The following is a 55,692-nucleotide window of genomic DNA, read 5'->3' as shown; positions in this document are numbered from 1 at the left end:
TCGCGAAGGCATAGCAGTCGGTGCCGTAACGGGCGAGCTGGACCTGTTGCTCGAACAGGTCGTAGCGCAGGCGCGCGTCTCCCTTGAACAGCGCCGGCGTGGTGGTGAACAGCGTCGCCTCGGCGAGATTCGTCGTCTTGCGCGTAGCGAGTTTTCGGGAGCCACCGGGACCTTCATAATGCGAGCCGGAGGCATTGGCGTAGAACAACTCGCCGGTGAAGGGCTGCGACATCATGCCGGCGACGGCATCGCCGTCGACCGTCAGCCCGACCAGCGTGCCCCATACCGGCAGGCCGGAAATGAAGGCGCGCGTTCCATCGATCGGATCGATCACCCAGACATGCCGGCTGGAGATGTTTTCGCTGCCATGTTCCTCGCCGAGAATGCCGTGATCGGGGTATTGCGCTGATATCAGCGCCCGGATGGCGCGCTCGGCCTCGCGGTCGGCCTCGGTGACCGGGTCGAAGCTGCCGCGCTCCTTGTTGGTGACCGCGCCCTGGTTGCGGAAGCGCGGCAAGGTCTCGGCTGCGGCGGCACGCGCAATGCGCCGCATGAACTCGATGTTGATGTCCAACTGATTCTCCCGCTCCAGCATGTTTGGAGATACCCGTTTGCCTACGGATTTATGCCGAAACAAGGGCGTTCGGAGCCTTTCGCATGGTGCCAACTGTTGCTCGAATGCAACGCCGCCGTCATGGAAATGCAGTTTCCACTTCACAGTGAATTAAAAAAGCCGGAACGCGCCTTGACATTTGTGCAGCGCACAATACGTTTGTTCTCGGACAGGGGTTCCTGTCCATGCCCTCCTTGGGCGTTTCCTCCCTAGACTTCGACCGTGTCGTGCAAACGATGCGGTCTTTTTTTACGCTGCCGCATGAGCGGCGGTACCGCGATTCCGCGGCTATTCGGCGGCCAGCGGCAGATCCATGAAATTGTGATCGGGCATCGCCATCAGTTCGGCCGAAAACCGCGCTAGATCGTCGGCCAGTGCGTCGAAACCAGCCGATCTCTGGAACGTCCGCTCATTCATGTAGAGCCCGCGATTGACCTCGATCTGCAGCGCATGCAGATGGCGCACGGGGCGGCCATAGTGCTCGGTAATGAAGCCTCCGGCATAGGGCTTGTTGTGGGCGACGCTGTAGCCCATGCCGGTGAGCAGGCCGATCGCCGTCTCGGTCAACGCCGCCGCGGCCGAGATGCCGAAACGGTCGCCGACGATGAAATCCGGCCGCAATCCGCTGTCGCCGACCCTTATGCTTGCCGGCATCGAGTGGCAGTCAATCAGCACGGCGTAGCCGAAGCGCGCATGGGTTCTGGTCAAAAGCCGTTTCAGCGTCTCGTGATAGGGCTTGTAGACCGCTTCGATGCGCGCCACGGCTTCCGCCAGCGGCAAGCGGCCGGAATAGATGTCGAGCCCCTCGCCGACCAGCTTGGGCACGGTGCCGAGCCCGCCGGCCACCCGCGCCGAGCGGATGTTGCAGAATGACGGCACCGGTTCGGCGAACATGCGCGGGTCGAGTTCCCACGGCTCCCGATTGACGTCGAGATAGGCGCGCGGGAAGTTTGCCGCCAGCATCGGCGCTCCGAGCGCGACGGCGCCGCCGAACAATTCCTCGACATAGCAGTCCTCGGAGCGGCGGATGGCGTTGCGGTCCAGCTTGGCCATAGCCATGAACCGGTCCGGATAGTAGCGGCCGCTATGCGGCGAGTTGAAGAGGAAGGGAACGCGCTGTTCGGCGCCCGATCGGATTTCGAAGGGTGGAACGACCGAAAAATCCTCGGCTGCCGTTTTCAATTTGAACGAACCCGGGAATACCAATGCATCATGATGGGAAAGTGCCACCTCGCCGCCCGCATGTCCAGCCGCCGAAGCGCCAGCCAAATCAGGATTGTGCGGCCAACGTTCACTTGATGTTTACCGTCACCTCCTCATATACAGCATGGTTAACGGGCTTGCCGCACGGCATTGTCGGTTGGGTGATTCGGACGGGACAAGATGGCACGCATTCTGCTGGCGGAAGACGACGACGACATGCGCCGGTTCCTCGTCAAGGCGCTGGAGCGCGCCGGTTATCAGGTCAGCGATTTCGACAATGGCGCCAGCGCCTATGAGCGGCTGCGCGAGGAACCTTTTTCGCTGCTTTTGACCGACATCGTCATGCCCGAGATGGATGGCATCGAGCTCGCCCGACGGGCCACGGAGATCGATCCCGACCTCAAGGTGATGTTCATCACCGGCTTCGCCGCCGTCGCGCTGAACCCTGATTCCAAGGCGCCGAAAGACGCCAAGGTGCTATCGAAGCCGTTCCACCTGCGCGACCTCGTCAACGAGGTCGAAAAGATGCTGCAGGCCGCCTGACGCGCTTTTTGTCGCGTCTTGACCGACCCGGCAAGCCAGCCATTCTTTCGCTTTTCCCGCTATTGACGTGCCGAACCAAAAATGGTGTATGCGCGGCTTCGGATGGGCGTGTAGCTCAGCGGGAGAGCACTGCATTGACATTGCAGGGGTCACAGGTTCAATCCCTGTCACGCCCACCATCCAGATAATCCCTCAATTGGCCGTCGGTATTTTTCGTCGACTGATGTTCCCGGCCAATACCGGCCTCAGGCCGCGCCGAGGCGGAGATCCCCGGTCTCGACGTGCTCCAGAAACCACGCATAGGTCTGTTCCAGACCGCTGCGCAGCGAGTAGCGCGGGCGCCAGCCGGTGGCGAACAGACGCGACACGTCCATCAGCTTGCGCGGCGTGCCGTCCGGCTTCGTCGCATCGAACGTTATCGCAGCATCGGCGCCAGCGACCGACACGATGGTGCGGGCAAGATCGGCAATGGTGATGTCTTCTCCCGAGCCGACATTGATGTGGCTGTCGCCCGAATAATTCTTCAGCAACCAGACCAGCGCGTCGGCGGCGTCGTCGACATGCAGGAATTCACGCATCGGCGTGCCTGATCCCCACACCTCCAGGCTGTTGCGGCCGGCGCGCCTGGCCTCGTGCGCCTTGCGCATCAGAGCTGGCACGACATGGCTGGAATTGAGGTCGAAATTGTCGCCCGGACCGTAGAGATTGGTCGGCATCGCCGAGATGTAGTCGACGCCGTACTGGCGCCGATAGGCCTGGCACAGTTTCAGCCCGGCGATCTTGGCGATCGCATACCATTCGTTGGTGGGCTCGAGCGGCCCGGTCAGCAAGGCGTCCTCGGAGATCGGCTGCGCCGCGAATTTGGGATAGATGCAGGATGAGCCGAGAAACAGCAGCTTCTGCACCTCGTTGCGGAAGGCGCTGTCGATGACATTGTTCTGCATGACGAGATTGTCCTGCAGGAAATCGACGGGAAGCCTGTTGTTGGCCAGGATACCGCCGACCTTGGCCGCCGCCATCACCACTGCATCCGGCTTGCGGTCGGCCATCCAGCGCCGCACGCCGGCCTGGTCGAGAAGATCGAGCTCGGCGCGCGAGGCGGTCATAACCTCGCAATCCTCGTCGGCCAATCTGCGCAGGATGGCCGAGCCGACCATGCCGCGATGTCCGGCCACGAAAACGCGCTTGCCCTGAAGGTCGAAGGTCATCAGCTTACCCCAATGCAGAACGGCAGCTATGCCAGTTGGCCGGCGGAGCGCCGGATCGGCTTCTCTGTTGCCGGACGCATACCGCATACAGATTTGCCCAGACAAGGCAAATCGCAAAGCCACCCGAAGCAACCTTTGGATCGGACGCTGTAGCGCTCGCGATCAGACGCCCGCTACCGCGCAGAGGCTTGTCATTCTGGCAATGGCAAGCTCGGGGTCGGCCAGCAACCCTGCCTGGTCGGCAAGGCGAAAGACATCGGAATAGTGACGGATGCCGCGCGCCGATTGCATGCCGCCGATCATCGAAAAATGCTCCTGGTGGCCGTTCAGCCATGCCATGAAGACGATGCCGGCCTTGTAATATTCGGTCGGCACCTCGAAGATTTTGCGCGACAGCGGCACTGTCGGCGCCATCAGCGCGCCATAGCCGGCGCGGTCGCCGTCGGCCAGCTTTGCCAGCGCTGCATTGGCGACCGGCGCGATCGCATCGAAAATGCCGAGCAGCGCGTGCGAATGTCTGTCGCCGTCGCCGGCGATCAGCTCGGGGTAATTGAAATCGTCGCCGGTGAACATCAGCACGCCCTCAGGCAGCCGGTCCCTGAGCGCAATCTCCTTGCCGACATCGAGCAGCGATATCTTTATGCCTTCGACCTTGCCGGCATGGCGTTCGATGATCGCGACCACCGTCTCCAGCGCAGTTTCGAAGTCGCTGCTGCCCCAGTAGCCTTTCAGCGCGGGGTCGAACATGTCGCCCAGCCAGTGCAGGATGACCTTGCCGGAGGCCTGGGACAGGATGCGGTCGTAGACGCCGATATAGTCGTCGGGGCCTTTGGCGACCGCCGCCAGCGCCCGGCTGGCCATCATGATCGCCTTGCCGCCAAGCCCTTCGATGAAGCCGAGCTGTTCTTCATAGGCCGCGATGACATCGTCTAGCCTGCTGGCGCCCCCCGGCGCCAGATGGTCGGTGCCGGCGCCCGACGCAAGATCGGCGCCTTCGACGCTTCGCGCCTCGGCGATCGAGCGGCGGATCAATTCCTTGGCATTCGCCCAGTCGAAACCCATGCCGCGTTGAGAGGTGTCCATCGCTTCGGCGACACGGAAGCCAAGCCCCCAGAGGTGATGGCGAAACGCCATCGTCTTGTCCCAGTCGACCGCGGGCCTCGACCACGGATCGGTCATGGCGAGGGGATCGGCAACGACATGGGCGGCGGCGTAGGCGATACGCGAGAAGCGAGCGCCGGCCACAGGCTGTACCGGCTGGCCGACAAGCCGGCAGCGGACACGGCCGGCGCCTTCCCCGGGCAAGGTGATGTCCATGGCTCTCTCCCTTGCCAACGCCTATTAAATGGAACGTTCCAACAAATCAAGATATTTTGACTCCTGCCTCGTGCAGCGAAAATTGCTGCATCGCAGCAGCCGAAAGCCCTGCTTGCCGGAGAATTGCGCCACCGAGCCGCATTTTTCCCGGCTTCGCAAAAACGCGATTGACTCAAATGCGCCGCAGGGATTAGATCGTTCCAATAAAATCGCACAAGAAACCACCGGGAGGACAGATCTGGATGGCCAGCCGGGCCAAGGCAACGATACTCGACATCGCCCGTGAGGCGGGCGTGTCCAAATCGACGGTATCGCTGGTGCTGCAAGGCAGCGGGCTGATCCGGCCCGAAACCGCGCTCAAGGTGCGCAAGGCGATCGAGGACGTCGGCTATGTCTACAACCGCGGCGCCGCCAATCTGCGCAAGGCCCATTCCAACGTCATCGGCATGGTCATCAACGATCTCACCAATCCGTTTTTCGCCGAGCTCGCGGTCGGCATGGAGCGCGTCTTCCAGTCGGCCGGAGTCGTGCCTTTCATCGCCAATACGGCTGAAAACCCGGTGCGCCAGGAAGAGGTTCTGAAATCGTTGATGGAGCAGGGTGTCGCCGGGCTCGTCGTGTCGCCGGCGCGCGGCACCACGCCTGGTGCGTTCCGTCGCCTTGAGACCGCAGGCGTTCCGGTCGTCTTCGTCATGCGCCGGCTTCCCGAAAGCCGTATCCCGGTGATCACGCCCGACAATCATCGCGGCGCCTATCTCGCCACCGCCCATCTGATCGGCAAGGGCCACCGCCGGCTGGCCTTCTTCGGCGGCTCGTCCGACCTTGTCGTCTATCACGAGCGCCTGGGCGGCTTTCGCGAGGCCTGTGAAGCGCTCGGCATCGATCCGGCCGACAGGCTGGTCTTCGAGGGCGAAACCAGCCGCAAGGGCGGTATTGCCTGCCTGGAAACCGCACTTGCCATGGCCGCGCCGCCGACCGCGGCCCTTTGCTTCAACGATGCGGTCGCCTTCGGCGTCTTGCTGGCGCTGCGCAAGCGCGGCCTGGAACCCGGCGCGGACTTTGCCGTCGTCGGCTTCGACGACGTCGCCGAGGCCGAGCACTATATGCCGGCGCTGACCAGCGTCGCGGTGAACACCGCCGGCCTCGGCGAGCGCGCCGCCCATGTCGTGCTGAAGATGATCCAATCGCGCACCACGCGCGCCGAGGATCATATCGGCGCCGTCAACCTCGTGGTCAGGGAAAGCTGCGGCCCCGATCGCAAGGAGCATGGCTGCGCAGGAATGGGAGACGCGGCATGACCGTCAGTTGGGGGCTGATCGGCGCCAGCACGATCGCAAGACAGTTCATGATCGGCGCCATCCGCGCGCAGCCGGACGGCGAGATCGCCGCAGTGATGAGCTCCAGCCCGGAGCGGGCTACCGCCTATGCTCTGGAAAACCGCATTCCGGCGGCGGTCGCGACGATTGATGAATTGCTCGGCTCCGACATCGACGCCGTCTACATCTCGACCACCAACGAATTGCATCTCGAACAGGCACTCGCCGCCATCGAGGCGGGAAAGCATGTGCTTTGCGAAAAACCACTGGCGCTGACCAGCGCCGACGCGCGCAAGATGGTCGCGGCGGCCAGGGCCGCCGGCGTCGTGCTCGGCACCAATCACCACCTGCGCAATGCCGGCTCGCATCGGGCGATGCGCGAAGCGATCGCTGCCGGCTGCATCGGCAGGCCGATCGCCGCGCGCGTGTTCCACTCCGTCTATCTGCCGGAAAACCTGCAGGGCTGGCGCATCACCAGGCCGGACGCCGGCGGCGGCGTGGTGCTCGACATCACCGTCCACGATGCCGACACGCTGCGCTTCGTGCTCGGCGACGATCCCGTCGAGATCTCGGCATTCACGCAGTCGGCCGGCATGGCCGCCGGCGGGCTGGAAGACGGCGCCATGTGCCTCTGGCGCTTCGGATCGGGGATCATTGCCCAATCGCATGAGGGCTTCACCACCAAATTCGCCGGCACCGGCTTCGAGGTGCATGGCAGCGAAGGCTCGCTGATCGCCAAGGACGTGATGACGCAGAAGCCGCTCGGCTCTGTGTTGCTTCGCACGGCACAGGACGAAGAGGAATTGAGCTTCGACCGCGAAGACCTCTATGCCCGTTCGCTGCGCCAATACCACGCGGCGATCCGCGGCGAGGGCCAGCCTTCCGCCACCGGCGAGGACGGCGTCTGGTCGCTGACATCAGCCGAAGCGGCATTGCAATCGGCCAGGTCCGGCAAGGCCGTTGCCATCGACCCGAAGCTCGGGAGCGCAGCGTGAGCAAACTCGTTTCCGCGGCTGAGGCTGCCGGCCTGATTAGGGATGGCGTGGTCGTTTCCGTGTCGTCGTCGAGCGGCCTCGGCTGCCCGGATGCGGTGCTTGCCGCCATCGGCGAGCGCTTCGACGCCGACGGCCATCCCAAGGACATCACGACGCTGCACCCGATCGCCGCCGGTGACATGTACGGCATCAAGGGCATCGACCATGTAGCCAAGCCCGGCCTGTTGAAGCGCACTTTGTGCGGCTCCTATCCGTCCGGGCCTTCATCGTCGGAACCGCCGCAGATCTGGAAGATGATCGGCGACAATACGGTCGCCGCCTACAACGTGCCGTCCGGCATCCTGTTCGACATGCATCGTGAGGCCGCCGCCAAGCGCCCCGGCGTGCTGACCAAGGTCGGGCTCGACACCTTTGCCGACCCGCGCCACCAGGGTTGCGCCATGAATGCTGCCGCCAGCGAGCCGATCGTTTCGGTGCAGCAGTTCGACGGCGAGGAATGGCTCTATTTCCGCTCGATCGTACCTCAGGTCGCGATCATTCGCGCCACCACGGCGGACGAGCGCGGCAACCTTACCTATGAGCATGAGGGTGCCTATCTCGGCGGCCTCGAACAGGCGCTGGCCGTCCGCAACAATGGCGGCATCGTCATCGCGCAGGTCAAGCGCGTCGTCGAGAACGGCACGCTGAAGCCGCACGATGTGCGCGTGCCCGGCGTGCTGGTCGACCATATCGTGGTGGCGCCCGACCAGTTGCAGACGACGCTGACGCCCTACGATCCGGCCATCTCCGGCGAGATCTTCCGGCCGCTGTCGAGCTTTCGCAACGCCGAGATGAACGTCCAGAAGGTCATTGCGCGCCGCGTCGCCATGGAGCTTGCCCAGGGCATGGCGGTCAATATCGGCTTCGGCATCTCGGCCAATGTGCCGCGCATCCTTATCGAGGAAGGCCAGCACGGCAAGGTCACCTGGGTCATCGAACAGGGGGCGGTCGGCGGCGTGCCGCTGCTCGACTTCAAGTTCGGCTGCTCGTCGAACGCCGACGCCTTCATGCCCTCGCCGCACCAGTTCATCTATTTCCAGGCCGGCGGCTTCGACGCCTCGCTGCTGTCCTTCCTGCAGATCGACCGCCACGGCTCCGTCAATGTCTCGAAGCTTTCGGCGCGGCCCCACGTCACCGCCGGCGCCGGCGGCTTCGTCGACATCACCGCGCGGGCGAAGAAGATCGTCTTTTCCGGTTTCTTTAACGCCGGCGCCAAGCTGTCGCTTGCCGGTGGCGGCATTCGCATCGACCAGGAGGGCAAGGTCAAGAAAGTCGTCGGCGAGGTCGAGCATATCTCCTTCTCGGGCAAGCGTGCCGTCGCCCAGGGACAGGACATCACCTATGTCACCGAGCGCTGCGTGATGAAGCTGACGCCGGCAGGGCTGATGGTGACCGAGCTGGCGCCAGGTGTAGACTTGGAGCGCGATGTGCTGGCGCAGGCCGAGATCCCGCTCGCCGTCGCCAACGACCTGAAAATCACACCGGATGCGCTCTACCGGGACCGGCCGATCGGCCTGTCGCTCAATGGCGGCGCATCGCTTGGAGGCGCACATGGCTGAGCGTCTGGTAACGTTTGAAACCGACGGCCCCATCGGCATTGTCACACTGCGCCGGCCGGAGAAATTCAACGCGCTCGATATTCCGATGCTGCGGGCGCTGGAAGCGGCACTCGACGAGGCCGAGACAGCAACCGACGTCCGCGTCGTGCTGATCTGCGGCGAAGGCAAGGGTTTTTGCGCCGGCGGCGATGTCGAGGCTTGGGCAGAAATGAGCGCTGTCGATTTCCAGGTGCAATGGGTGCGCTACGGCCATCGCGTCTTTGACCGGCTGGCGCGGCTGCGGCAGCCGACGATCGCCGTGCTTGCCGGCCATGCGCTGGGCGGCGGGCTGGAACTGGCGGCCGCTGCAGACTTCCGCGTGGCGGAAACACAGGTGAAACTGGGGTTCCCCGAAACCTCGATCGGCGTCGTTCCCGGCTGGTCCGGCACCCAGCGCGCCGTGCGCCGCTTCGGTGCGCAGGCAGTGCGGCGGATGGCGCTCGGCGGCGAGGTGTTTCTGGCTACCGATGCGATGGCAGTGGGGATTGTCGACCGGGTGGTCGAGACCGGCAAGGCGTTCGCCGAAGCCAAGGCCTGGGCCGGCAAGATCGCCGAGCGCGGCCCGCTCGCGACCGAAGCCGCCAAGCTGATGATTGCCATCGCCGAGGGCGAAGAGAGTGCTGCCGCGACCGAAGCGCTGGCCAGCGGCTTCATCGCGCTGACAAGCGATCTCAGGACCGGCGTCGAGGCTTTCAACGCCAAGCAGAAGCCGGCGTTCTCAAGATCTTAGGAACCTGGAAATCACATGAACGCACCCCTCAACATCGCCATACCCGCCGAGGCAGCCGCAGCGCCGAAAAGCTACCGGCTGCTGATCGGCGGCAGGTTCATCGACGCCCAGGACGGCCGCACGCTGGAGCGCAGCAGCCCCGGCCACGGCTTCACCGTCTCGCGCTATGCACAAGCCGGCGCGGCGGACGTGGAGGCTGCGGTACAGGCCGCGCACAGGGCCTTCGAGGCCGGCCCGTGGCCGCGCATGAAGGCCGCCGAGCGCGCCGCGATCCTGCTCAAGGCTGCTGACCTGATCGAGGCGCGGCTGGACGAGATTGCCCGGCTCGACGCACTGGAATCCGGCAAGCCGATTGCGCAGGCGCGCGGCGAGATCGGCGGCGCCGTCGATATCTGGCGTTATGCCGCGGCACTTGCCCGCACGCTTCACGGCGAAAGCTACGCCAATCTCGGCGATGCCATGCTCGGCGTCGTGTTACGCGAACCGATCGGCGTCGTCTCCATCATCACGCCGTGGAATTTCCCGTTCCTTATCGTCAGCCAGAAGCTGCCCTTCGCGCTCGCCGCCGGCTGCACGGCGGTGGTCAAGCCGAGCGAGATGACCTCGGCCTCGACCTTTGTGCTCGGCGAGATCCTGATGCAGGCCGGCCTGCCGGACGGCGTCGTCAACATCCTTGCCGGGTTGGGCGCCGATGTCGGCGCACCGATGGTCAGCCATCCGCTGGTCGAGATGGTGTCGTTCACCGGCTCCACCCGCGTCGGCAGGATGACCATGGCGTCTGCCGCCAACTCGCTGAAGAAAGTCGCGATGGAGCTCGGCGGCAAGAACGGCCAGATCGTCTTTCCCGATGCCGACCTCGAGGCCGCCGCCGATGCGGCGGTGTTCGGCGGCTTCTTCAATGCCGGCGAATGCTGCAATGCCGGCAGCCGGCTGATCGTCCATGAGGCGATCGCCGACGAGTTCCTCGGCGCCGTCAAAGCCCTCACCGCCAAGGTGGTTGTCGGCGACCCGCTCGACGACCGCACCAAGGTCGGCGCGATGATCTCCGCCGACCATATGGCCAAGGTCACCGGCTACGTGACGGCAGCGGAAAACAGCGGCGGCCGGATATGTAGCGGCGGCAATCAGCTTGCTTCGAGCGCCGGCCAGTATCTTGATCCGACCATCGTTCGCGATGTCACCGAAGACATGGCCATTGCACGCGAGGAAGTGTTCGGTCCGGTGCTCTCGGTGCTGACTTTTGAATCGATTGAAAGGGCGTTGCACATCGCCAACAACACGCCCTATGGTCTGTCGGCGGGCGTGTGGAGCGCCAGCATCGATACCTGCATGTCGGTGGCGCGGAATGTGCGTTCGGGAACCGTTTGGGTGAACACGTTCATGGAGGGTTACCCCGAGCTGCCTTTCGGCGGCTACAAGCAGTCCGGTCTCGGACGCGAACTCGGCAAGCGCGCCGTCGAGGATTATACCGAGGAAAAGACAATCCAGTTTCATCGCGGCCAGCGCACCGGATGGTGGGTCGGCTGAGTTGGGAAGAACCCGGCGGGCATCCGCCGGTCGTGTAAGTTCAACAAGGGAGGAAGTACATGTTGCGCAAACTGCTTATCGGGACGGCTCTCGCATCGGGCGTTGCGTTCGCGGCCCATGCCGAGGACGTCAAGGAAGTCCAGATGCTGCATTGGTGGACGTCGGGCGGCGAAGCTGCCGCTCTGAACGTGCTCAAGCAGGATCTGGCCAAGGAAGGCTTTGCCTGGAAGGACGTGCCGGTGGCCGGCGGCGGCGGCGACGCTGCCATGACCGCGCTGAAGGCGATGGTGGCAGCGGGCAACTACCCGACCGCCTCGCAGATGCTTGGCTATACCGTGCTCGATTACGCCGCAGCCGGCGTTATGGGCGACCTGACCGAGACGGCGATAAAGGAAGGCTGGGACAAGTCCGTTCCCGCGGCCCTGCAGAAATTCTCCGTCTATGACGGCAAGTGGGTCGCGGCTCCGGTCAATGTCCACTCGGTCAACTGGCTATGGATCAACAAGGCGGTGATGGACAAGATCGGCGGCACCGAGCCCAAGACCTTCGACGACTTCATTGCGTTGCTGGACAAAGCCAAGGCGGCGGGCGTCATCCCGCTCGCGCTGGGCGGCCAGAACTGGCAGGAAGCGACAATGTTCGACTCAGTCGTGCTGTCGACCGGCGGGCCTGAGTTCTACAAGAAGGCCTTCAACGACCTCGACGAGGAGTCGCTGAAGTCCGACACGATGAAGAAGTCGTTCGACAATCTCGCCAAGCTCGTCACCTATGTCGACCCGAACTTCTCGGGCCGGGACTGGAACCTCGCCACCGCCATGGTCATCAAGGGCGATGCGCTGGTGCAGGTGATGGGTGACTGGGCCAAGGGCGAATTCAACGCCGCCAAGAAGGTCCCGGGCACCGACTTCCTGTGCTACCGCTTCCCGGGCACCGACGGCAGCGTCGTCTACAACTCCGACATGTTCGGCATGTTCAACGTTCCGGAGGACCGCAAGGCCGCCCAGATCGCCCTGGCCACCGCCACGCTGTCGAAGAGCTTCCAGTCGGCCTTCAACGTCGTCAAGGGCTCTGTCCCGGCCCGCACCGACGTGCCGGACACCGACTTCGACGCTTGCGGCAAGAAGGGCATGGCCGACCTGAAGGCCGCCAATGAAGGCGGCACGCTGTTCGGTTCGCTGGCGCAGGGCTATGGCGCGCCTCCCGCGGTTGCCAACGCCTACAAGGATGTCGTCTCGAAATTCGTGCACGGCCAGATCAAGACCTCGGACGAGGCCGTGACCCAACTGGTCAGCGCGATCGAAGACGCCAAGTAAGGCACCCGCCCATGTGAATGATCTCCCCGGCGCAAGCCGGGGAGATCCCCTGCGGCGAGGTTTTGCGGTTGCGCCGACCGGCACGCTTTCGTGCCGCAGAGCCCGAGACAGCAGAATTCCGGACCCGCCATACGGAATGGACAGATGAGCACAGTTGCTGAAACCAGTATCACGCTGACGCCGGAGCACGATGCCCGTCCGGGCGCCACGGTGCGCTCGCGCCTTCAGAATGCGCTGCCGAAGCTCGTGCTGGCGCCGAGCTTCGCCGCCACAATCGTCTTCGTCTACGGCTTCATCCTGTGGACGATCTATCTGTCCTTCACCAATTCCAAGACCTTTCCCTCCTATGCGATCACCGGGCCACGCGCCTATCAGCGGCTATGGCGCTGGACTTTCGAAAGCGATCCGCCGTCCTCCTGGTACACGTCGATCACCAATATGGGGATTTTCGGCTTCCTCTACATTTCCATCTGCCTGGCGCTCGGCCTGTTCCTGGCGATCCTGCTCGACCAGAAGATCCGCGGCGAAGGTGTGCTGCGGCCGATCTACCTCTACCCGATGGCACTGTCGTTCATCGTCACCGGCGTTGCCTGGAAATGGTTTCTGGACCCCGGCCTCGGCCTCGAGCAGACACTGCACCAATGGGGCTGGACGAGCTTCCATTTCGACTGGATCAAGAACAAGGATTTCGTCATCTACACGGTGGTCATCGCCGGCGTCTGGCAGGCGTCGGGCTTCATCATGGCGATGTTCCTGGCCGGCCTGCGCGGCATCGACGGCGAGATCCTGAAGGCGGCGCAGATCGACGGCGCCACCACCTTCCAGCTCTACCGTCGCATCGTCATCCCGCTGCTGCGGCCGATCTTCCTGTCCGCCTTGATCGTCCTCGCGCATCTCGCCATCAAATCCTACGATCTGGTGGTCGCGCTGACCAGCGGCGGGCCGGGCGGTTCGGCCTGGCTGCCGTCCAACTTCATGTATGAGTACACCTTCAAGCGCAACGAGATGGCCGTCGGCTCGGCCAGCGCCGTGATCATGCTGATGACCATCACCGCGATCATCGTTCCCTATCTCTATTCCGAGCTTCGGGAGAAGCCGCGATGAGCGCCGTGGCCACTCCTGCTCGCCAGAGCACTGGCGGTATCAGCGCCAGGACGGTCAACCGTATTGTCATCTACGGGCTGCTGGCGCTGTTCGCGCTGTTCTATCTGATGCCGCTGTTCGTCATGCTTGTGACCTCGTTCAAGACCATGGACGAAATCCAGAACGGCAACATGCTGGCGCTGCCGCAGGAGCCGACCTTCGCACCTTGGATAAGGGCGTGGAGCGAGGTTTGCTCGGGTCTCACCTGCGTCGGCATGAAGGGTTATTTCTGGAACTCGATCAAGATGGTGGTTCCGGCCGTCATCATCTCGACCCTGCTCGGCGCGCTCAACGGCTATGTGCTGACGAAGTGGCGCTTTCGCGGGGCGACGCTGGTGTTCGGGCTGATGCTGTTTGCCTGCTTCATTCCGTTCCAGTCCGTCCTCTTGCCGATGGCAACGATCCTCGGCAGCCTCGGCCGGTTCGGCGTCAAGCTGCAGAACGCGACCGGCCTCACCTTCGGCTTCGGCAATCCGACCGTGAATCTGGTGTTCGTTCACGTCGTCTACGGCATCGGATTCACCACCCTGTTCTTCCGCAATTATTACGAAGCGTTTCCGAACGAGCTGGTGAAGGCGGCGCAGATCGACGGCGCCAGCTTCTTCCAGATCTTCCGGCGCATCATGCTGCCCAACTCGCTGCCGATCATCGTGGTGACGGTGATCTACCAGTTCACCAACATCTGGAACGACTTCCTCTTCGCTTCCGCCTATGCCGGCTCAGGCGACGTGATGCCGATGACGGTGGCGCTGAACAATGTCGTCAACACCTCGACCGGCGTCGTCGAATACAACGTCAACATGGCGGCGGCGATGATCGCCGCGCTGCCGACGCTCCTCGTATACGTGCTCGCCGGCCGCTATTTCGTGCGCGGCCTGATGGCCGGCGCCGTCAAAGGATAATCGCATGGCTTTTCTGGAAATTGACGGGCTGAAGAAGCGTTTCGGAGCGGTCGAGATCCTGAAAGGCATCGACCTCGACCTGGAAAAGGGCGGCTTCCTCGTGCTGGTCGGGCCTTCCGGTTGCGGCAAGTCCACGCTGCTCAACACTATTGCCGGCCTGGAAACCATCACCGAAGGGGAAATCCGCGTCGACGGACGCACGATCAACGATCTCCACCCCTCCAAGCGCGACATCGCCATGGTCTTCCAGAGCTACGCGCTCTATCCGAACATGACGGTTGCCGGCAATATCGCCTTCGGCATGGAGATGCGCGGCGTGCCGGCCGGCGAGCGCCAGAAGGCAATCGACAAGGTGGCGAAGGTCCTGCAGATCGGCCATCTGCTGAAGCGCAAGCCAAGCCAGCTCTCCGGCGGCCAGCGCCAGCGCGTTGCCATGGGCCGGGCGCTGGTGCGTGATCCAAAGCTGTTCCTGTTCGACGAGCCTTTGTCCAATCTCGATGCCAAGCTGCGTGTCGACATGCGCATCGAGATCAAGCGCCTGCATGCCACCACCGGCACCACCATCGTCTACGTCACCCACGACCAGATCGAGGCGATGACGCTGGCCACCAAGATCGCGGTGATGCGCGACGGCGAGGTGCAGCAGTTCGGCACGCCAGCCGAAATCTATAACAATCCGGTCAACCTGTTTGTTGCCGACTTCATGGGCTCGCCGGCGATGAACCTGATCCCGGCGACGATCGGCAGCAACGGCAGCGGCTTCTCCGTCGTCATGGAGCGCGAGGCGCGCCAGCCGATCTCGCTGCCGCTGGGCAATGCGCCGGCCGGCCTGTCGGCATTCCAGGGAAAACCGATCATTTTCGGCGTCCGCCCGGAAGCACTGACCGATCCCGAGGGTGCCGAACGCAACGCCTCGAACATCGCCCGCGCCGACTGTCACATCGAGGTCATCGAGCCGGCCGGCTCGGATACGTTCGCGGTCACCAATCTCGGCGGCAAGGCGGTGGTGGCGCGGCTGCGCGCCGATGCCAAAATCCAGCCCGGCACGGTCACGCCGCTCGCCTTCAACCTGACCAAGGCGGTGTTCTTCGATCCGGCGACCGAGAAACGCATCGTCTAACGGCCATGACAAATCCCGACATCGTCATCATCGGCTCCGGCATAGGCGGCGCCACGATCGCCTCCGGCCTTGCCGGCGGTGGCGCCTCGATCCTGATGCTGGAGCGTGGCGAAGCCCTGCCGGCAACGCCGCACACACGCGACACCCGCGCGATCTTCGTCGACGGCCATTATCGGCCGAAGGAGATGTGGCTCGAGGCCGGCGGAGCGCCTTTCAACCCGGGCAATTACTACTATGTCGGCGGCAATTCGAAATTCTACGGCGCTGTGCTGATCCGCTACCGCAGGGAAGACTTTTCGGAGATGGAGCACTATGGCGGCATCTCGCCGGCCTGGCCGTTTTCCTATGAGGAATTCGAACCCTGGTATTCCAAGGCCGAGCAGCTTTTTCGCGTGCGCGGTGCACTCGGCGAAGACCCGACCGAGCCGTTCCACTCTACGCCCTACCCTTTCGGGCCGGTACCAGACGAGCCGCCGATCGCGCGTGCGCGCGCCGAGTTGAAGAGCCTGGGCCTGCATCCGGCATCGCTGCCGCTCGGCGTCGACATTGAGGCCTGGCTGAAAGATGGCAGCACGCCGTGGGACGCGTTTCCCAACACCGGGACCGGCAAGATCGACGCGCAAACGGGACCGCTGGCCGCCGCCCTTGCCGACCCGAAGATCAAGCTCGAGACCGGCGCCCATGTCGAATATCTCGAGGCATCGCCGGATGCGAGGGCGATCATCGCCGTCCATTATCGACAGAACGGTGCGCTGAAGAAAGTCGCGCCGAAGCTGGTGATCCTGTCGGCCGGCGCGGTCAATTCAGCCGCCATCCTGCTGCGTTCGCCTTCCCCTTCTTCCAAGGGCAAGGGAGGTGGCAAAGGCCTGGCCAACCGTTCCGACCAGGTCGGCCGCAACTTCATGAACCACAATTCGAGCGCCATGCTGGCGATCGATCCGCGCCGCAGGAACAAATCCGTCTACCAGAAGACGCTGATGCTGAACGACTATTATCTGTCCGACGGCAAGGGCGGCAAACCGCTCGGCAACGTCCAGCTTCTCGGCAAGATCGACGGCAACATCCTCAAGGCCAATGTCCGGCGCGCGCCCAAATTCGCGCTGGATTTCATGGCCGGCCACGCCGTCGACTGGTATCTGATGTGCGAGGACCTGCCCGATCCCGAGAGCCGCATCGTGGTCGACGGCAAGGACATCGTCATGCAGTGGCGGCGCTCCAACATGCAGTCGCTCGACGGACTGACCAAGGTGATGCGCGAGAATTTCCGCGCCTGCGGCTATCCGATCGTCCTGTCGCGTCCGTTTGACAAGCGCACGCCCTCACATCAGTGCGGCACGGTGAAGATGGGCAACGATCCAGCGACCTCGCCGCTGGATCCGTTCTGCCGCTCCTTCGACCACAGCAATTTGTTCGTCGTCGATGCCGGCTTCCTGCCGAATTCGGCCGCCGTCAATCCGGCGCTGTCGATCGCCGCACAGGCGCTGCGCGTCGCCGATCATATTCGCAAGACGGAGCTTGCAACATGAGCCGCCCGGCAGCGATCGTCACCGGCGGCGCGCGCGGCATCGGCCTTGCCTGCACCGAGGCGCTGGCCGGCGCAGGCTTCGACATCCTCGTCGCCGACCTTGCCGACGAAGCCGCAGACGGGCTCGCCGCCGACATCACCGGGCGCGGCGCGAAATTCGCCTATGTCAGCTGCGACATCGCCGACCTCGACGGCCACGCAGCGCTGATTGATGCCGCGACAAGCGCCTTCGGCCGCATCGACTGCCTGGTCAACAATGCCGGCATCGGCACTGTCCTGCGCGGCGATCTGCTCGAGCTCAAGCCGGAAAATTTCGACCGGGTGCTCGGCATCAATCTGCGCGGCACCGTATTCCTCAGCCAGGCCGTCGCCAAAGCGATGCTCGGCCTGCCAAGCGATGGTGCGAGATCGATCATCACCATCACTTCGGTCAGCGCCGCCATGGCCTCGCCGGAACGTTCCGATTACTGCATCTCCAAGGCTGGGCTTTCGATGTGGGTGAAGAACCTGGCACTGCGGCTCGCCGCCGAAAATATCGCCGTGTTCGAGGTGCGCCCGGGCATCATCCGCACCGACATGACCGCCGGTGTGACCGCCAAATATGACGGGCTGATCGACGGCGGGCTGGTGCCGGCGATGCGCTGGGGCGAGAGCGAAGATATCGGTGCCGCCGTGGCGGCGCTCGCCGGCGGCAAGTTCGGCTTTTCGACCGGCTCGGTCATCAATATCGACGGCGCGCTGTCGGTGCCGAGGCTATGAACAGGTGATGCCATGACCGACTACATAATCGTCGGCGCCGGCCCGGCCGGGTGCGTACTCGCCAACCGGTTGAGCCAAGATCCGTCGCATCAGGTGCTGCTGCTCGAAGCCGGCGGCAAGGACTGGCATCCGTTGATCCACATGCCGGCCGGTTTCGCCAAGATGACCAAGGGCATCGCCGCCTGGGGCTGGTCGACAGTGCCGCAAAAGCACATGCAGGACCGTGTCTTCCGATACACGCAGGCCAAGGTGATCGGTGGCGGCTCTTCGATCAACGCCCAGATCTACACGCGCGGCAACGCCCGCGACTACGACGCCTGGGAGAAGGAAGAAGGCCTTGCCGGCTGGGGCTATCGCGACGTGCTGCCCTATTTCAAGCGCGCGGAGAACAACCAGCGTTATGCCAACGATTTCCACGGCGACCAAGGCCCGCTCGGCGTATCGAACCCGATCGCGCCGCTGCCGATCTGCGAGGCCTATTTCCGTGCCGGACAGGAGATGGGCATCCCCTTCAATCCCGACTTCAACGGGGTAGCCCAGGAGGGCGTCGGTTATTATCAGCTGACGCAGAAGGACGCGAAGCGCTCCTCCGCCTCTGTCGCCTATCTCCGGCCGATCCGCGAGCGAAAGAATCTCACCGTCAGGACCGGCGTTCTGGTGACGCGCATCGTCGTCGACAAGGGCCGCGCCGTCGGCGTCGAGATCGTCGACAGGCCGGGCGGCCAGCCAACGATCCTGCGCGCCGAGCGCGAGGTGATCGTCTCGTCCGGCGCCATCGGCTCGCCGAAGCTTTTGCTGCAGTCGGGCATCGGCCCGGCCGACCATCTGAAGGCGGTCGGCGTGACACCGGTGCACGATCTGCCCGGCGTCGGCTCCAACCTGCAGGATCATCTCGACCTGTTCGTCATCGCCGAATGCACCGGCGATCACACCTACGACAACTACGCCAAGCTGCACTGGACGGCGTGGGCCGGGCTGCAGTATCTGCTCCTGAAGAAAGGCCCGGTAGCCTCCAGCCTGTTCGAGACCGGCGGCTTCTGGTACGCCGATCCGACCGCCGCCTCTCCCGATATCCAGTTGCATCTCGGCCTCGGCTCCGGCATCGAGGCCGGCGTCGAGAAGCTGAACAATCCGGGCGTGACACTGAACTCGGCCTTCCTGCGCCCGCGCTCGCGCGGCACCGTGCGGCTGAACAGTGCCGACCCGGCCGACCGCCCGCTGATCGATCCGAACTATTGGTCCGATCCCTATGACCGCGACATGTCGATCAAGGGGCTGAGGCTGGCGCGCGAGATCATGCGGCAGAAAGCGCTGCAGCCCTATGTGCTGCGCGAGGTACTGCCGGGACCCGACCTGCAGAGCGGCGGCGAGCTGTTCGACTACGCCTGCCGCAGTTCCAAGACCGACCACCACCCGGTCGGCACCTGCCGCATGGGCCACGATGCGATGAGCGTGGTGACGCCAGATCTCAGGCTGCGCGGTATCGAGGGCCTGCGCGTCTGCGACGCCTCGGTGATGCCGCGCATCCCCTCCTCCAACACCAATGCCCCGACGATCATGGTTGGCGAAAAAGGCGCCGATCTGATCCTTGGCCGCGAGCCGCTGCCGCCGGCGGTGTTTTCCACCAACCAAGCGGCATGAGGGACAAGGAATGATCAGGCACTGTGTCTTCGTCAGATTTCGCAACGATGTCGCCGACGCCGAGCGCGCGGCAATCCATGCCGATCTCGAAGCGTTGCGGGCGGTGATCGACGGCATGGGCAAGGTCGAATTCAGCGCCAATACCAGCCCGGAACCCTTCGCCCGCGGCTTCACGCACGGCTTCACCATCGACTTTCGCGATGCTGCGGCACGCGATGCCTATCTGGAGCATGAAGCGCATCAGCGAGCCGGCGCAAAACTGGTCGCGGCGCTCGAAGGCGGCACCGACGGGCTGATGGTGTTTGATCTGGAGATCGCGTGACTATCCCATTCTCAGCGCAACGACGCCGGCAACGATGCTAAGCACCGCGGCACCTCGCCATGCCGTCATCTTCTCGCCGAGCGCGAAGACCGAGATCATCATGGCGAACAGGATCGATGTTTCGCGCAGCGACGCCACCGAGGCGATCGGCGCCTTGGTCATCGCCCACATCACGATCCAGTAGGCGCCGCCGCTGAGCACGCCGGTATAGATTCCGGCCTTCCAGTCGCGCGCCAGCACCGGCAGCGCCTGTGGGCCGCGAGAGACGACGCATAGCACCAGCGCCCACAGCGCATCGCAGACGAACAGCCAGGCGGCATAACTCGACGCGGTGGCGGCCAGCCGCGCGCCGCTGCCGTCCGACAGCGTGTAGCTGGCGATGAAGATCGATGTGCCCAACGCGAAACCGACGGCGCGCAGGTTCAATTTCTCCAGATGCGCGCCGCCGCGAAACGACAGCACCAGCGTGCCCGCCGACAACAAGAGGATGCCGAGAATGGCGAGCGGCGCCGGCATCTCGGCAACCACCACAACGCCCCCCAAAGCGGCCAGCAATGGCGCGGTGCCGCGCGCCAGCGGATAGGTCTGGGCGAAATCGCCGGCCTTGTAGGCGCCGATCAGGAACGTCCTGTAGCCCATGTGGAAGACAACCGAGGCGAGGATGTATGGCCACACTTCCGGCTTCGGCACCTCGACGAAAGGCAACGTCACCAGCGCAGCGGCACCCATGCCGAGCGTCATCAGTGTGATCGACAGGAAACGGTCGAGATGGACCTTGACCAGCGCGTTCCAGATCGCATGCATGGAAGCGGCGGCGAGCACCGCGAAAAAGACAAACAGGCTCATCGGCGGTTCATCCGCCGCCCGTCCCGATGACGATCGGCGTCTCTAGGTCGATATCGACCCAGAGCGGAAAATGGTCGGAAGCGATTTGGCCGATATCGGCGCTGACCGAGCGCACGCGCCCGGCAAACATGCCGCCGACGAAGCAATGGTCGAGCCGGCGCTTTGCCAGCCTGCCATCGATAGTCTTCACATGGGTGTGGAAATCCGCTGTCGGTTCCATTGCGACGGCGGCGACATCGACAAAACCGTCGAGATAGGCGGCACCGCGATGATAGGGCGCGCTGCCGACAATGCGCCGGTACTCGGCGCTATCCGGCTCCATGTTGAAGTCGCCCAACCAGATCGCCGCTACGGGGTTTTCTGGCTCCTGTTCGCCATTGCTCCAGTTGCGCGCCGGCTCGTCGTCGGCGCCGCTCCATGGGCCGCCCTCGGACGGCGCACGGCGATGCTCGGCGAGCAAATAGTCGATCTGCTCCAGCCGCTCCTCGGCCGCGATATGCGCCAGATGCAACGACAGCACCCGCACCGGACCGGCAGGGGTGCGGATCATGCATTCGAGTGCGGCATTGCGGGTGTTGAGCGGCCGCAGCGTGCGCCTGAGCGGCAGCGTATGCAGCCGCGACCAGACGATCGGAAGCTTCGACAGAACCATGGTGCCGAATTGCCGCCGCCGGTTGACGATGCGGCCTTCACGCCGGTGGCTGGCATCCATGTCGAAGGCCGGCCCGTAGACCCAATGGTAGTCGGGCAGCAATTGCGAAAGAAGTTCCGGCTGGTCGTCCTCGTTGCTGCGCAACCAGTGCCGTTCCACCTCCTGCAAGGCGATGATGTCGGCGCCGGCCACGACCTTGGCACAACGCGCCAGGTCATAGCGGCCATCGCTGCCGAAGCCGTACTGGATGTTATAGCTGACCAGCTTCATTGCTTATCCGGCTCAGTTTCCTGCTGGCAGTAGCCGTTCGCTGACAGCCTTGCAATGTGCAGCCGGGCGGAGGGAGCTTGGGCCAGATGCTAAGTGGTCAGCGGCTGGAACCGACCGGGCGGGGATGCTGCCAGTTCCGACCAGTCGATTTCTTCCTCAAGGCGGTGGTAGGCTTCGTCGCCGATCGTTCCGTCGATGCGCAAACGCTCCAGCGCATCGCGCTGGCTCTTGATGGCGTAAAGACGCAACCTGTCATACTCGGTCGCCGCCTGGGCATCCTCCGGGTTTTCGGCGATGGCGCGCTGGGCGGCATATTGCTCTCGCACCGCCCCGGCCGCGCTCGATGTCTTGCCGCTGAGCACGTCCAGCGCCGCCTGCATGATGGCGACGCGCGCCTGCGCCACCTCCCGGTCGACCGTCCGATCGAGGTCGAGATTGAGCAGAAGCAGCAACGGTTTCAGGCTGACGCCTTGCAGCACCAATGTGCCGAGCACGACCGTGAAAGCGGCGAGCACGATCGGATCACGGCCCGGAAAGTCGGCCGGCAAGGCGAAGGCTGCCGCAAGCGTCACCAGGCCACGCATGCCGCACCAGCCGATGAGCACGCCGCCGCGGAGTGTCGGTGCGTCCTTCCGCCTGTCCTCGTCGCTCAGACGTGCCAGCGCTCTGAGGATCGCGCCGCAGCCCAGAACCCAGACGAGCCGCGATACGATGACGACGGCCAGCACAGCCAGGGCAAAGACGAACGCCTCGCTTTGTCCTTGCTCGGCAAGTCGGCCGACGATGGACCGCGCTTGCAGGCCCATCAGAACGAAGGCCAGCACGTTGAGCACGAACACCGCCGTCTCCCAGACCGAGTAGGAGCTGACACGATTCCTTGCCGGCATGTGGCGCGGCGATGTACGTGCGATCGTCATGGCATAGACGACGATCGTGATGATGGCGGAAACCCCTATCCTGTCGGCCAGGATCCAGACGCCGAAGGTTGAGGCGAATTGCACCACGGTGCCGCTCGCCGGGTCGTCGATGCGGCCGAGTATGGCGAGAGACAAGCGGCCGAGCACATAGCCTGCGGCAAGGCTGCCGACCGTCGACAGCAGGATCATTGGAACGGCACTGCTCAACAGGATGGAGCCGGCGGCTGCGGAAACCGACATCCTGTAGATCAACAGCGCCGTGGCGTCGTTGAGAAGGCTCTCGCCTTCCAGGATGGCGGTAATGCGGTGCGGCACCTTGAACTGTCCGAGCACGGCCGCCGCCGCCACCGCATCGGGCGGCGCTACGATCGCGCCGAGCGCTATGGCCGCGGCAATGGGCAGGCCTGCCATCGTCCAGCCGACCAGCGCGACCGTCACGGTGGTGAAGATGACGGCGCCAAGCGCCAGCAGGATGAGCGAAACCTTGTAGCGGTTGAGATCGCGCAGCGACGTGTCATAGGCCGCGTCGAGCAGAACCGGCGCGATGAACAGAGCGAGCGCCAGCTCCGGGTCGATCTCGATGGTCGGGGCAAACGGCAGGAAGGCGATGCCGGCGCCGGCCAGCGCCAGCAATGACGGATAGGGAATCTGCAGACGCCGCGACAGCGCGGTCAGGGCGACCGCGATGAGAAGCAGGACAAGGGTGAGTTCAAAAAGCGCCATGCCTTATCGTAGCGGTGAAGCCGGGCGATTGGCACTGCAAAAACGGCGACGGCTTTGGCTGCTCGTGAATGGTGAATGGCTGCGTGCAGAGGAATTTCGGCGCGTAAAGCGCATTCTCACTATTCACTATTCACCATTCACTCTTCTCCTAATGCAGCACCAGCATGTCGCCCGACGAGAACGAAATCTCGGCCTTTTCGCCGACGGCCGGCGGCGGTGTGGCCGGACTATTGAACGTGTCGAGCGAGACCGTGCTGCCGCCGATGCCGACGCGAACCCGGATGACCGAGCCGAGGAAATGCACCTCGGCGATTTCGCCCGAAAGGCTGGAATCGCGGCCGGGGTGTCGGCCGAGCGAGATCGCCTCGGGCCGCAACGCCAGCGACAGCGTGTCGCCGGACTTCGAGCCGTTGAGCTTGCCCTTGAGCGAGACCTCTTGCGAGTTGACGCGCACCTTGCCCGAAGCGGCGTCGGTGACCGTGCCTTCGAGCACGTTCAGCGTGCCGACGAAATTGGCGACGAATTTGGTTGCCGGACGGTTGTAGATCTCGAACGGCGTGCCGACCTGCTCGGCCTTGCCGCCATACATGACGGCGATGCGGTCGGAGATCGACAGCGCCTCTTCCTGGTCGTGGGTGACGAAGATGGTGGTGATGCCGAGCTTCTTCTGGATCGAGCGGATTTCCTCGCGCAGTGACACGCGCACCTTGGCGTCGAGTGCCGACAGCGGCTCGTCGAGCAGCAGCAGTTTCGGCTTGGGCGCAATCGCCCGCGCCAGCGCGATGCGCTGCTGCTGACCGCCGGAGAGCTGATAGGGATAGCGGTCGCCCATCTGCGGCAGCTTGATGATGTCGAGCATCTCGGCAACGCGCCTGTCGGCATCGGCCTTCGGCATGCCGGCGACCTTCAGCCCGAAGCCGATATTCTGCGCCACGGTGAGGTTCGGAAACAGCGCATAGGCCTGGAACACCATGCCGACATTGCGCTGGTTGGGCTTGAGCCGGGTGATGTCCTTGCCGGCCACGACGATCTTGCCGGCGCTTGGCTCCTCGAAACCGGCGACCATGCGCAGCACCGTCGTCTTGCCGCAGCCCGACGGGCCAAGGAAGGAGACGAATTCGCCCGGCTCGACGTCGAGGTTGAAATCCTGCACCACAATGGCGGCGCCGAAGGATTTCTGCACATGCTGGATTGAGAGGAATGGCTCGGTCATGGCTTTTTCCTTCGGGTCAGTTCGGACGGTTCGCCGATCGCGGCGCGAAGCGCGACAGGATCTGGATCAGCGACATGCAGCCCCAGGTGATGGCGAAGGCGATGATGGCAAGCGCCGCCGGCTCGTAGGCGCGGTTGGCGCCGACGTTCTGCAGATAGGGTCCGAAAGCAGGCCGGTTGAGCAGGCTGGCCATGGTAAATTCACCGATGACGATGGCGAAGGTCAGGAAGGCGCCTGACAGCACCGCGATCAGCACATTGGGCAGGATGACCCGGGTGATGATCGTGCCCCAGCCGGCGCCGAGGATCTGCGCCGCTTCGGTCAGTGTCCGCACGTCGATGGTGCGAAGCCCGGTGTCGACGGCACGATACATATAGGGCAGCGCCAGTGTCGCATAACCGATGACCAGCAAGGCATTGGCTCCTGTCTCGCTGGCCAGGAACGGCAGCGGTGAGTTCGACCCGTACATTCTGATGTAGCCGAAGACGATAACGATGGCCGGAATGACCAGCGGCAGCAGCGTGATGAACTCGACGACGGGCCTGATCTGCGGCAGCCGCAGACGAATCCAGTACGCCGCCGGCACCACCACCAGCACGCCAAGGACGATGGTGAAGATGGCTGCGACCACCGAATAGATGAAGGTCGCCTGGAAGCGGGGATCGCCGAGCACGACCTGATAGGCATCGAAGGAATACGCGCCGCGCCGCATGCGCATGGAGAATTCCACGGTCGCGATCAGCGGAATGAAGAAATAGGCCGCGCCCAGCGCGAAGACGATCCAGGCCCAGAATCTGCCGGACTTCATTTGAGCCACCTCTCAGAGCGCGTCCGGAACCAGATGTAGAAGACATTGGCCAGCCCAGTGATTACGATCATGCCGAAGGCGATGGCGTAGCCGAGATGGGCATTGTGCAGCACGTCACCGCGGATCTGTGCGTAGAGCAGGATAGGGACGATGTTAAGCGAGGAGCCGGTCAGAGCGTAAGCGGTGGCGATGGCACCGAAGGCGTTGGCGAACAAGAGGATGACGGTGCCGAGGAAACTTGGCCAGATCACCGGAATGACGACCATGCGCCAGAACTGCGCCTGGGTCGCGCCAAGCGTTGCCGCCGCTTCGCCCCATTCCTTCTTCAGCCCATCGATCGCCGGCACGATGATCACCACCATCAGCGGGATCTGGAAATAGACATAGGTCAGCGTCAGGCCCCAGAACGACAGGATGTTGAAACCATGGGCATAAATGTTGAAGCCGACCAAGACGTTGAGCAGCACCGTGGCGAGCCCGAGCCGGCCGAGCGTCGCGAGAAAGGCAAAGGCCAGCGGCACGCCGGCAAAATTGGAGGCCACACCGGAAAAGGTCAGTGTCGCCGAGCGTATCCACTCCGGCAGCCCGCCGCGCACGATGGCGATGGCAATGGCAAGTCCCGCGAAAGCACCGATCAGCGACGAGGCGAGGCTGACCTTGATTGAGATCCAGTAGGCGGCAACGATCGACGGCTGCGCCAAGGCCGCTATGTTTTCGAAAGTGAATTCGCCGGCATCGTTCCGGAATGCGCCCAGCATCAGATAGAGCGTCGGCAGGATCAGGAACATGATGGCGAAGATGAAGAAAGGCGCAACGCCAAGCCATTGCGTCGGCAGCCTCATGCTGCGGGCGTCGGCAGGAGGCGCGGTCTTCCCGGCAACAGCGTGATCGGACAACGAGATATCGGTCATGCGCCGGCTACCGTCCTGGAGGTATGCCGGGCGGCGATCTAAGCCGCCCGGCTGATCTCAAGTCTTACTTGACGTTGGCGCCGACGACGGCATCCCAGTTCTTGGTGATGGCTTCCTTGGCCTTGCCCTGCTCGTCGAGCGTCGGGAACACCGCGGCTGCATAGGACTCGGCCGGCGGCAGCTTGGCCATCACGTCAGCCGGGAGCTTGCCATTCTTGGCGAGGTCGTTGAAGCGGATCGGGTGACAATAGCCCTTCAGCCAGGCGATCTGGCCTTCGTCGGAATAGAGATATTCCAGCCACAGCTTGGCAGCATTCGGGTGCGGCGCGTAAGCACTAATCGCCTGAACATAGACGCCGGCGACGACACCGGTCTTCGGCACGACGACGTCGACCGGCGGATTGCCCTTCAGCGTATCACGGCCGGCAAGCGCGTTATAATCCCAGGTCACCAGGATTGGCGTCTGGCCTTGGGCAAGCGTCGCGGGCTTGCCGATGACCGGCACGAAATTGCCGGCGGCGTTGAGCTTCTTGAAGAAGTCGAGACCAGCCGTGCCGGCGGCTTCGCCGGCAGCCGCACCGCCGGAAAGGCCGGCGGCATAGACTGCCTGGATGGCCTGGTTCGAAGCACGCGGGTCACCGGCGAGCGCCACGGTATTGGCGAATTCCGGCTTCAGCAAGTCGGCCCAGTCGGCCGGCGCTTCCTTGACCAGGTCCTTGTTCACCAGAAACGAAAGCACGCCGTAATAGTCGCCGGTCCAAAAGCCTTCGGCATCCTTGGCGCTGTCCGGGATCGAGTCCCAGGTTGATACTTTATAAGCCTGGATCAGGCCATCCTTCTTTGCGGTCGGGCCGAAGCTCAGGCCGACGTCGATGACGTCGGGCGCCTGCGGGCCCTTGTTGTCCTTGTTGGCCTTGATCGCCTCGACCTCGTCGCCGGAGCCGGCATCGGGGTTGAGCTCGTTGATGGTGAGTTCCGGATATTTCGCCTTGAAGCCGTCGATGACTGCGCCGTAGCCGCACCAGTCATGCGGCAGCGCGATGACCGTGAGCTGGCCTTCAGCCTTGGCTGCCGCGACCAGTTCATCCATGGACTGGGCCGACGAGATGGCAGAGGTCGCCATCAGGGCGACGGCCGAAAGGGAAAGCAGTTTTCCCGTGAATTTGAACATGTGTTCTCTCCGTTGAACTGACGCCGTTGGACGCCTGCGATGCGGTATCGTTTTCGTGTGACAGCCAGATGAAAGCTTTGTGAACGCGATGCCCCGCAGTACGAAAAAGTAAACTCTTTTTAACCGGCTGGAGCAATCGCTTCGCGATTCTTTTTCCGGCTAACTAGTTTCGATCTTGCCTTTCATCTTTCCCCCTTTCCTTTGCCTCTTTTCCCAAGTCGATTTCCGATGCGAAAATTGTCTCAGACGGTGCCGGCGATGGCGTTTTCGAGCAGCGTCAGCGCCGCCTTTTTGGTCAGCTTGACCGGGTTGCCGCCGGCGGTCGGATCGACCACCGCCATGTCGGCGATCAGGCCCTTGCGTTTCTTGTCCATGTCGAGCCCCTTGATCAGGCTGGGCAGCGCATGCGGCACCTTGAGCTCCTTGCGCAGCTTGATGATCGCCTTCGCAAAACCGTCAAAGCCGCCCTTGATGCCGCAATAGGCGGCAAGCCGGGCGATGCGCGGCTCGATCGCCTCTCGGTTGAAGGCCAGCACGTAGGGCATGAACACGGCGTTGGTCATGCCATGGTGGGTGTCGTAGAGCGCGCCGATCGGATGCGACAGCGAATGAATCGCACCAAGCCCTTTCTGGAAGGCGGCCGCTCCCATGGCAGCGGCGCTCATCATGTTGGCGCGGGCGACCAGATCCTTGCCGTTGGCATAGGCTTTCGGCAGGTTTTCGAAGACCAGCCTTATGCCTTCCACGGCGATGCCGTCGGCCATCGGGTGATAGCCCGGCGCGCAATAGGCTTCGAGGCAATGGGCCAGCGCATCCATGCCGGTGCCGGCGGTGATGAAGCCCGGCATGCCGACCGACAGCTCCGGATCGGCAATGACGATCGCCGGCAAAAGCTTTGGATGGAAGATGACCTTCTTGGTATGGGTCGCTTCATTGGTGATGACGCCGGCGCGGCCGACTTCCGAGCCGGTGCCGGCCGTGGTCGGCACGGCGATGATCGGCGCGATCGCATCGGCATCGGCGCGTGTCCACCAGTCGCCGACATCCTCGAAATCCCAGACCGGCCGTGTCTGCCCGGCCTGGAAGGCGATCAGCTTGCCGAGGTCGAGCGCCGAGCCGCCGCCAAAGGCAATAACGCCGTCATGCTTGCCCTTCTTGAACACGGCAATGCCGGCGGTCAGGTTGGAATCCACCGGGTTCGGCTTGACCTCGGAAAACACGCCATACGGCACCTTGGCGTCGTCGAGGATCTTCAGCGTCGAGGCCACCACCGGCAGCCTGGCCAGTCCCGGATCGGTGACGAACAGCGGCCGCTTGATGCCGGTCGCCGCCAGCACCTCCGGCAGCTCCTTGATGCGTCGGGCGCCGAAGCGGACGGTCGTCGGGTAATTCCATTTGGAAACGAGTTTTGTCATTTCGACCTTCTTGACTGCTTTCGTGCTCTTGGATGTCATTCGTTCACAAAGGTGTTGGCCACACGTTCCGACCGCATCATGTACGGAACCCAGATGACTGCGGCCCATATCGAGCGCGAAATTCCGCCCACGGTGTCTGCGTCGTACGCGTCGGCCAATTCTGGAACGGCGGTGGAAAAAGCCAGATGCACAGCCCATGGATCGAGAACGGCATATACCGGCATCGCGAATGCCCAAATCATGTACCAGCCGGGGAATATCTGCCAGCGCTTGAACATGAAGAACAATAATAGGGCCGGGGCCGATAGGTTTAGTATGCCGAATATCAACAATTCGGCAAGAATCAGCACACCTTGGGACAAACTGAAGGCCTGCCAGTTCTGTAGCATGCCGAGATAGTCGGTATTGTGCAGTTGTACCAACCCCAGTATCGGCGTGAGCATCAACCCGAGCATCGGCAGGACAAGCCATCCGCCGATACCCTCGGGACCCTCACGATCTGGCAAAGCCGATTGTTGTGTATCCGCCATTACTCCCCCTCAACAGCGATCGCATGCTTGTCGATCGCCACCTTAGATCACCTCGCGCAGATGGTATGATCTCGGCCTGGTCAGATTATCGTAGCCGATGGCCGACAGTGCCGCGCCCTTGCCGGTGTCCTTGAAGCCGGTCCAGACCAGCGCCGGATCGAGATAGTCGCAGCGGTTCATGAACACCGTGCCGGTCTCGACACGATCGCCGATCGCCGCCGCGTGGTCGGTGTCGCGCGTCCAGATCGAGGCCGTCAGCCCATAGGGGCTGTCGTTCATCAGCGCGATCGCTTCCTCGTCGTTGCGCACCTTCATGATGCCGACGATCGGGCCAAAGCTTTCCTCTCGCATGACGCTCATCTGGTGGTCGACCTGGGTCAGCACTTCCGGCGCCAGATAAGGCGAACCCTGCCTGTCGTTGGCAACCTTCATATTGATGTGCGCCCTGGCGCCCTTGCGCAACGCCTCGGCCTTCTGCTCGCGGATCAGGTCGGCGAAGCGCGCCTGCGCCATCGGCCCCATGGTGGTCGCCTGGTCGAGCGGATTGCCGACGACGTAGTTCCTGGTCTCGGCAATGAAGCCCTCGACGAATTCATCGTAGACCTTCTCGTGGACATAGACGCGTTCGATGCCGCAGCAGCACTGGCCGGAATTGTAGAAGGCGCCGTCGACCAGATTGGCAACGGCATGGTCCATCTTTGCGTCCGGCAGCACATAGGCCGGATCCTTGCCGCCGAGTTCGAGGCCGAGCGTCATGAAGGTGCCCGCCGCCGCCTTCTCGATGGCGCGGCCGCCGGCGACCGAGCCGGTGAAGTTGACATGGTCGATCTTGCCGGAGCCGAGCAGCCTTTCAGTCTGCGCGTGGTTCAGGACGAGGTTCTGGAACAGGCCCTTGGGCAGGCCGGCCTTATCAAACGCCTGCTGAAACCGTTCGCCGACCAACAATGTCTGTGCCGCATGCTTGAGGATGACGGCGCTGCCCGCCATCAGCGCCGGGACGATGGTGTTGACGGCGGTGAGATAGGGATAGTTCCACGGCGCGATCACCATGACCACGCCGAGTGGCACCTTCTTCACATAACGGCGAAAGCCGTCCTTCGGGTTGGAGGCCATGACCGGCTTCAAGGCCGCCTCGGCGATCTCGACCATGTAGCTGACGCGTTCCCTGACGCCGCCGAACTCGCCGCCATAGCGCACCGGCCGGCCCATCTGCCAGGCGATCTCCGGCACGATCTCGTCGGTCATGGCGACCAGCGCTTCCAGCATGGCAAGCATGTACTTGCCGCGCTCGACGACCGGCGTCTCAGCCCACTTCTCCTGCGCCGCCTTGGCACGTTCGACCGCGGCACCGATCGCCTGGTCGGTGGCAAGAGGCCGTTCGGCATAGATCGAACCGTCGACGGGGGATTTTATCTTGACCGTTTCGGTCATGCCTTGGGTCCTCGCATTCTACAATAATGTCGTTGGTTAGCGCCGCCCTCATCCGCCTGCCGGCACCTTCTCCCGTATACTGACGGGGAGAAGGGACAAGCTCAGCGCCGGGCCCCCTCTCCCCCGTTCTTCACGGGAGAGGCTGAGGGTGAGGAGCGGCGCCAACGTTGCCAGATTATTCAATACCGCTCGAACCCCCTGTGCAGTTCCCAGTCCGTAATCCGGCGGTCGTACTCGAACTGTTCCCAGTGTGCCGTGTGGACGTAATGTTCCAGCACATCGTCGCCGAGCGCCTGCCTCAGCATTTTCGATTCCGCCAGTGTCGCCGCGGCGTCGCGCAATGTCTTTGGAATTTCGGGCAGCTGCGAGGCCTGGTAGGCATCGCCGACGAAGGGCTTCTGCAGCTCAAGCTTTTCATCGATGCCGGCAAGCCCGGCCGCGATCAGCGCGGCGAAAGCCAGATAGGGGTTCAAATCGGCGCCGCCGATGCGGCATTCCATGCGGATGCCTTTGGTGCCCTCGCCGCAAAGACGGAAGCCGGCGGTGCGGTTGTCCTCGCTCCACATGATCTTGGTCGGCGCAAACGTGCCGGCCTGGAAGCGCTTGTAGGAATTGATGTAGGGCGCCAGGAACCAGGTGAATTCCTTGGCATATTTGAGCTGGCCGGCCGCCCATTGCTGGCCGAGTGTCGACAGCGTCCACTCGGCATTTTTGTCGTAGAACAACGGCGTCTTGCCGTCGGCGCTCCACAGCGAATTATGGATGTGGCTGGAATTGCCGGCGAGCCCGTAATTGTACTTGGCCATGAACGAGATCGCCTTGCCTTCGGACTCGGCGATTTCCTTGGCGCCGTTCTTCAGGATGACGTGGCGGTCGGCCATGTCGAGCGCCTCGGCGTAGCGGACATTGATCTCTTCCTGGCCTGGCCCCCACTCGCCCTTCGAATTCTCGATCGGGATGCCGGCCGCCTCCATCTCGTTGCGCAGCCGGCGCATGACGCCTTCTTCCTTGGTGGTGATGCCGATCTGGTAGTCGCCGATGTAGGGCGATGCCGTCTCGAGGCCCTGCCAGTGCTTCTTGCGGGCGGAATCGTAGGTTTCGCTGAACAGATAGAATTCGAGCTCGGAAGCGAAATAGCCGATATAGCCGCGATCCTGCAGCCGCTTGACCTGCTTCTTCAGCATGGCGCGCGGCGAATGCGCCAGGTCGTCATGGGTATGGTGGTCGAGCACGTCGCAGATCACCAGCGCCGTCTTCTCCAGCCACGGAACGAGCCGCAGCGTCGCAAGGTCCGGCTTCATGACGAAATCGCCATAACCCTTCGACCAGCTCGCCGCCTTGTAGCCGGGCACCGGTTCCATATCGATGTCTGCCGCCAAGAGATAGTTACAGCCATGCGTCTCGTCATGCGCGGAATCGACGAAATAACGGGCCAGGAAACGCTTTCCCGCGAGCCGCCCCTGCATATCGACGATGCAGGCCAGCACCGTGTCGACCTCGCCGCTGGAGACCGCTTGCTTCAACTGATCGAACGAGAAATTTCCGGCCATTCCTTTGGCACTCCAGCGCTTGTCGTTTCGGGCTTGTCACTTTGAAAAGGAAACGAAAACCACGGCCGGCGCGAATGCCGGCCATGGTCATGAGAGGGGGTCAGGCGCCGGCTTCGCCTATGGCTAGCTCGGCTGCCTTGATCGCCGCCTGACGCTTTGCGATCTGGTCGCCGATGGGCGGACCCTGGAAGCGGCGGTTCTCGAAACCGAACCAAAGCACCGCGGTCAGCACGATGAAGCCCAGGGTGATATAGAGCACTTTGTCGTTCGGCGGCTGGATGGCGATGTAGAAGATGATCGCCATGCCGATGACCGACAGGATGCAAAACAGCTTGAACAGGCCGGCGCCGAGGTTCCATGGGCCGGGGTTCGGCCATTTTTCCGTTCCGAAAGCCATCATGCCGAGCACGATCGGAATGATGAAGGACAGAAACAGGAACACCAATGTCGAATTGACGACGATGGTATAGATGTTCGTGCCGCCGACCGAGATGAACTGGGCAAGAAAGACATAGATGACCTCGAGCACAGCAGCCGTCCAAATCGCATTGACCGGCGTGCGCCAGGTCGGGCTGACCTTGGCTAGCGAGGCCGAGCCGATCGGCATGCCGCCGTCACGCGAGAAGGCGAAAAGCATGCGCGAGGCAGAGGTGACCGTTGCCAGACCGCAGAGGAACTGCGCGATCAGGATGCCCAGATAGAGCAGTGTCTTCAGCCACGCCGGCAAGATCGCGTCCATCGTGGCGAAGAATACGCTCCAGCCCTGCTTGGCGCCGGCCGCCAGATCCGGAATCGCCAGTACGATCGCGCACAGCATCACCCAGCCGATCAGCGACGACCAGACTACGGACGAAACGATTGCCCGCGGAACCGAGTGCGCCGCCCTCAACGTTTCTTCCGAAGTATGCGCCGACGCGTCATAGCCAGTGATGGTGTAAACCGGCAGCAGCAGGCAGAGCAGGAAGAGATACGTCATGGAATCGGACTGCGGGAAAACACCGCCGCCCGCGTCGCCCGAATAGTTCGTGAACGTCCACAGCCGCGTGATGTCGATCGCTGGAGCAAACATCAGGCAGGCGACGATCAGCACGGCTGTCGTTGCCAGGATCAGGAAGCCGGAGGCGTCCGTCAACATAGCCGTCAATTTGATGCCGAAATGATTGAGCAGCGCCTGCAACACGGTGATGAAGGCGACAAACCCGACGATCTCACCAGGCGTGCCAGTCATGCCGAAGGCTCCGCCGAAAGTGCCGACGAAGAAGAAAGCAGTACCGATGTTGATGGCGCCGAGCACGGTGATCAGGCCGAGCAGATTGAGCCATGCGGTGAGCCAGCCAGTGAAACGGTTCCCTAGGATGGATGCCCAGTGATAGAGGCCGCCGGCGGTCGGAAATGCAGAGGCGATCTGGGCCATGGCGAGCGCGAAAAATCCCGAAACCATGCACCCGACGATCCAGCCGATGCCAGCGCCGGCGCCACCGATGGACGACGTCGCTTGCGCGAAGGAATTGATGCCGCCTGAGAGGATGCAGATGATCGAGAACGAGATCGCGAAATTCGAGAAGCGGCTCATGCTTCGCGACAGTTCCTGAGCATAGCCCATTCCGTGGAGAACTTTCAGGTCCTCCTTCTTGTCAACTTCGCTGTAACCCGGTGCTACCATTTTAAAGTCCCCTTTTGGTTTCTTAGCTGGCCGATTGAACTGACTTTCCGACTGCGCTTGGTCTGGAGGCCTTGGCCGCTTCGGGCTCCAGATTGAGAAAAATACCGGTGAGCAGATCCGCCCATTTCCGCTGCCCGGCCGCGCCGGCGATCTCGTCGTTGCGGATTTCAATCATTGCGCAGGGCAGCCCGCGCGAGCGCGCATGGCGTTCCAGCGTGAAATAGACCCGGTCGGCCGGCGAATAGGGTTCGTTGACGCCGACGCTGACGCCGGCAAGCCGCTTCAGTGTCGCGATCAGCGGCGCCGCCAGCCGGCGATCCTCGTCGTGGATGATGCCGATGTGCCAGGGCCGGCTTTTGCCTTTGTAGAGCGGCGTGAAGGAATGGATCGAGACCAGCCTGGTCTCCCGCCCGGCCGCCAGGCGCTCGTCGATGACCGTTGCGATCCGCTCGTGAAACGGTCGCCACGCCAGCCCGATGCGCGCCTCCCGCTGGTCGGCCGAAAGTCCCTGGTTGGCCGGGACCACGGTTTTTTCGCTGGCGCTGACCGTCACTATCAGGTCCGGCGCGTCGAGCGGGCGGTTGCAGTCGATGATGAGCCGCGAGATGCAGGTCTCGACCAGCGTCGCATCGAGCGCCTCGGCCATGCGGCGCGCCACCGGCAAGGCGCCGGGATCCCAGGCGATGTGGCGGGAAAGATCCTCGGCGGCAAGGCCGAGCGTTCCGAATTCCGGTGGCAGGAAATTGGAGGCGTGGTCGCAGGTCAGCACGAAGGGGCTCGATCCGCCGGGGTTCGTCACCCTTACGGTTTCAGGCGATGCAAGGCTGGCGGGCCGTGCTGTCTCCATTGTCTGCTGTCCCCGGGGAGCGCTGTATCGTATGTTACGTATTTTGCCTCATTGCGTCCCTGCGGATGATTTCATACAGTTTGGCCGGCTTTGTCAAACGCGATTTCGATAATGCGGTAACGGCACGGCCTGGGTGGGGAAAAACATGGTTTCCAGCATTGCCGAACTGATCTCCGACCGCATGGGCACCATGCCGGCAGGCGAGCGGCGCGCAGCACAAACGCTGATCGCCAGCTATCCGCTGATCGGGCTGAAGACGGTCGCCGAATTCTCGGCTGCCGCCGGCGTGTCGTCGCCGACGATCCTGCGTTTCGTCGCCCGGCTCGGCTTCCAGAACTATCCGGAATTCCAGTCGACGCTGCAAGACGAACTGGCGGCGCAATTGCAGTCGCCGGCCTCGCGCACGCTCAATCCGCCATCGCAGGGCGCCAGCGCCGTCTCGCCGATGCTGGAGGCGACGCTCGACAATATGCGCGAGACATTCCGGCATCTCTCGGACAAGCAGCTTGCCGACATCGTCGCCAAGCTGGCCGACCGGCGCGGCAAGACATTCTTGATCGGTGGCCGCTTTACCGACCCGCTGGCACGCTACATGGCCGCCCACCTCGCCATCATCCAGCCCAACGTTTTTCACCTCGGCGGGCAGGAAAGCGTCTGGCGCGACCGGCTGATCGACATGGGCAAGCGCGACGTGCTGGTGATCTTCGACATCAGGCGCTATCAGGACAGCCTGGTCCGCTTTGCCGAGACCGCCAACCAGCGCGGCGTGCAGATCGTGCTGTTTACCGACCAGTGGCTGTCGCCGATCGCCCGCTTCGCCCGCCACGTCATCGCCGGGCGCACCGCAGTGCCTTCGGCGTGGGACTCATCCGCCGCACTTTTCGTCGTTGCCGAAGCGCTGATCGGCGCGGTCACAAGGCAGCTCGAAGCCGACGGCGCCAAACGCATCCGCGAACTGGAAAGCCTGCGGTAGAGCCCCTCCGGAACGGGACGCGTTTCGCTTCGGTCTAGTCCACTAAAAAACTGATCATCTGCAGGATCAGGATCAGCAAAAAGACGCCAAAGGCAGTCGCAAAAATCGCTGCCAGCAGGACGGTGCGTTGTTTCTTACCCATGGCTTTCCCCCCGAAAGCATAGTCCCCGTCCACGAATACGAATGTCAGTCCCGCCCCACTGCTCGGCCACCTCCCAACTCCTCAAGACCCGCCTGCGGCTTGGGCGGAGGAGTAATGACGACTTGCTTCACGTGCGAAATTAACCGCTTACAAGGTGCTCGTTAACGGAAATGGCCGCATCATTCATCCGACCCATGTCACGGCCGAATGACCACCTTGCATTTCGGGCTTAACCATTCAGCCGCTAAGCGTGCCCCACCCCAGCTACTTTACCCATGGCAAGCATGATCGAAGTTCGGCTAGCCTTGTCGACGTGAAGCCGCTTCCTTGAACCAAAGCGCGGTGAACTGCACGGAGGGTACGATGAGCTATCTGGACGAGCTGTTCTCAGTCGCCGGCAAGACGGCGCTGGTCACCGGCGCCGCCACCGGCATCGGCCGCATGGCGGCGACCGCTCTGGTCATGGCCGGCGCCTCGGTGATGATCGCCTCGCGCAAGGGCGAGGATTGCGTCGGGGTTGCCGGCGAACTGAACGGGCTTGGCGCCTCCGGCCGGGCGGAAGGTTTTGCCGGCGACGTCTCCAGCGAGGCCGGCATTGCAGCACTTATCGCCGAGGTCCAGGCGCGGACCGAGCGGCTGCATATCCTGGTCAACAATGCCGGCATCTCCTGGGGCGCGCCGCTGGAAAGCTTTCCCTACCATGCCTGGGCCAAGGTGTTCGGCGTCAACGTCACCGCGGTTTTCCATCTGACGCGCGAATTGCTGCCTCTGCTCGAGGCCGCCGCCAGCGATGCCGACCCGGCCCGGGTGATCAACCTAGGATCGGTGATGGGCACGCAGCCTTTGGCCGAAGATGCCTACTCCTACTCGGCCTCGAAGGCTGCGGTTCACCACCTGACACGCATCCTGGCGATCGAATTCGCCGCCCGCCGCATCACCGTCAACGCCTTTGCGCCTGGCCCTTTCCGGAGCCGGATGACGGCCTTCGCCACCGGCACCGAGGACCAGGCAAGACATATCGGCAACCACGTTCCGATCGGCCGCATCGGCGCACCGGATGACATTGCCGGCGCAACGCTCTATTTGTGCAGCCGGGCCGGCAGCTATGTCACCGGCGCCATCCTGCCGATCGATGGCGGGCAGTCGGTGCAACACGGGCTGACATTGTTCAAGGAATGAGACGCACGCCATCCGGCGAGTGAAATGCCGGGGGTGAAGATGGAGGACATCAGCGTGGAACCGATCAGTCTCGATGTGCTTCTGGCCAACGTCGGCAAGGAAGTCGGCGTGTCGCCATGGCGGGTCGTCACCCAGCGCATGATCGACCAGTTCGCCGATGCCACCGACGACCATCAGTTCATCCATTGCGATCCGGAACGCGCCAGCCGCGAAACGCCGTTCGGCGGCACCATCGCGCATGGCTTCCTGTCGCTTTCGCTGTTGTCGGCGATGACCTTCGAAACCATGCCGCCGCTGGAAAACAGCAAGATGGGCGTCAATCACGGCTTCGATTCGCTGCGCTTCCTGGCTCCGGTGAAGACCGGCTCGCGCATCCGCACCCGTTTCGTGCTGGCCGACGTCAAGGTCAGGCCGTCGGGGTGGGTGCAGACGGCGCACGACGTGACGATCGAGATCGAGGGCTCGAAAAAACCGGCGCTGACCGCGCGCTGGCTGACGCTGACGCTGATCGAACGCCAGCCGGAAGCGGTCTGACTCTCGTCAGGCGGAGAAGCCTATCTGTGCCAAATCTATTTGGCTTCGGCCGCGACGTACTTCATGTGGCGGCTGACCTGCAGCGCAATGTAGACGACTAGTGAACAACCGATCGGGAACACGATCTCGTTGAGGCCGGTTGCGATCGCCTGTGGCATTGCGAGAGCAGCGTCATTTGCCGCGGCCGTCTCGATGGTCAGCACCGTGATGCCGCCGCCGAATACCGCGCCTATCAGGGCGCCTGCCAGCGCGAAATGGAGCGGACGCGGTTCTTCCTTCGATTCCAGCGACGCCAGTGTCCAGCCGAGCAGCCCGTATTCGATCGCCCGCAGCACACCGAGCGTCGTGAGCGACAGGATGGCCGGCTTTGCCGCCGCGTCCAGCGCGCTGACCATAACCTTTCGCGTCCCTTTGGCGATGCCCATCGCCAGTGGCGCCGAAATCGCACCGATCAGGCCACCGAGCGAGCCTCGCACCTTGGTGAGCGCCGTGCCGAGGCTGACGCCGGCGCAGGCGAAGAACGACCAGGTCACGCCTTGCGCCAGTTCGATCAGAACCTGCGTCGTCGCCGGGTAGGCACCTGCCGCAAATCTGACGGTCAGAATGAGAGCTTCCATGGCGAAGCCGAGCGCGATCGCCAGCCACGCGACAGTCAAGCTTCTGCTTCGTGCCACCCTTGCCCGACGCCGTACAGCGTATATATGCTGCATCCAGCCATCAGTCATAAGGCAGTAGAAAGTTGCAGCTAAGCGTCCAGGAGCGCCGCGAAAAACAAAAGGCTGAACTGCGTTCCGAACTTGTCGACGCCGCGCACAAGCTTGTCCAGGAAGAAGGCTATGACGGCCTCACCATCCGCAAGCTCGCCAAGCGCGTTGGCTATGCGCCGATGTCGGTCTATTCCTATTTCGCCGACAAGCAGGACATCCTGTTCGCGCTGGCCGAGGATGCCTTCGAGACCTTGGCCAGGCGCATCGCAAATCATACGGCCGACGACCCGATCGAGGCGCTCAAGGCGGTGCTTGTCGAATACGCCGCCTTTGGACTGGAAAATCCCAACGAATACCGCACCGTCTTCATGACCGAAAAAGTCAGGCCGCCAGCCGGAAAGACCTTCGCCGAAATGGAGAGCGGCAACCCGGCGATGAAAGTGCTGATCGCGAGGGTCGAAGCCTGCGTTGCCGCCGGCAGGCTCAAAGGCGATCCACGCGCCATCGCCACCATGCTGTGGGCGGTCGGCCACGGCGCCATCTCGCTGCTGATCACCTTCCCGTTCTACCCGTTCGGCGACCAGACGACGTTCATCACACGGATCGGCGACATCATGCTCGAAGCCATCGCCGCGCACGAGATTGCGCCGCTCACGCCGCCGGTCAACTGTTGAAGAGCGGCGCTCCTGCCGATCTGCAGGATCTTCTCCGAACGATCTGCGCTGCGGCGCCGGGCGTTCGGCAATTCTCCGTACGCGTACGATTTTGCTTGAACACCGGGAGTCCAGGGCGTATCTGTACGCAATGACGTACATGTACGAGAAATTCAATAGCTGAACCGGAGACCGACGATGAAGAAGGCAATCCTCACGCTCGCCGCCCTGCTGGCGCTCTCTGGCGCCGCATTTGCCGGCAGCAATCAGTCAGGCAAGCAAGAAGTGACCTGCATCGATACCAAGACCGGTGCGAAGCTTGATTGCGCGCCGACCGGATCGCTTGAAAAGGCCGATGCCGCGGCCCACAAGGCCGGCAGCAAGGGCCCGAGGCTCGGCATCGGCATCGACCCATGGATCGTGCCAAGCAGCTTCTGAGCCGATCGGGCAACAATACGCGGTGAGGAAACGAAAGGGCGGCAGCAATTTACGGCCGCCCATCGTGCCGGCCTCAGCCCTGCTTTTTGTCACCCCGCGCAGATCACTTCTTGCGCTTCTGTCCCACCACGCTTTTGGGCTTGCCGGGTCTTGCCGGTGCGCCGGGAATGGCCGTTCCGGTGATCGACACCGGATCGCTGGCCGGGAATGTATCCTCGAGACCTTCCTCGAGTTCCTCTTCGATATCCGTCCCAGTGCGCTGCTCGTCTTCGAAAGAGCGCACGGCCGGCGTCTTGACCGGCGACTTCGGCGCGGAGTTCGGCGGCATTTGCATTCTCCCTCGGCTCGCTGTCGCAGAACGGTCGGGCGCGGCGAACATGCCTATGCTGCCGCGTCGCGCGCTGCCTCCGACAGAAAAGTAAAGACATAATCGGAAAAGGAACGCCAGCATTCGAGGCGGAACGCGTCGGCCGCCGTGCGCAACAGCACGATTTCGACCTTGCCGAGAATGGTACGCGACGCCGCCCCGACCGGAAAGGCGTCGAGCGACAGATCCTGCGGGCAGCCGGCATTGATCGTTGCCGCGGCAGCCGGACCGGTAACCGATATGGCGACGTTGCGGTGCGAGATGCCGACCGCCGAATGCAGTACGGAAATGCTGGCGCAGTCGGCGAGTGGATCTTTTCCGCTCTCGTCGATGACCAGCCATTCGTCCGGCCCGAGCCACAAGGCCGTGCGTCCGGCCTTTGCCGCCGAGGTTTTCGGCCTTTGCGGCAGGACGACGCAGAGCGCTTTCGAAAGTGCCGCAATCGAGGCTTCCGGCGCGCGCAGCGATATGCGCCCGGCCGGCGGCAGCACGGCAAGTGCAACGCCGGCGGCGGAAAGCGACTGGCCGGCGAGAGCCGGACGGCGTTCGACTGAGGGTCCGGCGGCGTCGGTTTTCAAAGCGGCCTTAGCCATTGAGGCGCTCTCCCTTCTCGTCGAAGAACACCATGCCGGTGACCTCCACCTCGATCACCCCGTCCGGCATCGGCACATAGAGCCTCTCGCCCGTGCGATCGCTGCCGCCGGCGACCAGCCCCAGCGCGATCGAGCGGCCGCAATTTTGCGACCAATAGCTTGAGGTGACATGGCCAATCATCTTCATCGGGATTGCCTGCTTCGGGTCCGCGACGATCTGCGCGCCCTCCTCCAGCACCACCTTGGGATCCCTGGTCTTCAGGCCGACAAGCTGCTTGCGGCCCTTGGCGACCAGATCCGGCCGCGCCATGCCGCGAATGCCGACGAAGTCGGTCTTCTTCTTGCCGACCGCCCAGTCGAGCCCGGCGTCGTTCGGCGTCACCGTGCCGTCGGTATCCTGGCCGACGATGATGTAGCCCTTTTCAGCGCGCAGAACATGCATGGACTCGGTGCCGTAAGCACAGGCGCCATGCTTCTGGCCCTCGGCCCATAGCGCTTCCCAGACTGCCTCGCCGTAATCGGCCGGCACGTTGACCTCGAAGCCGCGCTCACCGCTGAACGACATGCGAAACAGCCTGGTCGGCACGCCGCAGATCCGGCCTTCGCGCACCGACATATGCGGCAGCGCCTCATCCGACATGTCGATGCCCTCGACCAGCGGCGCAATGATGTCGCGAGACTTCGGTCCCTGCACGGCAATCACCGCCCATTGCTCGGTGATCGAGGTCAGCCAGACGTTGAGATGCGGGAACTCGGTCTGGAGATAGTCTTCCATATGGTTCATGACGCGCGGCGCGCCGCCGGTCGTCGTCGTCACATGGAAACGGTCGGGTGCAAGCCTGCCGACGACACCGTCGTCATAGATGAAGCCGTCCTCGCGCAGCATGATGCCGTAACGGCAGCGGCCGGGCTCGAGCTTCTCCCATGGATTGGTGTAGAGCAGTTCCATGAATTTGGCCGCATCCGGCCCGACCACCTCGATCTTGCCCAGCGTCGAGGCGTCAAACAGGCCGGCTGTCTTGCGCACCGTGACGCATTCGCGGTCGACGGCGGCATGTATGTCCTCGCCCGGCTTCGGGAAATACCAGGCGCGCTTCCATTGGCCGACATCCTCGAATACAGCGCCCTGGCGCTCGGCCCAGGGATGGATCGCCGTCTTGCGGGTCGGGTCGAACAGGGGACCCCGCGCGTGCCCGACGATCGAGCCGAATGTCACTGGCGTATAGGGCGCGCGGAACGTCGTCAGCCCGACCTGCGGGATCGGCTTGCCCAACGTCTCGGCGGCAATCGCCAGGCCGTGCATGTTGGAGGTCTTGCCCTGGTCGGTCGCCATGCCATTGGTGGTGAAGCGCTTGACGTGCTCGATCGAGCGCATGCCCTCATGCACTGCCTGGCGGATGTCCTTAGCGGTGACGTCGTTCTGGAAGTCGACAAAGGCCTTGACCGTCGTATCCGATCCGGCACCGGGTGCTGCACCCAGCATGCCGCGCGACCAGCTCTCGCCGGCGTCGACCTTCGGCTTGGTGCCCTTGGCCGGCCTGCTGCCGGCGTCCTTGGCCGCCTTCGCGCCCGCTGCATAGGCCTCGTCGATCGTCGCCGACAGCCCGTCGGTACCGTTGCAGGCGCCGACCGAGACGCAGTCCTGCGCATAAATTCCGGGCACGAAGCGCTTGGTCTCGTCATTGAAGGCGACCTTGCCGCGCGATTGCGAGAACAGATGCACCGATGGCGTCCAGCCGGCCGACATCAGGATTGCGTCAACCGGCATGGTGCGTTCGCCGCCGCCATTCTTCGGCTGTACGGTCATCGACGACACCCGCAATTTGCCGCCGGCGCGGATCACCGCGCGGCCGAAATTGACCTCGAGGCCGAGCGCCCTCGCCTCGTCGATCGCCGGCCCGGTCGGGTTGTCGCGCAGGTCGACGATCGCCGCCACGTTGATGCCGGCCTTTTTCAGGTCGATCGCCGCCGCATAGGCGGAATCGTTCGCCGTATAGACGCCGACATTCCTGCCGACTGCGACGCCGTAATGGTTGAGATAGGTGCGCGCCGCCGACGCCAGCATGATGCCCGGCCGGTCGTTGTCGGCAAACACCATGTGGCGCTCGATGGCGCCGGTCGCCAGCACCACGCGTTTGGCGCGAACCTGCCACAGCCGCTCGCGCGGAAGGTCGCGGCCGGGGTTCTGCAGATGGTCGCTGACGCGCTCGACCAGCCCGACGAAATTCTGCGCGTAATAGCCGAAGGCCGTGGTACGCGGCAGCACGCGGACATTGTCCATCGCGCTCAACTTGGCGAGAGCCGATTGCGCCCAGGAAAAGCCGTCCTGGCCTTCGATCTTCGCGCCGCTCTCGAAGCGCAGACTGCCGCCGAATTCCGCCTGCTCGTCGGCAAGGATAACGCGCGCGCCGGTCTCGGCCGCGGCCAATGCCGCGGCAATGCCCGCGGCACCGCCGCCAAGTACCAGCACCTCGCAGTGGGCGAAGCGCGCCGAATAGTGGTCGGGATCCGGCTGGTCAGGAGCGACGCCGAGACCGGCGGCGGCGCGGATCTTGGGCTCGTAGAGGTTTTTCCACGCGGCCTTCGGCCACATGAAGGTCTTGTAGTAGAAGCCGGCCGAAAGCATCGGTGAGGCAATACTGCTGACGGCACCGATGTCGAAAGCGAGCGACGGCCAGCGGTTCTGCGACTGTGCGGTCAATCCGTCATAGAGTTCCTGCACCGTGGCACGCACGTTCGGCGTCTTGCGTGCCGCGTCGCGCTTGATCTCGACCAGCGCGTTCGGCTCTTCGGCGCCAGCCGACAGAAAACCGCGCGGCCGGTGGTACTTGAACGAGCGGCCGACGAGATGGACGCCGTTTGCAAGCAGCGCCGAGGCCAACGTATCGCCCTCGATGCCGGTATAGGGGCGGCCGTCGAAGCTGAAGCCAGCTATCTTTGCCTGTTTGAGCCGCCCGGCGCCGGCAATGCGGAACGTGGCGCTCATTTGGCGGCTCCCGGCAGCTTGGTGGGCTTCGGTTCGCCGGCCTTGTAAGTCATCAGGAACCTGTCGCTGACGGTGTCGCGCACGGCATTGAAGAACCGCGCACAGCCATGCATGTGCCGCCAGCGCTCATAGATGATGCCTTTGGGATTTGAGCGGATGAAGAAGAACTTTTCGAAGTCGTCGTCGCTCTCGCCGGCGATGTTGGGGGAACGCGCGATATGCGCCTCGCCGGCGTTGCGGAATTCGAGCTCCGGACGCTCTTCCTCGCAATAGGGGCAGCGGATGAGAAGCATGGTTGGTCCTACAGTTCGCCGTGGCCGACGCGAGCGCCGGCAGGTTGGTCGCAAAGCCTCTGGCCCATCGTCACGAAGGGCGCGACCAGCCGGATGCGCTCCTCGATGCTGGCTACCGGGCGGAAAAGGTCGCGATACGCCATATTGCCGACCGAAAGCGTCATCGGTTCGGTCGTCACGATGACGTAGCGCCGCTCGAATTTTTCGCCTTCCTCGAGATCGGCTGGCCGGTTCTCCATAAAGGTGACCACTCTCTGACCGGCGCTCCAGGCGCAGGCGAGTACACCCTCGTCGACGGAAAACGGCCAATCCGCTTCATTGCCGACGCGGCTGATGGGCTGCAGGCGCACCTCCTCTGGCGTGGGGATATGGAACAGGCCCTGCTCGCCGGCGAGCATCAGCGGCATGGCGACGGCCATCTCGGTCATCATCAGTGCGCCACCGCTGCCGCCGCCGCCTCGTCGATGAGGCGGCCGGTGCGGAAACGCTCGATGGTGAAAGGCGCGTTGATCGGGTGCGGATCGTCCCTGGCGATCGTATGGGCAAAGACATGGCCCGAACCCGGCGTCGCCTTGAAGCCGCCTGTGCCCCAGCCGCAATTGACATAGAGGCCGGGCACCGGCGTCTTGGCCAGGATCGGCGAACGGTCCGGCGTCACATCGACGATGCCGCCCCATGAGCGCAGCATCTTCATGCGCGTGAAGATCGGGAACATCTCGCAGATGGCGTCCAGCGTATGCTGCAAAATGTGCAGCCCGCCGGTCTGCGAATAGGAGACATATTGGTCGGTGCCGGCGCCGATGACCAGCTCGCCCTTGTCGGATTGCGAGATATAGGCATGCACGGTGTTCGACATCACCACGCAAGGCACCACCGGCTTGACCGGCTCCGACACCAGCGCCTGCAGCGGATAGCTTTCCAGCGGCATGCGCACGCCGGCCATGTTCATGATCACCGATGAGTGCCCGGCGGCAACCACGCCGACCTTCCTGGCGCCGATGAAGCCGCGCGTCGTCTCGACACCGGTTACCGCGCCGTTCGGCGCCCGTTTGACGCCGGTGACCTCGCAATTCTGGATGATGTGGACGCCGCGCGCCGAGGCGCCGCGCGCATAGCCCCAGGCGACGGCATCGTGCCGCGCCGTGCCGCCGCGGCGCTGCAGGGAGGCGCCCATCACCGGATAGCGCGCATTGCGCGAAATGTTGAGCGGCGGGCAGAATTCCTTGGCCTGCTCCGGCGTCAGCCATTCATTGTCGATGCCGTTCAGCCGGTTGGCATGGACGTGCCGCTTCAGGACCTGGATGTCATGGATGTTATGGGCGAGCATCATGACGCCGCGCGGCGAATACATGACGTTGTAGTTGAGCTCCTGGCTGAGCCCGTCCCACAGCTTCAGCGCATGGTCGTAGATGCCGGCGCTTTCGTCATAGAGATAATTGGAACGGATGATGGTGGTGTTGCGGCCGGTATTGCCGCCGCCGAGCCAGCCTTTTTCCAATACCGCGACGTTGGTGACGCCGTGCACGGTGGCGAGATAATAGGCGGTGGCCAGGCCGTGGCCACCGGCGCCGACGATGATGACGTCGTACTCCTTCTTCGGCTCCGGTGAGGACCATTGTTCCTCCCAGCCCTTGTGACCGCGCATGGCCTCGCGGGCGATGGCGAATACCGAGTATTTCTTCAACGTCGCAGGCCTCGCAAATGACGGCCGGGCATTCACTCGAACGCCGGCGCGCGAGCTGTATCACTAGCGAAACGGCGCTGCCAGCCTTGCACTGTTTGCGACGGCGCTTGCCGTTTTGCGCCGTGGTGAAAAAGCCGCATCCGGGCAGGTTGATGCAATTGCCTTCCACCGCTATCCGTCGCCTGACGATCGGAGGATTATGGCGGTGGGTAACGTCTGGTGGAACCTGACATTGCGCTTCTTGCTGGAGCTCGCCGCTTTGCTCGGCCTCGGCATGGCGGGCTGGAGCCTCGCAGCGGGCATGTGGAGTTGGATCCTTGCCGTGGCATTGCCGTTCGTTGCCGCCGCGCTCTGGGGAGTCTTCGCGGTGCCGAACGATCCGAGCCGCTCGGGGCGGGCACCGGTTCCGGTGCCGGGCGGTTTGCGGCTGGTGCTCGAACTCGTCATCCTGTTCGGCGGCGCTGCCGGATTCCACCTGGCCGGCTACACGACGGCCGGCATGGCCGTCGCCCTGCTGATCGCCGTCAGCTACGCATTTTCGCTCGATCGGCTCGGCTGGCTGCTTAGGCAATAGTCCAGGCCGACACCACCTCGCAGGTATCGGGTGGTTCGCGCCGCCCCGATTTGCGACCAAGCATCCCGATTGCCGGCAAGGGCCGGCGCCAAAAAGGATGCAAAAAAATGCTCGCACTTATCAACAAAGTTGCCATCGTCACCGGCGCTAGCTCCGGCATCGGCCGCGCCACGGCAAAACTCTTTGCCGAGCAAGGCGCCAGGCTCGTCGTCGCGGCCCGCCGCCAGGCGGAACTCGATGCGCTGGTTGCCGAAATCGAAGACGCCGACGGCACGGCTATCGCTCTTGCCGGCGATGTCCGTGACGAAGCCTACGCGAAAGTCCTGGTCGGCCTGGCGGTCGAGAAATTCGGCGGGCTCGACATCGCCTTCAACAATGCCGGCTCGGTCGGTGGGATGGGGCCGGTTTCGGAGCTGTCGCTGGAGGGCTGGCGCGAGACGCTCGATACCAATCTGACCGGCGCCTTTCTCGGCGCGAAATACCAGGTGCCGGCGATGGTCGAACGCGGCGGCGGCTCGTTGATCTTTACCTCCACCTTTGTCGGCTACACCGTCGGCATGCCCGGCATGACCAGCTATGCGGCGAGCAAGGCCGGACTGATCGGATTGACGCAGGTGCTGGCCGCCGAATATGGCGCCAAGGGCGTCCGGGTCAACGCGCTGCTGCCGGGCGGCACCGACACGCCCTCGGCAACGTTCAAGACACCTGAATCGCGGGCCTTCGTCGAAAACCTGCATGCCTTGAAGCGCGTCGCCGAGCCAGAGGAGATCGCCCGCTCGGCGCTTTACCTGGCTTCCGATGCATCGAGCTTCACCACCGGCACGGCACTGTTCGCCGACGGCGGTGTCTCGATCACCCGGACGTGAAGCGTTTCGCGGTTGGCGTGGGCCCGCCAGCCGCAATGCCGGAAAAACCGGCCTTGCTTTTTCCGGCGATTTGACGATTCCGTCTTCGCCTCGAAGACGGATTGGAAACATGCTGCTGATCAGAACCTATATCGCCGCGAGCGCAATCGAAGGCGTCGGCGTGTTCGCCGCCGAGCCTATCCGGAAAGGCGCGCAGATCTGGCGGCTCGATCCGGACTTCGACCGGCTGATCCCGATGGAAAGATACGAGGCAGCGCCGCCGCACCTCAAGGAATTGCTCGACAGATATGCCTATCCCAGTCCGGACCGGCCGGGCTTCACGGTCTATGAGGTCGACAATGGCCGCTTCATGAACCACGCCGACAAGCCGAACACCGACTTTTCGCAATATGGCGGGGCCACCGCAACCCGCGACATCGCCGCCGGCGAGGAGATAACCTGCGACTACGGCGAGTTCTTCGAGGGTTTCGAGCAGCTTCACCTGGCCACCGCATAGCGGCGCCTATCTGACCCAAGGCGAATTTTGTTCTTGCTTTGTGCCGGCAGCTATGCTATTAACTTCTCTATGGTGCTAATTCACACCAGCGACCCGCCGCCGAGGCGGGTTTTTTCGTTTCGGGATTCGGCGGCCTCAGGCTTCGGTCTTTTCGGCGGTGAGTTTCACCCCTAAGGCCTTCACCACGCCAAGCAATGTCGAGAGGCGCGGGTCGCCATCGGGGCTCAGTGCCTTGTACAGGGCCTCCCGGGTGACGCCGGCATCTTTCGCCACCTTGGACATGCCGCGCGCGCGGGCAACTATGCCGAGAGCATTCGCGATATAGCCGGTATCGCCCGTGGCAAAGGCGTCGGCAAGAAGTTCGGCCTGGGCCTCCGCGCGGCCGAGATGTTCGGCAGGATCAAAAGGCAAGGTCTCGTGGGGCATTTCAGATCTCCTTGGCCATTTCAATGGCCTTCCTGATATCGCGCTTCTGCGAGGACTTGTCGCCGCCGCAGAGCAGGATAACGAGCGCGCTGCCGCGCTTGACGAAGTACAGTCGGTAACCGGGACCGTAGTCTATCCGAAGCTCGCCGATGCCATCGAAGAACTTCACGTCTCCCATCAGTCCGGACTGGATACGTGCCACGCGGATCGCAATCCGCTCGGCCGCCCGCATATCGTTTAGACCCTTGAGCCAGTCCCGGAACTCGGCGGTTTGTTCAACGATGGTCACTCGTGAACTATAGTTCACAGATTGAAAAAATCAAGCCGCCATGTGGGACTGTCGTGCCCGCCCGGACGGCACCGCCTCTCAATCGGCTGTGGACAGAGCCCCTTGATTCTGCTATCAGCCGCCCCAATTCGTGGTGTAACGCGCCGCGGAGGCTTGCGGCTATGGCCGCTTGCCTGTTGATTTCAAACCCGAAAGACAGGATTGCACGTGCAGGTACTCGTCCGCGACAACAATGTTGATCAGGCGCTTCGCGCGCTCAAGAAAAAGATGCAGCGCGAAGGCATCTTCCGCGAAATGAAGATGCGCGGACATTACGAGAAGCCCTCCGAGAAGCGCGCCCGTGAAAAGGCGGAAGCCGTGCGCCGCGCCCGCAAGCTGGCCCGCAAGCGCGCCCAGCGCGAAGGCCTGCTGCCGATGACGCCGCGTCCGGTCGCGGCCGGTGCTGCCGGTGCCGGTGCTCCGCGTCCGCCGCGGTTCTGACGTCAATTTTTCGTCCTTTTCCAAGGATACCCAAGGTGGCGCGATGCGGAATCGCCGCCACCTTTTTGTTGTGAGTTCGACCCGGTCCGAGAGGACCGGTTGGGAGAGATGCCGGTTCGGAGGGGGAACGGACCAGACGGCGCAGTAAGGACAGGGCAGACATGGACGCAATTACCGTAGAGCGCAGAACCGCGTGGCGTGGCCTCGCCCTGACGGCAGCCCTGCTTTCCGGGATGGCGCTTGCCAGCTGCCAGAGCGTTCCGACCGGCGAGTTCAACAACATCGACAAGGCGCAAGCCTCGAGCGAGAACATCTCCTCGCTGTCGGCGGTGATCCAGCGCAACCCCCAGGATCCGGAAGCCTACAATGTGCGCGGCTCGGCCTATGGCCGCGGCGGCCAATACCAGGCGGCGCTGAAGGACTTCAACACCGCCATCCAGCTCAATCCGAATTTTTACCAGGCCTATTCGAACCGGGCGCTCATCCAGCGCTTCCTCGGCGATCAGGCGAGCGCGCTCGCCGACTACAACCGCTCGATCCAGATCAATTCCAACTATGACGCCGCCTATATCGGCCGCGGCAATCTCTACCGCAGGGCGGGCCGGGTCCAGGAAGCCTTCAACGATTTCCAGAAGGCCATCCAGCTCGACACGACCGATGCGCGCGCCTATCACAATCGCGGCCTGATCTACCAGAGTCAGGGCCAGCACGCCTTTGCCATCGAGGATTTCTCGACCGCCATTTCGCTGGCGCCGGATGCCTCCGAGCCTTACAACGGGCGCGGCCTCTCCTACCTTGCCATGAACGACGAGGACAATGCCTTCGCCGACTTCAACATGGCCATCAAGCTCGACGGCAAGAATGCCGAGGCCTGGTCCAACCAGGCGTTGATCTACGAGCGGCGCGGCGACAAGGTCAGGGCCGCGAAATCCTACCGCGAAGCCGTGCACCTCAATCCGACCTACCAGCCGGCCAAGGACGGCCTGGCCCGCACCAGTGCCGGCTGAGCGGCCGGTTAATCGGGCCTCCGTTTCCGCACTCCGACAACCCTGCGTTTAGCTCCGCCTTGCTGGCGCCAAGTTTTCGGCGGAACGCTCGGCGTGCTCAGCCGTTTGTACAAGGCAATTTCGAAAGGACCCTGCCATGATCAAGAAACTCGCTTGTGCCGCTGCTCTCGCCACGACCGTCGTTGCCGCTCCCGCCAGCGCCAGCAAGCTCCAGCTCGGCGTGCTCGACTGCACCATCGACGGCGGCACGGCCTATCTCGTCACCTCCAACAAGGGTGTTTCCTGTGTCTTTCGTCCGCATCGTGGCGGCCCCTCCGAAGTCTATACCGGGGTGATTTCCAAGCTCGGCGTCGATGTTGGCCGGACGTATCAGGGCCAGCTGGTATGGGCGGTTCTGGCGGCGACCCGCAACCACGATGAAGGCGACCTTGCCGGCAGCTATTATGGCGTGAACGCCGAGGCCAGCGCGGTCACCGGTGGCGGCGCCAATCTCCTGGTCGGCGGCCTCGACAGCGCCTTTTCGCTGCAGCCGCTCAGTGTCCAGGCACAGACCGGCGTCAACCTGGCGGTCGCCGTCACGTCGCTGGACCTGATCCACTCCTTCAAATAACGGCGTAGCATGGCTCCCGAGCGGCGGGGAGCGTAGGTGTCGGCCTGCGAATAGCTGCCGAAGGCTCATAGATTCCGGCAGGCCCACTCCGCAGAGGATGGGCCGCCCTGATGTTCAAAGTTGCGGCGCTCGAAGATCACGGCATGGCAACTGTGTTCATGCCGTTACCGTGACCGAAGATTGCGGCGATCCAATATTGCTTGTCTTCGGTCTGACCAGAATCTCAACGCCTCGTGATCGTCCCCCATCGCACAATTTTGAAATCCGCCACGTCAACGGCGATCAAAACCGCTTGATCTCAACTATGGTTGAGGTTCTAGAAGTCCTCCCATACTGCGGCATGTACTCATTTGGACGTGAAGAGCGCTCCAATATTTTAGACCAGCGTCTAGGGAAGCTCGGGGGACTGAATGACCAAAACAAGCACAAACGGGGTCGATTGGCGCGCGCTGTGGGCGTGCGGCGATCTGGCGCGCTTCTGCTTCATCAGCCTCGGCATTCTGCTGCACGCCACCAACGAAACCATGGTAGCAACGGTCATGCCGGCCATGGTCGGCGAACTTGCCGGCGTGCAACTGGTCGGCTGGTCGCTGGCGATCTACGAGCTCGGCGCCATCGTTGCCGGTGCGGCCGCCGGACGGCTGGTGAGCTATGTCGCGCTGCGTACCAACATGATGGTCGCCGCAATGCTCTATGCCGCCGGCGCGCTGGTCTGCGCCACCGCGCCTTCGATGCCGCTGTTCCTCTGCGGCCGCCTGATCGAAGGGCTCGGTGGCGGCGCGCTGGTGTCGCTCGCCTTCGTCTCGGTCGAGCGGCTGTTTGCCCGCGCGATCTGGCCGCAGCTTTTCGGCGTCATGTCGGCGATCTGGGGTGTCGCCGCCTTCAGCGGGCCGGTGCTCGGCGCGGTCATGACCGAATTGCTGTCCTGGCGCTGGGCCTTCGGCGTCTTTACCCTCGGAGGCACGGCCATGGCGCTGGCAAGCTTCCTTGTGCTCGATACGCCTGAAGCAACGAGGCCGCAGGCGACGGGCGGCTCGGCGCCGCCCTTCCCCTTTGCGGCACTTGGCTGCCTCGCCGTCAGCGTCGTGCTGATCGCCACCGCTGGCGTCGACATCGCCCTGCTGCGCTCGTCGCTGCTGCTCACCCTCGGCCTGATCAGCCTGGCGCTGTTCATCCATATCGATGCACTGAAGCCGCGCTCGCGGTTGTTCCCGTCGCGGCTGTTCTCATGGCGCTCGCCGGTCGGCGCGGGCATGACCATGGTCGCGGCGTTTTCGGTGGCGACCTGCTCGTTCGCGGTCTACGGACCACTGCTTCTGACCAGCCTGCACGGCATTCCGATCCTGACCACCGGCTACATCATCGCCGCCGAATCGATCGCCTGGTCGATCCTGTCGATCCTCGTCGCCAATGCGCCGCCGGAGCGCGAGCGGCTGATCATCATCGGCGGGGCGCTGATGATCGCCACGGGCGTCGCCGGTTTCGCCTATACGGTGCCGGCCGGCTCTATCCCGTTGATCCTGCTTTGTGCCTTGCTGCAAGGCGGCGGTTTCGGCATCGCCTGGCCGTTCGTCACGCGTGTCATCGTGGCATCGGCCAAGGAAGGCGAGCAGACGATCGCCTCGGCCGCTGTGCCGACCATGCAGCGCATCGGTTATGCCGTGGGTGCGGCACTGACCGGCATCGTCGCCAACGCCAGAGGCTTTTCCGAAGGCCTGAACCGTGAGGCCGCGGCAACTGTCGCCGCCTGGCTGTTCCTGGCGTTTATCCCGCTCGGAATCCTGGGATGCCTTGCCGCCTTGCGGATTTCGGGGGCGACCGACACGAAGCCGGCGAAGCTGTCAATCTCCGTGGGGGAGATTGACTAGACAACGACCGTCTTCATCCGGTCGGCGATCAGCGCCGCGAGCCGCGTCGCCACCTCGTCCTTGCTCATCTCCGGCCATTCCTCGACGCCGGCCTTCGAGACGATCCGCACCTTGTTGCGGTCGCCGCCCATCACGCCCGGGGAACCATCTTCATGGGAGACATCGTTGGCAACGATAAGATCGGCACCCTTTTTTGCAAGCTTGGCCTGGGCATTCCTGACCAGGTCCTGCGTCTCCGCGGCGAAACCGACCACCAGCATCGGCCGCTTTTTGTGATGCCCGACACCGGCGAGAATATCGGGATTTTCCACCATCTGCAGCGCCGGTGGCCCCTCGCCCGCCACCTTCTTGATCTTTTCCCCGGCCGAACTTTGAGTGCGCCAGTCGGCGACAGCCGCGACGAACACTGCCGCGTCGGCCGGCAGCAGCTGCTCGACGGCGTCCTTCATCTCGACGGCCGTTTCGACGTGCAGCGTGGCGACGCCGGCCGGATCGGCAATGCCGACCGGGCCGGAGACGAGACGCACGTCGGCGCCGAGCCTGGCCAGCGCCGCCGCGATGGCGTGGCCCTGTTTGCCCGACGACCGGTTGGCGATGTAGCGGACCGGGTCGATCGGTTCATGCGTCGGCCCGGAGGTGACGATGATCTTCCTGCCCGCCAGCGGCTTTGGCCGGCTGTCGAGCAGCGCCTCGATCGCGGCGACGATCTCCAGCGGCTCGGCCATGCGGCCCTCGCCCACCTCGTTGCTCTCGGCCATCTCGCCCTTCGCCGGGCCGACGAATGCGACGCCGTCCTTGCTCAGCGTCGCACGGTTGCGGCGGACCGCCGGATGCGCCCACATTTTCGGGTTCATCGCCGGCGCCACCAAGACGCGCTTGTCGGTGGCGATGAGCACGGTCGAGGCAAGGTCGTTGGCATGGCCATTGGCGAGCTTTGCCATCAGGTCGGCGGTGGCCGGCGCCACGACCAAAAGGTCGGCCTCGCGCGACAGCCTGATATGGCCGATGTCGTGCTCGTCCTGCCGGTCGAACAATTCGGTGAAAACATGGTCGGCCGACAGCGCCCCGGCCGACAGCGTAGTGACGAACTCCTGCGCCGCCGCGGTCATCACCACCCGCACTGCCGCACCGCGCTCGCGCAGCCGGCGGATCAGGTCGAGCGCCTTGTAGGCGGCGATGCCGCCGCCGATGATCAGCAGGATGCGCTTGCCGGAGAGGATGCCTCGCGGGCTGGAGACGGCGACCACCGGCGCTGCTGGACTCTGCGAACTCGTCAGTTCGCGCAGTGTTTTCTCGATCTGGTCGATGCGACCGGCCGAACCGAACTGACCTTCGACCGCTGCGCGGATCATCACCCGCGCCTGGTCTTCCATCGACCGGCCATTCTCCGCCGCCAGTCGGCGCAGCAGGTCCTTGACCTCGTCATCAAGGTTGCGGATCGTGATGCTGGCCATCTGATTGCACCTTGCCGGGAATTGCTGAGTGCAATGATAGCAATGCAATCACTTTGCAACAAGCGCTAGAAAATACGCCAGGCGATATACACCAGCGTCAATGCAATCACCCACAGCGCCAGCCGGCCGGAGCGGGTGTAGCGCGCCTCGGCCTTGCTGATCGCGCGTGCGGTCCTTTCGTCGAAGCGCAGGCCGTGTTCGGCCATCAGGTCGATCTCACGCGACAGCCGCTCGGTACGGGCGGCGAGGTCCGGTGCCTGGCGGGCCAGCGCCAGCAGCGCGTTGGCACCGTCGCGCGCATCGGCCAGCAGGGCGCGCGGGCCGAGGTTGCGGGCAATCCAGCCGCTCACCACCGGCTCCGACGTCTTCCACATGTTGAAGGCCGGGTCGAGCGTGCGGGCGACGCCTTCGACGACGACCATGGTCTTCTGCAGCAGCACCAGCTCGGACCGCGTCGCCATGTCGAAGAGGTCGGTCACTTCGAACAGCAGCGTCAGCAGCTTGGCCATCGAGATGGTCTCGGCAGGCTGGCCGTGGATCGGTTCGCCGATCGCCCGGATCGCCTGGGCGAAGGCCGCGACATTGTGCTGGCGCGGCACGTAGCCGGCCTCGAAATGCACCTCGGCGACGCGCTGGTAATCGCGCGTGATGAACCCGTAGAGGATTTCGGCGAGGAAGCGGCGCTCCTTTTTGCCGAGCCGGCCGGCAATGCCGAGATCGACGGCGACGATGGTGCCATCGGCTTCTATAAACAGGTTGCCCGGGTGCATGTCGGCGTGGAAGAAACCGTCACGCAGCGTATGGCGCAGAAACGACTGAACGAGGTTGGCGGCAATCGCCTTCAGGTCGTGGCCGGCGGCGGTCAGGCCGGCAATATCGTTCATCTTGATGCCGTCGACCCATTCCATGGTCAGCACGTCACGACCGGTGCGCTCCCAGTCGACCGACGGCACACGGAAGCCGGGATCGTCCTTGGTATTCTCGCCGAGCTCCGAAAAAGCCGCTGCCTCCAGCCTCAAATCCATTTCGATCTTGGTAGTCTGGGCCAGCGTCTCCGTCACCTCGACCGGCCGCAGCCGGCGCGACGACGGGATGTACTTTTCCTGCAGCCGGGCGGCGAGGAAATAGCTTTCGAGATCGCGAAAGAAGCGGCGGCGCACGCCCGGCCGGATGACCTTCACCGCCACTCGCCTAACGACGCCGTCCTGCAGCGTTTCGGCGGTATGGACCTGGGCGATCGAGGCGGCGGCGACGGCCTCGCCAAAACTGACATAGAGCTCGTCGACCCTGCGTCCGAGCGAGGCCTCTATCGCGGCGACAGCCTCGGCCTTGGGAAACGTCTGCATCTTGTCCTGCAGCATGGCAAGATCAAGCGCGATATCGTTGCCGACGACATCCGGCCGTGTCGCCAGGAACTGGCCGAGCTTGACGTAGGACGGGCCGAGCCGCACGACCGCCTTGGCCAGCCTGTCGCCGCGCTCATAGGCAAGCGCCCGACGGCGGGTGAACAGCCGGGCCATACGCCAGCCGAATTTCGGCAAGCCGAAGAGCTCGTCACCGGGCAAAGCCGCGATGACACCCTCGCGCACAAGCACCCAGCCGGCCCGCACGAGCCTGAAACCAGCGCCGATGCTGCTCATGGCTGGCTTTGCCCTGCCGGTTTCCTGAACTGGCGCAAGGCACGTCGGAAAATGCGGGCCAGCCTCAAAGCTTCCAGCCCGAATGAAGCGCGGCGATGCCGCCGGAATAATCGCGGAATGAGGCGCGCTCGAAGCCTGCGCGCGAAATCATCGCCGCGAAATTCTGCTGATTGGGAAACTTGCGGATCGATTCGACCAGATAGGAATAGGGCTCGTCATCGCCGGTCACCACCTTGCCGATCCGCGGAATGGCGTTGAACGACCATGCTTCATAGACCTTGTCGAGCAGCGGCATCTCGACCTCGGAGAATTCAAGGCAGAGAAAGCGCCCGCCAGGCTTCAGCACGCGATAGGCTTCGGCAAGCGCCACATCGATGCGCGGCACGTTGCGGATGCCGAAAGCGATGGTGTAGGCGTCGAAAGTAGCGTCGGCAAAAGGCAGTTCCTCGGCATTGGCTTCGACGAAATCGGTATTTGCCGACAGGCCTTTTTTCTCGGCCCGGTCGCGGCCGACGGCGAGCATCGAGCCGTTGATATCGAGAACCGTTGCATGAGCGTGCCTGCCGCTCGCCTCGACGATGCGGAAGGCGACATCGCCGGTGCCGCCGGCAACGTCGAGAACGCTCCAGCCCGGCCGCTTCGGTGGATTGAGCCAGGCGACCATGGCGTCCT

General features: G+C 63.6%; 55 protein-coding genes and 1 tRNA gene (2 of these 56 cut by a window edge). 27 read left to right on the top strand and 29 right to left on the bottom strand.

Translation table 11 applies throughout. The features are described 5' to 3' along the window. Together hisN and NKI97_RS02070 are read right to left on the bottom strand one after the other, a co-directional pair. Positions 1–574: the 5' portion of a histidinol-phosphatase gene (gene hisN / locus NKI97_RS02075; RefSeq protein WP_352448234.1), read on the bottom strand. 200 nt of this gene lie to the left of the window's left edge; only the first 574 of its 774 coding nucleotides appear in the window; it begins with the start codon at positions 572–574; its stop codon lies beyond the left edge, outside the window. A 327-nt stretch (positions 575–901) separates the two neighbouring features. Further along, positions 902–1,843, bottom strand: a complete 942-nt coding sequence (locus NKI97_RS02070; RefSeq protein ID WP_352448235.1) for an N-formylglutamate amidohydrolase — start codon at positions 1,841–1,843, stop codon at positions 902–904. Positions 1,844–1,996: 153 nt separating this feature from the next. On the opposite strand from NKI97_RS02070, the gene cpdR reads away from it, so the two are divergent. Continuing rightward, positions 1,997–2,359 (top strand): cell cycle two-component system response regulator CpdR, encoded by a 363-nt coding sequence (gene cpdR, locus NKI97_RS02065; RefSeq protein ID WP_006199474.1) that lies wholly within the window; start codon positions 1,997–1,999, stop codon positions 2,357–2,359. A gap of 104 nt (positions 2,360–2,463) precedes the next feature. After that, a tRNA-Val gene (locus NKI97_RS02060) sits at positions 2,464–2,538 on the top strand. A 66-nt stretch (positions 2,539–2,604) separates the two neighbouring features. Here the strand turns inward: NKI97_RS02060 and fcl are convergent. Continuing rightward, positions 2,605–3,567, bottom strand: coding sequence for a GDP-L-fucose synthase (fcl, locus tag NKI97_RS02055; protein WP_352448236.1), 963 nt, complete (start codon positions 3,565–3,567; stop codon positions 2,605–2,607). Between the two features lie 162 nt (positions 3,568–3,729). Further along, the gene (locus NKI97_RS02050; protein WP_352832426.1) at positions 3,730–4,884 is read right to left on the bottom strand and encodes a dihydrodipicolinate synthase family protein; all 1,155 of its coding nucleotides are present in this window, start codon (positions 4,882–4,884) and stop codon (positions 3,730–3,732) included. 242 nt (positions 4,885–5,126) lie between these two features. Between NKI97_RS02050 and NKI97_RS02045 the strand changes: the two genes are divergently transcribed. The 13 genes from NKI97_RS02045 to NKI97_RS01985 all read left to right on the top strand — a co-directional run bounded on the left by NKI97_RS02045 (position 5,127) and on the right by NKI97_RS01985 (position 19,814). Further along, positions 5,127–6,182: a LacI family DNA-binding transcriptional regulator gene (locus NKI97_RS02045; protein ID WP_352814372.1), complete on the top strand. Its 1,056-nt coding sequence runs from the start codon at positions 5,127–5,129 to the stop codon at positions 6,180–6,182. Further along, a complete protein-coding gene (locus NKI97_RS02040) occupies positions 6,179–7,195 on the top strand; it encodes a Gfo/Idh/MocA family protein (protein WP_352832423.1) in 1,017 nt (338 codons plus the stop codon). The genes NKI97_RS02045 and NKI97_RS02040 overlap by 4 nt, the downstream gene beginning before the upstream one ends. Beyond that, positions 7,192–8,793: an acyl CoA:acetate/3-ketoacid CoA transferase gene (locus NKI97_RS02035; protein ID WP_352832421.1), complete on the top strand. Its 1,602-nt coding sequence runs from the start codon at positions 7,192–7,194 to the stop codon at positions 8,791–8,793. Before NKI97_RS02040 ends, NKI97_RS02035 begins: the two co-directional genes overlap by 4 nt. Then, positions 8,786–9,562 carry an enoyl-CoA hydratase/isomerase family protein gene (locus tag NKI97_RS02030; RefSeq protein ID WP_352832418.1) on the top strand — a complete coding sequence of 259 codons (777 nt, stop codon included), beginning with the start codon at positions 8,786–8,788 and terminating at the stop codon, positions 9,560–9,562. Before NKI97_RS02035 ends, NKI97_RS02030 begins: the two co-directional genes overlap by 8 nt. Before the next feature lie 15 nt (positions 9,563–9,577). Next, positions 9,578–11,089, top strand: coding sequence for an aldehyde dehydrogenase family protein (locus NKI97_RS02025; protein ID WP_352832415.1), 1,512 nt, complete (start codon positions 9,578–9,580; stop codon positions 11,087–11,089). Positions 11,090–11,148: 59 nt separating this feature from the next. Next, positions 11,149–12,402, top strand: coding sequence for an ABC transporter substrate-binding protein (locus tag NKI97_RS02020; RefSeq protein ID WP_031194023.1), 1,254 nt, complete (start codon positions 11,149–11,151; stop codon positions 12,400–12,402). Between the two features lie 144 nt (positions 12,403–12,546). Beyond that, the gene (locus tag NKI97_RS02015; protein ID WP_352469510.1) at positions 12,547–13,506 is read left to right on the top strand and encodes a carbohydrate ABC transporter permease; all 960 of its coding nucleotides are present in this window, start codon (positions 12,547–12,549) and stop codon (positions 13,504–13,506) included. After that, positions 13,503–14,447, top strand: coding sequence for a carbohydrate ABC transporter permease (locus NKI97_RS02010; RefSeq protein ID WP_023675367.1), 945 nt, complete (start codon positions 13,503–13,505; stop codon positions 14,445–14,447). The genes NKI97_RS02015 and NKI97_RS02010 overlap by 4 nt, the downstream gene beginning before the upstream one ends. A gap of 4 nt (positions 14,448–14,451) precedes the next feature. Further along, on the top strand, positions 14,452–15,567 hold the full coding sequence (locus NKI97_RS02005; RefSeq protein ID WP_023675366.1) for an ABC transporter ATP-binding protein: 1,116 nt from the start codon (positions 14,452–14,454) through the stop codon (positions 15,565–15,567). Between the two features lie 5 nt (positions 15,568–15,572). Beyond that, on the top strand, positions 15,573–17,093 hold the full coding sequence (locus NKI97_RS02000; protein WP_352832412.1) for a GMC oxidoreductase: 1,521 nt from the start codon (positions 15,573–15,575) through the stop codon (positions 17,091–17,093). Beyond that, positions 17,090–17,851: a 3-ketoacyl-ACP reductase gene (locus NKI97_RS01995; protein WP_352832409.1), complete on the top strand. Its 762-nt coding sequence runs from the start codon at positions 17,090–17,092 to the stop codon at positions 17,849–17,851. Before NKI97_RS02000 ends, NKI97_RS01995 begins: the two co-directional genes overlap by 4 nt. 12 nt (positions 17,852–17,863) lie before the next feature. Then, positions 17,864–19,492, top strand: a complete 1,629-nt coding sequence (locus NKI97_RS01990) for a GMC family oxidoreductase (protein WP_352767105.1) — start codon at positions 17,864–17,866, stop codon at positions 19,490–19,492. Positions 19,493–19,502: 10 nt separating this feature from the next. Continuing rightward, a complete protein-coding gene (locus NKI97_RS01985) occupies positions 19,503–19,814 on the top strand; it encodes a Dabb family protein (protein ID WP_352448247.1) in 312 nt (103 codons plus the stop codon). Here the strand turns inward: NKI97_RS01985 and NKI97_RS01980 are convergent, their stop codons facing one another. From NKI97_RS01980 to NKI97_RS01920, 13 genes are all read right to left on the bottom strand, one after another. Then, entirely contained in the window at positions 19,815–20,660 is an 846-nt protein-coding gene (locus NKI97_RS01980) for an EamA family transporter (protein WP_352539371.1), read from the bottom strand. Between the two features lie 7 nt (positions 20,661–20,667). Further along, positions 20,668–21,582 carry an endonuclease/exonuclease/phosphatase family protein gene (locus NKI97_RS01975; protein WP_352832406.1) on the bottom strand — a complete coding sequence of 305 codons (915 nt, stop codon included), beginning with the start codon at positions 21,580–21,582 and terminating at the stop codon, positions 20,668–20,670. An 89-nt stretch (positions 21,583–21,671) separates the two neighbouring features. Beyond that, the gene (locus NKI97_RS01970) at positions 21,672–23,222 is read right to left on the bottom strand and encodes a cation:proton antiporter (RefSeq protein WP_352832403.1); all 1,551 of its coding nucleotides are present in this window, start codon (positions 23,220–23,222) and stop codon (positions 21,672–21,674) included. A 148-nt stretch (positions 23,223–23,370) separates the two neighbouring features. Next, positions 23,371–24,435 carry an ABC transporter ATP-binding protein gene (locus NKI97_RS01965; RefSeq protein WP_352448249.1) on the bottom strand — a complete coding sequence of 355 codons (1,065 nt, stop codon included), beginning with the start codon at positions 24,433–24,435 and terminating at the stop codon, positions 23,371–23,373. A 16-nt stretch (positions 24,436–24,451) separates the two neighbouring features. Continuing rightward, a complete protein-coding gene (locus NKI97_RS01960; RefSeq protein ID WP_352454042.1) occupies positions 24,452–25,243 on the bottom strand; it encodes an ABC transporter permease in 792 nt (263 codons plus the stop codon). Continuing rightward, positions 25,240–26,154, bottom strand: coding sequence for an ABC transporter permease (locus NKI97_RS01955; RefSeq protein WP_023675356.1), 915 nt, complete (start codon positions 26,152–26,154; stop codon positions 25,240–25,242). The genes NKI97_RS01960 and NKI97_RS01955 overlap by 4 nt, the downstream gene beginning before the upstream one ends. Before the next feature lie 64 nt (positions 26,155–26,218). Beyond that, positions 26,219–27,325, bottom strand: a complete 1,107-nt coding sequence (locus tag NKI97_RS01950) for an ABC transporter substrate-binding protein (protein WP_352832400.1) — start codon at positions 27,323–27,325, stop codon at positions 26,219–26,221. Positions 27,326–27,567: 242 nt separating this feature from the next. Beyond that, positions 27,568–28,740, bottom strand: coding sequence for an iron-containing alcohol dehydrogenase (locus tag NKI97_RS01945; protein ID WP_352832397.1), 1,173 nt, complete (start codon positions 28,738–28,740; stop codon positions 27,568–27,570). A 35-nt stretch (positions 28,741–28,775) separates the two neighbouring features. Beyond that, entirely contained in the window at positions 28,776–29,270 is a 495-nt protein-coding gene (locus tag NKI97_RS01940) for a DUF2569 domain-containing protein (protein WP_352454039.1), read from the bottom strand. A gap of 42 nt (positions 29,271–29,312) precedes the next feature. Continuing rightward, on the bottom strand, positions 29,313–30,701 hold the full coding sequence (locus tag NKI97_RS01935) for an aldehyde dehydrogenase family protein (protein WP_352832394.1): 1,389 nt from the start codon (positions 30,699–30,701) through the stop codon (positions 29,313–29,315). Positions 30,702–30,880: 179 nt separating this feature from the next. Next, positions 30,881–32,251, bottom strand: coding sequence for a glutamine synthetase family protein (locus tag NKI97_RS01930; RefSeq protein ID WP_023675351.1), 1,371 nt, complete (start codon positions 32,249–32,251; stop codon positions 30,881–30,883). Positions 32,252–32,351: 100 nt separating this feature from the next. Next, entirely contained in the window at positions 32,352–33,914 is a 1,563-nt protein-coding gene (locus NKI97_RS01925; protein WP_352454036.1) for an amino acid permease, read from the bottom strand. Positions 33,915–33,936: 22 nt separating this feature from the next. Then, positions 33,937–34,761 (bottom strand): N-formylglutamate amidohydrolase, encoded by an 825-nt coding sequence (locus tag NKI97_RS01920; RefSeq protein ID WP_352832391.1) that lies wholly within the window; start codon positions 34,759–34,761, stop codon positions 33,937–33,939. A 145-nt stretch (positions 34,762–34,906) separates the two neighbouring features. Here NKI97_RS01920 and NKI97_RS01915 point away from each other — a divergent pair, with 145 nt between their 5' ends. From NKI97_RS01915 to NKI97_RS01905, 3 genes are all read left to right on the top strand, one after another. Continuing rightward, positions 34,907–35,734: a MurR/RpiR family transcriptional regulator gene (locus tag NKI97_RS01915; protein WP_352448257.1), complete on the top strand. Its 828-nt coding sequence runs from the start codon at positions 34,907–34,909 to the stop codon at positions 35,732–35,734. Between the two features lie 505 nt (positions 35,735–36,239). After that, positions 36,240–37,055 (top strand): SDR family oxidoreductase, encoded by an 816-nt coding sequence (locus tag NKI97_RS01910; protein WP_352448258.1) that lies wholly within the window; start codon positions 36,240–36,242, stop codon positions 37,053–37,055. Between the two features lie 39 nt (positions 37,056–37,094). Next, complete coding sequence (locus tag NKI97_RS01905) at positions 37,095–37,589, top strand: MaoC family dehydratase (protein WP_031211357.1); 495 nt, start codon at positions 37,095–37,097, stop codon at positions 37,587–37,589. A gap of 35 nt (positions 37,590–37,624) precedes the next feature. Here the strand turns inward: NKI97_RS01905 and NKI97_RS01900 are convergent, their stop codons facing one another. Further along, positions 37,625–38,245: a hypothetical protein gene (locus NKI97_RS01900; RefSeq protein WP_352832388.1), complete on the bottom strand. Its 621-nt coding sequence runs from the start codon at positions 38,243–38,245 to the stop codon at positions 37,625–37,627. An 83-nt stretch (positions 38,246–38,328) separates the two neighbouring features. Here NKI97_RS01900 and NKI97_RS01895 point away from each other — a divergent pair, with 83 nt between their 5' ends. Then, positions 38,329–38,970: a TetR/AcrR family transcriptional regulator gene (locus tag NKI97_RS01895; RefSeq protein WP_023675343.1), complete on the top strand. Its 642-nt coding sequence runs from the start codon at positions 38,329–38,331 to the stop codon at positions 38,968–38,970. A 177-nt stretch (positions 38,971–39,147) separates the two neighbouring features. After that, positions 39,148–39,387, top strand: coding sequence for a DUF680 domain-containing protein (locus tag NKI97_RS01890; RefSeq protein WP_352448260.1), 240 nt, complete (start codon positions 39,148–39,150; stop codon positions 39,385–39,387). Positions 39,388–39,490: 103 nt separating this feature from the next. On the opposite strand, the gene NKI97_RS01885 is transcribed toward NKI97_RS01890, so the two are convergent. Genes NKI97_RS01885 through NKI97_RS01860 form a run of 6 tightly spaced genes read right to left on the bottom strand, consistent with a single transcriptional unit; the run spans position 39,491 to position 45,310 of the window. Beyond that, positions 39,491–39,715, bottom strand: coding sequence for a hypothetical protein (locus NKI97_RS01885; RefSeq protein WP_023675341.1), 225 nt, complete (start codon positions 39,713–39,715; stop codon positions 39,491–39,493). Positions 39,716–39,768: 53 nt separating this feature from the next. Then, complete coding sequence (locus tag NKI97_RS01880) at positions 39,769–40,347, bottom strand: sarcosine oxidase subunit gamma (RefSeq protein WP_352448261.1); 579 nt, start codon at positions 40,345–40,347, stop codon at positions 39,769–39,771. Next, entirely contained in the window at positions 40,340–43,333 is a 2,994-nt protein-coding gene (locus NKI97_RS01875; protein ID WP_352832386.1) for a sarcosine oxidase subunit alpha, read from the bottom strand. Before NKI97_RS01875 ends, NKI97_RS01880 begins: the two co-directional genes overlap by 8 nt. Then, entirely contained in the window at positions 43,330–43,626 is a 297-nt protein-coding gene (locus tag NKI97_RS01870) for a sarcosine oxidase subunit delta (RefSeq protein ID WP_292519105.1), read from the bottom strand. Before NKI97_RS01870 ends, NKI97_RS01875 begins: the two co-directional genes overlap by 4 nt. Before the next feature lie 8 nt (positions 43,627–43,634). Continuing rightward, a complete protein-coding gene (locus tag NKI97_RS01865) occupies positions 43,635–44,057 on the bottom strand; it encodes a hypothetical protein (protein ID WP_352448263.1) in 423 nt (140 codons plus the stop codon). Next, positions 44,057–45,310 carry a sarcosine oxidase subunit beta gene (locus tag NKI97_RS01860; RefSeq protein ID WP_352448264.1) on the bottom strand — a complete coding sequence of 418 codons (1,254 nt, stop codon included), beginning with the start codon at positions 45,308–45,310 and terminating at the stop codon, positions 44,057–44,059. Before NKI97_RS01860 ends, NKI97_RS01865 begins: the two co-directional genes overlap by 1 nt. 199 nt (positions 45,311–45,509) lie before the next feature. Here NKI97_RS01860 and NKI97_RS01855 point away from each other — a divergent pair, with 199 nt between their 5' ends. The 3 genes from NKI97_RS01855 to NKI97_RS01845 all read left to right on the top strand — a co-directional run bounded on the left by NKI97_RS01855 (position 45,510) and on the right by NKI97_RS01845 (position 47,246). Next, positions 45,510–45,884 carry a YrdB family protein gene (locus NKI97_RS01855; RefSeq protein ID WP_352448265.1) on the top strand — a complete coding sequence of 125 codons (375 nt, stop codon included), beginning with the start codon at positions 45,510–45,512 and terminating at the stop codon, positions 45,882–45,884. A 107-nt stretch (positions 45,885–45,991) separates the two neighbouring features. After that, on the top strand, positions 45,992–46,750 hold the full coding sequence (locus NKI97_RS01850; RefSeq protein ID WP_352448266.1) for an SDR family oxidoreductase: 759 nt from the start codon (positions 45,992–45,994) through the stop codon (positions 46,748–46,750). A 109-nt stretch (positions 46,751–46,859) separates the two neighbouring features. Further along, complete coding sequence (locus tag NKI97_RS01845) at positions 46,860–47,246, top strand: SET domain-containing protein (protein WP_352448267.1); 387 nt, start codon at positions 46,860–46,862, stop codon at positions 47,244–47,246. 135 nt (positions 47,247–47,381) lie between these two features. Here the strand turns inward: NKI97_RS01845 and NKI97_RS01840 are convergent, their stop codons facing one another. Both NKI97_RS01840 and NKI97_RS01835 read right to left on the bottom strand, forming a co-directional pair. Then, the gene (locus NKI97_RS01840; protein WP_352448268.1) at positions 47,382–47,672 is read right to left on the bottom strand and encodes an addiction module antidote protein; all 291 of its coding nucleotides are present in this window, start codon (positions 47,670–47,672) and stop codon (positions 47,382–47,384) included. Position 47,673: 1 nt separating this feature from the next. After that, positions 47,674–47,961, bottom strand: coding sequence for a type II toxin-antitoxin system RelE/ParE family toxin (locus tag NKI97_RS01835; RefSeq protein ID WP_352448269.1), 288 nt, complete (start codon positions 47,959–47,961; stop codon positions 47,674–47,676). Positions 47,962–48,168: 207 nt separating this feature from the next. On the opposite strand from NKI97_RS01835, the gene rpsU reads away from it, so the two are divergent. From rpsU to NKI97_RS01815, 4 genes are all read left to right on the top strand, one after another. Continuing rightward, entirely contained in the window at positions 48,169–48,441 is a 273-nt protein-coding gene (rpsU, locus tag NKI97_RS01830; RefSeq protein ID WP_023675331.1) for a 30S ribosomal protein S21, read from the top strand. Between the two features lie 161 nt (positions 48,442–48,602). Then, on the top strand, positions 48,603–49,448 hold the full coding sequence (locus tag NKI97_RS01825) for a tetratricopeptide repeat protein (protein ID WP_352448270.1): 846 nt from the start codon (positions 48,603–48,605) through the stop codon (positions 49,446–49,448). 136 nt (positions 49,449–49,584) lie between these two features. Then, positions 49,585–50,058, top strand: a complete 474-nt coding sequence (locus tag NKI97_RS01820; protein ID WP_352448271.1) for a DUF992 domain-containing protein — start codon at positions 49,585–49,587, stop codon at positions 50,056–50,058. A 410-nt stretch (positions 50,059–50,468) separates the two neighbouring features. Next, positions 50,469–51,926, top strand: coding sequence for an MFS transporter (locus tag NKI97_RS01815; RefSeq protein WP_352832381.1), 1,458 nt, complete (start codon positions 50,469–50,471; stop codon positions 51,924–51,926). Here NKI97_RS01815 and coaBC read toward each other — a convergent pair. The 3 genes from coaBC to ubiE all read right to left on the bottom strand — a co-directional run. Continuing rightward, complete coding sequence (coaBC, locus tag NKI97_RS01810; RefSeq protein ID WP_352832378.1) at positions 51,923–53,380, bottom strand: bifunctional phosphopantothenoylcysteine decarboxylase/phosphopantothenate--cysteine ligase CoaBC; 1,458 nt, start codon at positions 53,378–53,380, stop codon at positions 51,923–51,925. The two genes, NKI97_RS01815 and coaBC, sit on opposite strands and share 4 nt — an antisense overlap. Before the next feature lie 65 nt (positions 53,381–53,445). Further along, positions 53,446–55,020 carry a 2-polyprenylphenol 6-hydroxylase gene (gene ubiB / locus NKI97_RS01805; protein WP_352448274.1) on the bottom strand — a complete coding sequence of 525 codons (1,575 nt, stop codon included), beginning with the start codon at positions 55,018–55,020 and terminating at the stop codon, positions 53,446–53,448. A gap of 64 nt (positions 55,021–55,084) precedes the next feature. Beyond that, a protein-coding gene (ubiE, locus tag NKI97_RS01800) for a bifunctional demethylmenaquinone methyltransferase/2-methoxy-6-polyprenyl-1,4-benzoquinol methylase UbiE (protein WP_352448275.1) crosses the window boundary here: on the bottom strand, positions 55,085–55,692 show its 3' portion. Its footprint extends 169 nt past the window's final position; the window shows 608 of its 777 coding nt (coding positions 170–777); the start codon falls outside the window, past its right edge; it ends in the stop codon at positions 55,085–55,087.

The sequence above is a fragment of the Mesorhizobium sp. M0296 genome (assembly GCF_040321675.1).
In the GTDB taxonomy this organism is placed as follows: domain Bacteria; phylum Pseudomonadota; class Alphaproteobacteria; order Rhizobiales; family Rhizobiaceae; genus Mesorhizobium.
Note: the sequence above shows the minus strand (reverse complement) of the source record. Positions and strands in the feature narration are given on the sequence as shown.

What these genes read in the sequence shown, in the direction of transcription:
- cpdR (WP_006199474.1), top strand. Translation starts at nt 1,997, where the DNA reads ATGGCACGCATTCTGCTGGCGGAAGACGACGACGACATGCGCCGGTTC.
- fcl (WP_352448236.1), bottom strand. Translation starts at nt 3,567, where the DNA reads ATGACCTTCGACCTTCAGGGCAAGCGCGTTTTCGTGGCCGGACATCGC.
- NKI97_RS02050 (WP_352832426.1), bottom strand. Translation starts at nt 4,884, where the DNA reads ATGGACATCACCTTGCCCGGGGAAGGCGCCGGCCGTGTCCGCTGCCGG.
- NKI97_RS02045 (WP_352814372.1), top strand. Translation starts at nt 5,127, where the DNA reads ATGGCCAGCCGGGCCAAGGCAACGATACTCGACATCGCCCGTGAGGCG.
- NKI97_RS02040 (WP_352832423.1), top strand. Translation starts at nt 6,179, where the DNA reads ATGACCGTCAGTTGGGGGCTGATCGGCGCCAGCACGATCGCAAGACAG.
- NKI97_RS02030 (WP_352832418.1), top strand. Translation starts at nt 8,786, where the DNA reads ATGGCTGAGCGTCTGGTAACGTTTGAAACCGACGGCCCCATCGGCATT.
- NKI97_RS02025 (WP_352832415.1), top strand. Translation starts at nt 9,578, where the DNA reads ATGAACGCACCCCTCAACATCGCCATACCCGCCGAGGCAGCCGCAGCG.
- NKI97_RS02020 (WP_031194023.1), top strand. Translation starts at nt 11,149, where the DNA reads ATGTTGCGCAAACTGCTTATCGGGACGGCTCTCGCATCGGGCGTTGCG.
- NKI97_RS02015 (WP_352469510.1), top strand. Translation starts at nt 12,547, where the DNA reads ATGAGCACAGTTGCTGAAACCAGTATCACGCTGACGCCGGAGCACGAT.
- NKI97_RS02010 (WP_023675367.1), top strand. Translation starts at nt 13,503, where the DNA reads ATGAGCGCCGTGGCCACTCCTGCTCGCCAGAGCACTGGCGGTATCAGC.
- NKI97_RS02005 (WP_023675366.1), top strand. Translation starts at nt 14,452, where the DNA reads ATGGCTTTTCTGGAAATTGACGGGCTGAAGAAGCGTTTCGGAGCGGTC.
- NKI97_RS02000 (WP_352832412.1), top strand. Translation starts at nt 15,573, where the DNA reads ATGACAAATCCCGACATCGTCATCATCGGCTCCGGCATAGGCGGCGCC.
- NKI97_RS01995 (WP_352832409.1), top strand. Translation starts at nt 17,090, where the DNA reads ATGAGCCGCCCGGCAGCGATCGTCACCGGCGGCGCGCGCGGCATCGGC.
- NKI97_RS01990 (WP_352767105.1), top strand. Translation starts at nt 17,864, where the DNA reads ATGACCGACTACATAATCGTCGGCGCCGGCCCGGCCGGGTGCGTACTC.
- NKI97_RS01985 (WP_352448247.1), top strand. Translation starts at nt 19,503, where the DNA reads ATGATCAGGCACTGTGTCTTCGTCAGATTTCGCAACGATGTCGCCGAC.
- NKI97_RS01980 (WP_352539371.1), bottom strand. Translation starts at nt 20,660, where the DNA reads ATGAGCCTGTTTGTCTTTTTCGCGGTGCTCGCCGCCGCTTCCATGCAT.
- NKI97_RS01975 (WP_352832406.1), bottom strand. Translation starts at nt 21,582, where the DNA reads ATGAAGCTGGTCAGCTATAACATCCAGTACGGCTTCGGCAGCGATGGC.
- NKI97_RS01970 (WP_352832403.1), bottom strand. Translation starts at nt 23,222, where the DNA reads ATGGCGCTTTTTGAACTCACCCTTGTCCTGCTTCTCATCGCGGTCGCC.
- NKI97_RS01965 (WP_352448249.1), bottom strand. Translation starts at nt 24,435, where the DNA reads ATGACCGAGCCATTCCTCTCAATCCAGCATGTGCAGAAATCCTTCGGC.
- NKI97_RS01960 (WP_352454042.1), bottom strand. Translation starts at nt 25,243, where the DNA reads ATGAAGTCCGGCAGATTCTGGGCCTGGATCGTCTTCGCGCTGGGCGCG.
- NKI97_RS01955 (WP_023675356.1), bottom strand. Translation starts at nt 26,154, where the DNA reads ATGACCGATATCTCGTTGTCCGATCACGCTGTTGCCGGGAAGACCGCG.
- NKI97_RS01950 (WP_352832400.1), bottom strand. Translation starts at nt 27,325, where the DNA reads ATGTTCAAATTCACGGGAAAACTGCTTTCCCTTTCGGCCGTCGCCCTG.
- NKI97_RS01945 (WP_352832397.1), bottom strand. Translation starts at nt 28,740, where the DNA reads ATGACAAAACTCGTTTCCAAATGGAATTACCCGACGACCGTCCGCTTC.
- NKI97_RS01940 (WP_352454039.1), bottom strand. Translation starts at nt 29,270, where the DNA reads ATGGCGGATACACAACAATCGGCTTTGCCAGATCGTGAGGGTCCCGAG.
- NKI97_RS01935 (WP_352832394.1), bottom strand. Translation starts at nt 30,701, where the DNA reads ATGACCGAAACGGTCAAGATAAAATCCCCCGTCGACGGTTCGATCTAT.
- NKI97_RS01930 (WP_023675351.1), bottom strand. Translation starts at nt 32,251, where the DNA reads ATGGCCGGAAATTTCTCGTTCGATCAGTTGAAGCAAGCGGTCTCCAGC.
- NKI97_RS01925 (WP_352454036.1), bottom strand. Translation starts at nt 33,914, where the DNA reads ATGGTAGCACCGGGTTACAGCGAAGTTGACAAGAAGGAGGACCTGAAA.
- NKI97_RS01920 (WP_352832391.1), bottom strand. Translation starts at nt 34,761, where the DNA reads ATGGAGACAGCACGGCCCGCCAGCCTTGCATCGCCTGAAACCGTAAGG.
- NKI97_RS01915 (WP_352448257.1), top strand. Translation starts at nt 34,907, where the DNA reads ATGGTTTCCAGCATTGCCGAACTGATCTCCGACCGCATGGGCACCATG.
- NKI97_RS01910 (WP_352448258.1), top strand. Translation starts at nt 36,240, where the DNA reads ATGAGCTATCTGGACGAGCTGTTCTCAGTCGCCGGCAAGACGGCGCTG.
- NKI97_RS01905 (WP_031211357.1), top strand. Translation starts at nt 37,095, where the DNA reads ATGGAGGACATCAGCGTGGAACCGATCAGTCTCGATGTGCTTCTGGCC.
- NKI97_RS01890 (WP_352448260.1), top strand. Translation starts at nt 39,148, where the DNA reads ATGAAGAAGGCAATCCTCACGCTCGCCGCCCTGCTGGCGCTCTCTGGC.
- NKI97_RS01885 (WP_023675341.1), bottom strand. Translation starts at nt 39,715, where the DNA reads ATGCCGCCGAACTCCGCGCCGAAGTCGCCGGTCAAGACGCCGGCCGTG.
- NKI97_RS01880 (WP_352448261.1), bottom strand. Translation starts at nt 40,347, where the DNA reads ATGGCTAAGGCCGCTTTGAAAACCGACGCCGCCGGACCCTCAGTCGAA.
- NKI97_RS01875 (WP_352832386.1), bottom strand. Translation starts at nt 43,333, where the DNA reads ATGAGCGCCACGTTCCGCATTGCCGGCGCCGGGCGGCTCAAACAGGCA.
- NKI97_RS01870 (WP_292519105.1), bottom strand. Translation starts at nt 43,626, where the DNA reads ATGCTTCTCATCCGCTGCCCCTATTGCGAGGAAGAGCGTCCGGAGCTC.
- NKI97_RS01865 (WP_352448263.1), bottom strand. Translation starts at nt 44,057, where the DNA reads ATGATGACCGAGATGGCCGTCGCCATGCCGCTGATGCTCGCCGGCGAG.
- NKI97_RS01855 (WP_352448265.1), top strand. Translation starts at nt 45,510, where the DNA reads ATGGCGGTGGGTAACGTCTGGTGGAACCTGACATTGCGCTTCTTGCTG.
- NKI97_RS01850 (WP_352448266.1), top strand. Translation starts at nt 45,992, where the DNA reads ATGCTCGCACTTATCAACAAAGTTGCCATCGTCACCGGCGCTAGCTCC.
- NKI97_RS01845 (WP_352448267.1), top strand. Translation starts at nt 46,860, where the DNA reads ATGCTGCTGATCAGAACCTATATCGCCGCGAGCGCAATCGAAGGCGTC.
- NKI97_RS01840 (WP_352448268.1), bottom strand. Translation starts at nt 47,672, where the DNA reads ATGCCCCACGAGACCTTGCCTTTTGATCCTGCCGAACATCTCGGCCGC.
- NKI97_RS01825 (WP_352448270.1), top strand. Translation starts at nt 48,603, where the DNA reads ATGGACGCAATTACCGTAGAGCGCAGAACCGCGTGGCGTGGCCTCGCC.
- NKI97_RS01820 (WP_352448271.1), top strand. Translation starts at nt 49,585, where the DNA reads ATGATCAAGAAACTCGCTTGTGCCGCTGCTCTCGCCACGACCGTCGTT.
- NKI97_RS01815 (WP_352832381.1), top strand. Translation starts at nt 50,469, where the DNA reads ATGACCAAAACAAGCACAAACGGGGTCGATTGGCGCGCGCTGTGGGCG.
- coaBC (WP_352832378.1), bottom strand. Translation starts at nt 53,380, where the DNA reads ATGGCCAGCATCACGATCCGCAACCTTGATGACGAGGTCAAGGACCTG.
- ubiB (WP_352448274.1), bottom strand. Translation starts at nt 55,020, where the DNA reads ATGAGCAGCATCGGCGCTGGTTTCAGGCTCGTGCGGGCCGGCTGGGTG.